The organism is Herbaspirillum sp. 1173, assembly GCF_031455335.1.
GTDB lineage: Bacteria > Pseudomonadota > Gammaproteobacteria > Burkholderiales > Burkholderiaceae_D > Herbaspirillum > Herbaspirillum huttiense.
This window is the reverse complement of record NZ_JAVDSP010000006.1, coordinates 172299-227258: the sequence shown is the minus strand read 5'-3', so window position 1 is coordinate 227258 and position 54960 is coordinate 172299. Positions and strand designations below refer to the sequence as shown.

General features: G+C 63.7%; 58 protein-coding genes and 1 tRNA gene (2 of these 59 running past the window's edge). 26 read left to right on the top strand and 33 right to left on the bottom strand.

The genetic code is table 11. The features are described from left to right. The 3 genes in view from J2X56_RS19505 to mpl are tightly spaced (each overlapping or abutting the next) and all read right to left on the bottom strand, a layout consistent with a single transcriptional unit that may run on beyond the window. Positions 1 to 509, bottom strand: the 5' portion of a protein-coding gene (locus J2X56_RS19505) for a chorismate lyase (RefSeq protein WP_039789229.1). 106 nt of this gene lie to the left of the window's left edge; the window shows 509 of its 615 coding nt (coding positions 1–509); it begins with the start codon at positions 507 to 509; its stop codon lies off the left edge, out of view. After that, the gene (locus tag J2X56_RS19500) at positions 509 to 1099 is read right to left on the bottom strand and encodes a YqiA/YcfP family alpha/beta fold hydrolase (RefSeq protein WP_310161849.1); all 591 of its coding nucleotides are present in this window, start codon (positions 1097 to 1099) and stop codon (positions 509 to 511) included. Before J2X56_RS19500 ends, J2X56_RS19505 begins: the two co-directional genes overlap by 1 nt. Next, on the bottom strand, positions 1096 to 2478 hold the full coding sequence (gene mpl / locus J2X56_RS19495) for a UDP-N-acetylmuramate:L-alanyl-gamma-D-glutamyl-meso-diaminopimelate ligase (protein ID WP_310161847.1): 1383 nt from the start codon (positions 2476 to 2478) through the stop codon (positions 1096 to 1098). The genes J2X56_RS19500 and mpl overlap by 4 nt, the downstream gene beginning before the upstream one ends. 66 nt (positions 2479 to 2544) lie before the next feature. On the opposite strand from mpl, the gene J2X56_RS19490 reads away from it, so the two are divergent. The 9 genes from J2X56_RS19490 (at position 2545) to J2X56_RS19450 (ending at position 10386) form a co-directional block, all read left to right on the top strand. Further along, positions 2545 to 3186 carry a hypothetical protein gene (locus J2X56_RS19490; protein WP_204726170.1) on the top strand — a complete coding sequence of 214 codons (642 nt, stop codon included), beginning with the start codon at positions 2545 to 2547 and terminating at the stop codon, positions 3184 to 3186. 3 nt (positions 3187 to 3189) lie between these two features. Then, positions 3190 to 3711 (top strand): TlpA disulfide reductase family protein, encoded by a 522-nt coding sequence (locus J2X56_RS19485; protein WP_310161844.1) that lies wholly within the window; start codon positions 3190 to 3192, stop codon positions 3709 to 3711. Between the two features lie 131 nt (positions 3712 to 3842). Then, entirely contained in the window at positions 3843 to 4280 is a 438-nt protein-coding gene (gene aroQ, locus J2X56_RS19480) for a type II 3-dehydroquinate dehydratase (protein WP_088756245.1), read from the top strand. Positions 4281 to 4402: 122 nt separating this feature from the next. Beyond that, positions 4403 to 4885: an acetyl-CoA carboxylase biotin carboxyl carrier protein gene (gene accB, locus J2X56_RS19475; protein WP_310161837.1), complete on the top strand. Its 483-nt coding sequence runs from the start codon at positions 4403 to 4405 to the stop codon at positions 4883 to 4885. A 117-nt stretch (positions 4886 to 5002) separates the two neighbouring features. Further along, on the top strand, positions 5003 to 6382 hold the full coding sequence (gene accC / locus J2X56_RS19470; protein ID WP_252697137.1) for an acetyl-CoA carboxylase biotin carboxylase subunit: 1380 nt from the start codon (positions 5003 to 5005) through the stop codon (positions 6380 to 6382). Positions 6383 to 6439: 57 nt separating this feature from the next. Next, positions 6440 to 7354, top strand: a complete 915-nt coding sequence (prmA, locus tag J2X56_RS19465) for a 50S ribosomal protein L11 methyltransferase (RefSeq protein ID WP_310161834.1) — start codon at positions 6440 to 6442, stop codon at positions 7352 to 7354. Between the two features lie 3 nt (positions 7355 to 7357). Beyond that, positions 7358 to 8647 (top strand): DUF3426 domain-containing protein, encoded by a 1290-nt coding sequence (locus J2X56_RS19460; protein WP_310161832.1) that lies wholly within the window; start codon positions 7358 to 7360, stop codon positions 8645 to 8647. A gap of 136 nt (positions 8648 to 8783) precedes the next feature. After that, positions 8784 to 9719: a carbohydrate kinase family protein gene (locus J2X56_RS19455; RefSeq protein ID WP_034333773.1), complete on the top strand. Its 936-nt coding sequence runs from the start codon at positions 8784 to 8786 to the stop codon at positions 9717 to 9719. Positions 9720 to 9792: 73 nt separating this feature from the next. Beyond that, positions 9793 to 10386 carry a peroxiredoxin gene (locus J2X56_RS19450; RefSeq protein WP_204726173.1) on the top strand — a complete coding sequence of 198 codons (594 nt, stop codon included), beginning with the start codon at positions 9793 to 9795 and terminating at the stop codon, positions 10384 to 10386. 79 nt (positions 10387 to 10465) lie between these two features. Here J2X56_RS19450 and J2X56_RS19445 read toward each other — a convergent pair whose 3' ends face one another. From J2X56_RS19445 to J2X56_RS19400, 10 genes are all read right to left on the bottom strand, one after another. Further along, positions 10466 to 11005 (bottom strand): YggT family protein, encoded by a 540-nt coding sequence (locus J2X56_RS19445; RefSeq protein ID WP_121042598.1) that lies wholly within the window; start codon positions 11003 to 11005, stop codon positions 10466 to 10468. A gap of 324 nt (positions 11006 to 11329) precedes the next feature. Then, positions 11330 to 12223 (bottom strand): histone H1-like repetitive region-containing protein, encoded by an 894-nt coding sequence (locus J2X56_RS19440; RefSeq protein ID WP_204726174.1) that lies wholly within the window; start codon positions 12221 to 12223, stop codon positions 11330 to 11332. Positions 12224 to 12726: 503 nt separating this feature from the next. Further along, positions 12727 to 13893 carry a ribonucleotide-diphosphate reductase subunit beta gene (locus J2X56_RS19435; RefSeq protein WP_121042594.1) on the bottom strand — a complete coding sequence of 389 codons (1167 nt, stop codon included), beginning with the start codon at positions 13891 to 13893 and terminating at the stop codon, positions 12727 to 12729. Between the two features lie 212 nt (positions 13894 to 14105). After that, on the bottom strand, positions 14106 to 17090 hold the full coding sequence (locus J2X56_RS19430) for a ribonucleoside-diphosphate reductase subunit alpha (RefSeq protein ID WP_310161825.1): 2985 nt from the start codon (positions 17088 to 17090) through the stop codon (positions 14106 to 14108). 401 nt (positions 17091 to 17491) lie between these two features. Continuing rightward, a complete protein-coding gene (ampD, locus tag J2X56_RS19425) occupies positions 17492 to 18115 on the bottom strand; it encodes a 1,6-anhydro-N-acetylmuramyl-L-alanine amidase AmpD (protein WP_310161823.1) in 624 nt (207 codons plus the stop codon). 2 nt (positions 18116 to 18117) lie between these two features. Continuing rightward, entirely contained in the window at positions 18118 to 18417 is a 300-nt protein-coding gene (locus J2X56_RS19420; RefSeq protein ID WP_209568205.1) for a PP0621 family protein, read from the bottom strand. Further along, a complete protein-coding gene (locus J2X56_RS19415) occupies positions 18414 to 19226 on the bottom strand; it encodes an inner membrane protein YpjD (RefSeq protein ID WP_204726176.1) in 813 nt (270 codons plus the stop codon). The genes J2X56_RS19420 and J2X56_RS19415 overlap by 4 nt, the downstream gene beginning before the upstream one ends. 136 nt (positions 19227 to 19362) lie before the next feature. After that, the gene (locus tag J2X56_RS19410) at positions 19363 to 20172 is read right to left on the bottom strand and encodes an ABC transporter ATP-binding protein (RefSeq protein ID WP_034334689.1); all 810 of its coding nucleotides are present in this window, start codon (positions 20170 to 20172) and stop codon (positions 19363 to 19365) included. Between the two features lies 1 nt (position 20173). Beyond that, positions 20174 to 20995 (bottom strand): ABC transporter permease, encoded by an 822-nt coding sequence (locus J2X56_RS19405; RefSeq protein ID WP_134135672.1) that lies wholly within the window; start codon positions 20993 to 20995, stop codon positions 20174 to 20176. A gap of 15 nt (positions 20996 to 21010) precedes the next feature. Then, positions 21011 to 21982 (bottom strand): ABC transporter substrate-binding protein, encoded by a 972-nt coding sequence (locus tag J2X56_RS19400; protein WP_310161817.1) that lies wholly within the window; start codon positions 21980 to 21982, stop codon positions 21011 to 21013. 344 nt (positions 21983 to 22326) lie between these two features. On the opposite strand from J2X56_RS19400, the gene ffh reads away from it, so the two are divergent. From ffh to J2X56_RS19385, 3 genes are all read left to right on the top strand, one after another. Next, positions 22327 to 23697 carry a signal recognition particle protein gene (gene ffh / locus J2X56_RS19395; protein WP_310161814.1) on the top strand — a complete coding sequence of 457 codons (1371 nt, stop codon included), beginning with the start codon at positions 22327 to 22329 and terminating at the stop codon, positions 23695 to 23697. A gap of 416 nt (positions 23698 to 24113) precedes the next feature. Then, positions 24114 to 24593, top strand: a complete 480-nt coding sequence (locus J2X56_RS19390; protein ID WP_310161811.1) for an SWIB/MDM2 domain-containing protein — start codon at positions 24114 to 24116, stop codon at positions 24591 to 24593. A 341-nt stretch (positions 24594 to 24934) separates the two neighbouring features. Then, positions 24935 to 25342, top strand: a complete 408-nt coding sequence (locus J2X56_RS19385) for a hypothetical protein (protein WP_134135674.1) — start codon at positions 24935 to 24937, stop codon at positions 25340 to 25342. 69 nt (positions 25343 to 25411) lie between these two features. Here J2X56_RS19385 and J2X56_RS19380 read toward each other — a convergent pair whose 3' ends face one another. Further along, the gene (locus tag J2X56_RS19380) at positions 25412 to 27139 is read right to left on the bottom strand and encodes a proline--tRNA ligase (RefSeq protein WP_310161807.1); all 1728 of its coding nucleotides are present in this window, start codon (positions 27137 to 27139) and stop codon (positions 25412 to 25414) included. A gap of 226 nt (positions 27140 to 27365) precedes the next feature. On the opposite strand from J2X56_RS19380, the gene J2X56_RS19375 reads away from it, so the two are divergent. After that, positions 27366 to 27956, top strand: a complete 591-nt coding sequence (locus J2X56_RS19375) for an RNA pyrophosphohydrolase (RefSeq protein WP_121042577.1) — start codon at positions 27366 to 27368, stop codon at positions 27954 to 27956. Between the two features lie 5 nt (positions 27957 to 27961). Beyond that, on the top strand, positions 27962 to 28540 hold the full coding sequence (locus J2X56_RS19370) for a CNP1-like family protein (RefSeq protein ID WP_034333967.1): 579 nt from the start codon (positions 27962 to 27964) through the stop codon (positions 28538 to 28540). A gap of 131 nt (positions 28541 to 28671) precedes the next feature. Here the strand turns inward: J2X56_RS19370 and proB are convergent, their stop codons facing one another. The 4 genes from proB to rplU form a co-directional block, all read right to left on the bottom strand. Continuing rightward, positions 28672 to 29790 carry a glutamate 5-kinase gene (gene proB, locus J2X56_RS19365; protein ID WP_121042575.1) on the bottom strand — a complete coding sequence of 373 codons (1119 nt, stop codon included), beginning with the start codon at positions 29788 to 29790 and terminating at the stop codon, positions 28672 to 28674. 116 nt (positions 29791 to 29906) lie between these two features. Beyond that, on the bottom strand, positions 29907 to 31016 hold the full coding sequence (cgtA, locus tag J2X56_RS19360; protein WP_121042573.1) for an Obg family GTPase CgtA: 1110 nt from the start codon (positions 31014 to 31016) through the stop codon (positions 29907 to 29909). Between the two features lie 201 nt (positions 31017 to 31217). Further along, positions 31218 to 31475, bottom strand: coding sequence for a 50S ribosomal protein L27 (rpmA, locus tag J2X56_RS19355; RefSeq protein WP_006713216.1), 258 nt, complete (start codon positions 31473 to 31475; stop codon positions 31218 to 31220). 48 nt (positions 31476 to 31523) lie between these two features. After that, positions 31524 to 31835 (bottom strand): 50S ribosomal protein L21, encoded by a 312-nt coding sequence (gene rplU / locus J2X56_RS19350; protein WP_006713215.1) that lies wholly within the window; start codon positions 31833 to 31835, stop codon positions 31524 to 31526. Between the two features lie 359 nt (positions 31836 to 32194). On the opposite strand from rplU, the gene ispB reads away from it, so the two are divergent. After that, positions 32195 to 33145 (top strand): octaprenyl diphosphate synthase, encoded by a 951-nt coding sequence (ispB, locus tag J2X56_RS19345; RefSeq protein ID WP_186450175.1) that lies wholly within the window; start codon positions 32195 to 32197, stop codon positions 33143 to 33145. A 16-nt stretch (positions 33146 to 33161) separates the two neighbouring features. Next, a tRNA-Pro gene (locus J2X56_RS19340) sits at positions 33162 to 33238 on the top strand. A gap of 255 nt (positions 33239 to 33493) precedes the next feature. On the opposite strand, the gene J2X56_RS19335 is transcribed toward J2X56_RS19340, so the two are convergent. Both J2X56_RS19335 and infA read right to left on the bottom strand, forming a co-directional pair. Then, a complete protein-coding gene (locus J2X56_RS19335; RefSeq protein ID WP_121042572.1) occupies positions 33494 to 33751 on the bottom strand; it encodes a hypothetical protein in 258 nt (85 codons plus the stop codon). A gap of 122 nt (positions 33752 to 33873) precedes the next feature. Next, complete coding sequence (gene infA, locus J2X56_RS19330) at positions 33874 to 34137, bottom strand: translation initiation factor IF-1 (RefSeq protein ID WP_006713209.1); 264 nt, start codon at positions 34135 to 34137, stop codon at positions 33874 to 33876. Between the two features lie 204 nt (positions 34138 to 34341). Between infA and J2X56_RS19325 the strand changes: the two genes are divergently transcribed. Then, positions 34342 to 34572, top strand: a complete 231-nt coding sequence (locus J2X56_RS19325; RefSeq protein WP_227022653.1) for a hypothetical protein — start codon at positions 34342 to 34344, stop codon at positions 34570 to 34572. Between the two features lie 76 nt (positions 34573 to 34648). Here J2X56_RS19325 and J2X56_RS19320 read toward each other — a convergent pair whose 3' ends face one another. The 7 genes from J2X56_RS19320 to J2X56_RS19290 are packed head-to-tail and all read right to left on the bottom strand — an operon-like array spanning position 34649 to position 41414. After that, positions 34649 to 35692, bottom strand: coding sequence for an ABC transporter substrate-binding protein (locus J2X56_RS19320; protein ID WP_121042570.1), 1044 nt, complete (start codon positions 35690 to 35692; stop codon positions 34649 to 34651). Further along, the gene (locus tag J2X56_RS19315) at positions 35689 to 36861 is read right to left on the bottom strand and encodes an FAD-binding oxidoreductase (RefSeq protein WP_209568212.1); all 1173 of its coding nucleotides are present in this window, start codon (positions 36859 to 36861) and stop codon (positions 35689 to 35691) included. The genes J2X56_RS19320 and J2X56_RS19315 overlap by 4 nt, the downstream gene beginning before the upstream one ends. Then, the gene (locus J2X56_RS19310; protein WP_134135676.1) at positions 36858 to 38309 is read right to left on the bottom strand and encodes an NAD(P)/FAD-dependent oxidoreductase; all 1452 of its coding nucleotides are present in this window, start codon (positions 38307 to 38309) and stop codon (positions 36858 to 36860) included. The genes J2X56_RS19315 and J2X56_RS19310 overlap by 4 nt, the downstream gene beginning before the upstream one ends. Then, positions 38306 to 38620: a (2Fe-2S)-binding protein gene (locus J2X56_RS19305; protein ID WP_134135678.1), complete on the bottom strand. Its 315-nt coding sequence runs from the start codon at positions 38618 to 38620 to the stop codon at positions 38306 to 38308. The genes J2X56_RS19310 and J2X56_RS19305 overlap by 4 nt, the downstream gene beginning before the upstream one ends. Beyond that, the gene (locus tag J2X56_RS19300; RefSeq protein ID WP_121042562.1) at positions 38617 to 39411 is read right to left on the bottom strand and encodes an ABC transporter permease; all 795 of its coding nucleotides are present in this window, start codon (positions 39409 to 39411) and stop codon (positions 38617 to 38619) included. Before J2X56_RS19300 ends, J2X56_RS19305 begins: the two co-directional genes overlap by 4 nt. A 3-nt stretch (positions 39412 to 39414) precedes the next feature. After that, on the bottom strand, positions 39415 to 40332 hold the full coding sequence (locus J2X56_RS19295) for an ABC transporter permease (RefSeq protein WP_199725086.1): 918 nt from the start codon (positions 40330 to 40332) through the stop codon (positions 39415 to 39417). After that, positions 40329 to 41414: an ABC transporter ATP-binding protein gene (locus J2X56_RS19290; protein ID WP_121042560.1), complete on the bottom strand. Its 1086-nt coding sequence runs from the start codon at positions 41412 to 41414 to the stop codon at positions 40329 to 40331. The genes J2X56_RS19295 and J2X56_RS19290 overlap by 4 nt, the downstream gene beginning before the upstream one ends. 266 nt (positions 41415 to 41680) lie before the next feature. Between J2X56_RS19290 and J2X56_RS19285 the strand changes: the two genes are divergently transcribed. The 9 genes from J2X56_RS19285 (at position 41681) to yacG (ending at position 50238) form a co-directional block, all read left to right on the top strand. Further along, positions 41681 to 42538 (top strand): IclR family transcriptional regulator, encoded by an 858-nt coding sequence (locus tag J2X56_RS19285; protein WP_121042558.1) that lies wholly within the window; start codon positions 41681 to 41683, stop codon positions 42536 to 42538. Then, complete coding sequence (locus J2X56_RS19280; RefSeq protein WP_121042556.1) at positions 42535 to 43497, top strand: glyoxylate/hydroxypyruvate reductase A; 963 nt, start codon at positions 42535 to 42537, stop codon at positions 43495 to 43497. Before J2X56_RS19285 ends, J2X56_RS19280 begins: the two co-directional genes overlap by 4 nt. Before the next feature lie 173 nt (positions 43498 to 43670). Further along, the gene (locus tag J2X56_RS19275) at positions 43671 to 44963 is read left to right on the top strand and encodes an HlyC/CorC family transporter (RefSeq protein WP_134135679.1); all 1293 of its coding nucleotides are present in this window, start codon (positions 43671 to 43673) and stop codon (positions 44961 to 44963) included. Positions 44964 to 45113: 150 nt separating this feature from the next. Next, entirely contained in the window at positions 45114 to 46253 is a 1140-nt protein-coding gene (locus J2X56_RS19270) for a GspE/PulE family protein (RefSeq protein WP_121042552.1), read from the top strand. Continuing rightward, positions 46240 to 47505 carry a type II secretion system F family protein gene (locus J2X56_RS19265; protein ID WP_209568214.1) on the top strand — a complete coding sequence of 422 codons (1266 nt, stop codon included), beginning with the start codon at positions 46240 to 46242 and terminating at the stop codon, positions 47503 to 47505. The genes J2X56_RS19270 and J2X56_RS19265 overlap by 14 nt, the downstream gene beginning before the upstream one ends. A 53-nt stretch (positions 47506 to 47558) precedes the next feature. Further along, positions 47559 to 48422 (top strand): A24 family peptidase, encoded by an 864-nt coding sequence (locus J2X56_RS19260; RefSeq protein ID WP_204726185.1) that lies wholly within the window; start codon positions 47559 to 47561, stop codon positions 48420 to 48422. Between the two features lie 4 nt (positions 48423 to 48426). Continuing rightward, positions 48427 to 49047 carry a dephospho-CoA kinase gene (gene coaE / locus J2X56_RS19255; protein ID WP_121042546.1) on the top strand — a complete coding sequence of 207 codons (621 nt, stop codon included), beginning with the start codon at positions 48427 to 48429 and terminating at the stop codon, positions 49045 to 49047. Between the two features lie 213 nt (positions 49048 to 49260). Continuing rightward, complete coding sequence (zapD, locus tag J2X56_RS19250; protein WP_034336663.1) at positions 49261 to 50016, top strand: cell division protein ZapD; 756 nt, start codon at positions 49261 to 49263, stop codon at positions 50014 to 50016. A 36-nt stretch (positions 50017 to 50052) separates the two neighbouring features. Beyond that, on the top strand, positions 50053 to 50238 hold the full coding sequence (yacG, locus tag J2X56_RS19245) for a DNA gyrase inhibitor YacG (protein WP_034336666.1): 186 nt from the start codon (positions 50053 to 50055) through the stop codon (positions 50236 to 50238). A gap of 42 nt (positions 50239 to 50280) precedes the next feature. Here the strand turns inward: yacG and mutT are convergent, their stop codons facing one another. The 6 genes from mutT to secA all read right to left on the bottom strand — a co-directional run. Further along, on the bottom strand, positions 50281 to 50706 hold the full coding sequence (gene mutT / locus J2X56_RS19240; protein ID WP_209568216.1) for an 8-oxo-dGTP diphosphatase MutT: 426 nt from the start codon (positions 50704 to 50706) through the stop codon (positions 50281 to 50283). After that, positions 50706 to 51581, bottom strand: a complete 876-nt coding sequence (locus tag J2X56_RS19235; protein WP_039790449.1) for an ATP-binding protein — start codon at positions 51579 to 51581, stop codon at positions 50706 to 50708. The genes mutT and J2X56_RS19235 overlap by 1 nt, the downstream gene beginning before the upstream one ends. A gap of 190 nt (positions 51582 to 51771) precedes the next feature. After that, on the bottom strand, positions 51772 to 53007 hold the full coding sequence (gene argJ, locus J2X56_RS19230) for a bifunctional glutamate N-acetyltransferase/amino-acid acetyltransferase ArgJ (protein ID WP_209568218.1): 1236 nt from the start codon (positions 53005 to 53007) through the stop codon (positions 51772 to 51774). Between the two features lie 35 nt (positions 53008 to 53042). Beyond that, positions 53043 to 53795, bottom strand: coding sequence for an SGNH/GDSL hydrolase family protein (locus J2X56_RS19225; RefSeq protein WP_209568220.1), 753 nt, complete (start codon positions 53793 to 53795; stop codon positions 53043 to 53045). A 10-nt stretch (positions 53796 to 53805) separates the two neighbouring features. After that, on the bottom strand, positions 53806 to 54612 hold the full coding sequence (locus J2X56_RS19220; protein ID WP_209568222.1) for a DUF2272 domain-containing protein: 807 nt from the start codon (positions 54610 to 54612) through the stop codon (positions 53806 to 53808). A gap of 173 nt (positions 54613 to 54785) precedes the next feature. Beyond that, on the bottom strand, positions 54786 to 54960 hold the 3' portion of the coding sequence (gene secA, locus J2X56_RS19215) for a preprotein translocase subunit SecA (protein ID WP_209568224.1). 2582 nt of this gene lie beyond the right edge of the window; 175 of the gene's 2757 nt are visible here — the last part of the coding sequence; the start codon falls outside the window, past its right edge; its stop codon occupies positions 54786 to 54788.

Sequence of the window (54960 nt, the reverse complement as noted above, 5' to 3'; positions counted from 1 at the left end):
AGGGAGCGGCGCGCCAGCAAACTGGTCGGCAATTCGGACTCGGGCAAGGCCTGCGCGATGCGGCGCATCAGCGGGTGGCCCGCGGACAGCCGAGCATACTGGATGGGGCTGCGCCCGACCAGCGGATCAAAGAACAAGTTGGCCCCCAGGGGCGTGCTGCCGAGCTTGCTGAAAAAGGGCCAGTCGGACTTCACCGAGCTGGTCGACAGCACCGTATGCCCGAACACCACCGGCTGCCCGTCGCCCAGCAGGATGACATCGCGCTCCACCACCCGGCTACGGGGCGATATGCACAAGGCTTCATGCTCATCGGCCAGGATGCGGCCCGGGCGCTGGCGCAGCAGGCGCACACTGAAGCTTTCGGTCCGTTTCTTCAATTTCAGGGTCATGGAACCGGGGTCGGCCAGCCAGGCGCGGGTGCGCCGCACCAGGTCGCCATCGGCCGCCAGCAGCGCCGCCAATGCCTGCGGATGCGCCATCCAGCGCGCCTTGCGGACGGCATGGGGCATCAGCGCACCGCCTTGCCGGGCAGGTCCACGCCGCAGAAGGCCAGCACCTCGTCCAGATGGTCGGCAAACTCGGCCATGCCATGGTCGCTGCCTTCGATGACGGTCTGGCGCGCGCCGGGGTAATGGGCCACCATCTCGCGCCAGTCCAGCACTTCGTCGCCGGTAGCCGCGAGCAGGAAATAGCGCTCGGGGCGCGTGATAGCCGGCACCGACAGGGCCAGCAGCTCGGCGATGTACTCGCGCTTGAATTCAAAGGGTTCGTCGGAGTGGTATTGCGTGGTCACGCCGACATAGGATTCCAGGTCACGCGGCGGCTTGACCGCCGGGTTGACCAGCACCGCCCGGCAGCCGGTGTGTTCGGCCAGCCAGGTGGCGTAGTAGCCGCCCAGCGACGAGCCGATCACGGTCAGCTGCGCCGGGTCCACCCCTGCCACCAGCGCACCGGCCAGGGCGATGGCCCCGGCCGGCGAGGCCGGCAGTTGCGGGCAGACGTACTGGTCCTGCAGGCCGAGCGCGGCCATGCGCTGTCCCATCACGCGCGCCTTGAAGGACTGCGGCGAGGAACGAAAGCCGTGCAGGTACAGGATCATGCCAGCGCGTCCAGCAGCTTCTGGTGTACGCCGCCGAAGCCGCCATTGCTCATCACCAGCACATGGTCGCCGGGCTGCGCGGCGGCCTTGACGGCTTGCACCAGCGCATCGAGGTCGTGGAAGGCAGCGGCCTTCTCGCCCAGCGGGGCCAGCGCCTCGGCCAGGTCCCAGCCCAGTGCATCACGCCCGGACTGGGCGCCAAAACCGAAGACCAGATCCGCTTCGGTGAGGCTGCCCGGCAGGGCTTCTTTCATCGTGCCCAGCTTCATGGTGTTGGAACGCGGCTCCAGCACGGCCAGGATGCGTGCCGCTCCGACCTTCTTGCGCAGGCCGGCCACGGTGGTGGCAATGGCGGTCGGGTGATGGGCGAAATCGTCATAGACGGCCACGCCATTGGCGCTGCCGCGCAGCTCCATGCGCCGCTTCACGCTCTGGAACGCCCCCAATGCCTTGATGGCCTGAGCCGCCGGCACGCCCACGTGACGGGCAGCGGCGATGGCGGCCAGGGCGTTCATGCGGTTATGTTCACCGGTCAGCGACCAGTCCACCGTACCTTGCGACTGGCCTGCGAAGAAGACCTCGAAACGGCCATCCTCGTGGGTCTGCAGCGACCAGCCGGGCTGGCCGACGGCCACGCCAAAATCTTCACGCTCGCTCCAGCAGCCGCGCGCCAGCACGCGTTGCAATGCGGCTTCACGGCCATTGACGATGACCCGGCCGATGCCGGGCACGGTGCGCACCAGATGGTGGAATTGCGTCTCGATGGCCCCCAGATCGGGGAAGATATCGGCGTGATCGTACTCAAGATTGTTCAGCACGGCGGTACGGCTGCGGTAGTGCACGAACTTGCTGCGCTTGTCGAAGAAGGCGGTGTCGTACTCGTCGGCCTCGATGACGAAGAAGGGCGACGGTCCCCCCTGGCCGTCACTGCCCAGGCGTGCCGAGATGCCGAAGTTCATCGGCACCCCGCCGATCAGGAAGCCCGGCTGGTAGCCCGCGTGTTCCAGCACCCAGGCCAGCATGGCTGAGGTGGTGGTCTTGCCATGCGTGCCGGCCACCGACAGGACCCACTTGTCCTGCAGGATGTTCTCGCCCATCCATTGCGGGCCGGAGACATAGGGCAGGCCACGGTTGAGGATCTCTTCCATCAACGGGTTGCCGCGCGAGACCACGTTGCCGATGACGAACAGGTCCGGCTTGATCTCCACCTGGGACGGCTCGAAACCCTGGGTCAGGGTGATGCCCTGGGCTTCCAGCTGGGTGCTCATGGGGGGATAGACGTTGGCGTCGCAGCCGGTCACGGTATGGCCAGCCTCTTTGGCCAGCACGGCCAGGCCGCCCATGAAGGTGCCGCAGATGCCGAGGATGTGTATATGCATAGCGAATCTTGGGGTGTAATCCCGCGATTTTACCTGAGCCGGCGGCTGCACCTGCTAACGAGTATGATGTCGCCCATGTCTGAATTTGAATTCACCTCCCCCACCGAGCAGCTGCGTGCAGAAATCGCCGCCGCCGCCGCGCGCATGATCGCCGAAGATGGCGCCGACTACGGCAGCGCCAAGCGCAAGGCGGCCAAACAGATCCTGGGCAACCAGAAGGTGCGCGGCGAGATCATGCCGGATAACGAGCAGATCGAAGAAGAAGTCCGCATCTACAACCAACTCTTCTTTGCCGATACCCAGCCGGCGCGCCTGTTGCACCTGCGCCAGGTGGCCTTGCAGCTGATGCAGGACCTGCAGCAGTTCAATCCTTATATTACTGGCGCGGTGTGGAATGGCACGGCAGGTGAACATTCGGACATTCACCTGCAGCTGTTCTCCCCCAGCGCCAAGGATGTCGAGATTTTCCTTCTGAACAAGAATGTGAACTTCGAGGTCGGCGAGACCAGCCACTTCCGCACCGGCCAGGCGGTGGAAACCCTGAGCTTCCTGCTGCCCCAGCGCGGTGCCGACCCCGAACTGGCCCATCTGGCCCTGTATGACGAAGACGACCTGCGCGGCAGCCTGCGCGCCGCCCCCGGCAAGCGCCCCGAGCGCGGCGATGCGGCCGCGCTGGCAGCGCTCATCGATGCCCCCTCCGAGGACTGATTCATGACGAAGCTGAAAAATGTGATCCTGTTGGCCGTGGTTGCGGTCGTTTGCGTGGGTGTTGGCGTCTATGCCAGCCATCGCGCCAACCCGCCCGCCTCCCCCGAGACCCAGGCGCTCAACAAGCTGCTGTCGCAATCGATGCCGGATGCCAGCGGCCAGACGCAGTCGCTGGCGCAATACAAGGGCAAAGCCCTGGTCGTGAACTTCTGGGCCACCTGGTGCGGCCCTTGCGTGGAAGAAATGCCCGAGCTGACGGCCCTGCAGCAGGAGATCGCGCCGGTGCAAATCCTCGGAATTGGCGTCGATAGTCAGGAAAATATCGCCAAGTTTGCGCAAAAGTACCAAATCCGCTATCCTCTCTTCGTTGCCGGAACCGGCGCCACCGATTTGCTGCGGCAATTCGGCAATCAGGCGGGCGGTCTTCCGTTCACCGCTCTGGTGGGCAAGGACGGCAACGTCAAGAAGGTCTACCTGGGCCGCATCAAGTTCGATGAACTGCGCGCCGACCTGTCACAGCTCTGAATCGCAGAGTCACTTGCAGGGCCACCTCGGCGGCCCGCAAACGCAAATCCGTGAAAAGAAAGTTTTTCTTGCCAAATGATGGCATTTGACGGCAAAATGCGCGCATCGTCGTCAAACGGAGCTTAATCTCCATGGCAAAACAGCTTCTCCTGCTCAATGGCCCGAACCTCAATCTGCTCGGAACCCGGGAGCCGGAAGTCTACGGATCCACCACGCTGGCCGATATCGAACAGCGTGCACAAGAACAGGCCCGCGCCGCCGGCGCGACCCTGGCCACCTTCCAGAGCAACCACGAAGGTGCGCTGATCGACCGCATCCACCAGGCGCGCCTGGAGGGGGTCGATGGCATCATCATCAACCCGGGTGGATTGACCCATACCAGCGTGGCCCTGCGCGATGCGCTGGCCGGGGTGGCGATTCCCTTCGTGGAATTGCATATCTCCAATGTGCACCAGCGCGAGGAGTTCCGGCATTTTTCCTATCTGTCCGGCATTGCCCGGGCAGTCCTGTGCGGCTTCGGGGTCGATGGCTATCGAATGGCCGTTGATTTCTGGCTGCGTCAATCCTGAGGGCGGACCGCCGCTTCGAACGGATCGCTTCACGTACTGCAAGACCCAGACTGAACCCGCCGGGCGCCACAGAGCGCCGGCGTTTCGTTTAACACTACTCATCTACATTCCGAGGGATTCAAATGGATTTACGAAAACTCAAGACGCTGATCGACCTGGTTGCTGAATCGGCCATCGAAGAGCTGGAAGTCACCGAAGGCGAAAGCAAGGTCCGCATCGTCAAGTCGTCCCCGAATGCCCAGAACCAGGTCGTGATGGTGCCGCAACAGCAAGCCTACGCTCCCGCCGCTGCCCCCGTGGCCGCGGCCGCCCCGGCTGCTGCTGCTCCCGCTGCCGCACCGGCGGCGCCGGCCGTGCCGGCCGTGCCGGAAGGCTATATCGTCAAGTCGCCCATGGTCGGTACCTTCTACCGTTCCTCGGCACCGGGCGCACCGGCCTTCGTCGAAGTGGGCAAGGAAGTCAAGGAAGGCGATACCCTGTGCATCATCGAAGCCATGAAGCTGCTCAACGAAATCGACGCCGACAAGGGTGGCGTGGTCAAGCAGATCCTGGTGGAAAACGGCCAGGCCGTCGAGTTCGGTCAACCGCTGTTCGTGCTGGGCTGATTCCCGCCGCAGCAGTCCCTGGCCTGGCAGCAACGGCCGCCGCGCGGCACATGCCGGCTGCCGCGGCCCGGCTCCGGAACCTATAACGCTTGAACCTGGCGACGCCTCATTCCTGTTATGTTTGAAAAAATCCTCATCGCCAACCGTGGCGAAATTGCCCTGCGTATCCAGCGCGCCTGCCGCGAACTGGGTATCAAGACCGTGGTCGTGCACTCCGAGGCCGACCGCGAGGCCAAGTACGTGAAGCTGGCCGATGAGTCGGTCTGCATTGGCCCGGCCCCGTCGGCCCTGTCCTACCTGAACATGCCGGCCATCATCAGCGCCGCTGAAGTGACGGACGCCCAGGCGATCCACCCCGGCTACGGCTTCCTCTCGGAAAACGCCGATTTCGCCGAGCGCGTGGAACAGTCCGGCTTCGTCTTCATCGGCCCGCGCGCGGAAAACATCCGCATGATGGGTGACAAGGTCTCGGCCAAGCAGGCCATGATCCGTGCCGGCGTGCCCTGCGTGCCGGGTTCGGAAGGCGCGTTGCCGGACAACCCCAAGGAAATCGTCCAGATCGCCCGCAAGATCGGCTATCCGGTCATCATCAAGGCGGCCGGCGGCGGTGGTGGCCGTGGCATGCGCGTGGTGCATACCGAAGCCGCGCTGATCAATGCCGTGACCATGACCAAGACCGAAGCCGGTGCCGCCTTCGGCAATCCGGAAGTCTATATGGAGAAGTATCTGGAAAATCCGCGCCACGTGGAAATCCAGATCCTGGCCGACGAGCACAAGCAAGCCATCTGGCTGGGCGAGCGCGACTGCTCCATGCAGCGCCGCCACCAGAAGGTGATCGAGGAAGCGCCAGCACCGGGCATCCCGCGCAAGATCATCGAGAAGATCGGCGAACGCTGCGCCGAAGCCTGCCGCAAGATGAACTATCGTGGCGCCGGTACCTTCGAGTTCCTGTACGAAAATGAAGAGTTCTACTTCATCGAGATGAACACCCGCGTGCAGGTGGAACACCCGGTGACCGAAATGATTACCGGTGTGGACATCGTGCAGGAACAGATCCGCATCGCCGCCGGCGAAAAGCTGCGTTACCGCCAGCGCGACATCGAACTGAAGGGTCACGCCATCGAGTGCCGCATCAACGCCGAGGATCCGTTCAAGTTCATCCCCTCGCCGGGCCGCATCACGGCGTGGCACGTGCCGGGTGGTCCTGGCATCCGCGTTGATTCGCATGCCTACTCGGGTTATTTCGTACCGCCCAACTATGACTCCATGGTCGGCAAGGTGATTGCCTACGGTGCGACCCGCGAACAGGCCATCCGCCGCATGCAGATCGCGCTGTCGGAGATGGTGGTGGAAGGCATTTCGACCAATATCCCGCTGCACCGCGAACTGATGGTGGATGCGCGTTTCTTCGAAGGCGGAACCAATATCCATTATCTGGAACATAAGTTGTCGGAACGCCCGACGGCGCCGGAAGCGGACAAGTCCATCAAGAAGTAACTCGCAGTTCAGCAGCAATAGCATCAAAAGCAGCAACAACAGCAAAGGCAGGCAAGCATGGCTTGGGTAGAAATCGTCATCGAAGTGGCGCGCGAACAGGCGGAGGCATTGTCCGACGCCCTGATGGACTCTGGCGCCCTCTCGGTGTCGGTGGAAGATGCCGATGAAGGGACGGACGCCGAGCGTCCGCTCTTCGGCGAACCCGGCATGGAGCCGGAAGAAGCTGCCTGGGACCGCAGCCGTGTGGTGGCGCTGGCCGGCAAGGATGCCGACCACGCGACCATCGTCATGGATGCCGCCAAGGCCATCGGCCTGGACTATGCCCTGCCCTTTGCCACGCGCAATGTGGAAGAGCAGGACTGGGTGCGCCTGACGCAATCCCAGTTCGAGCCTATCCACATTGGCCAGCGTATCTGGGTCGTGCCCAGCTGGCACGAGGCACCGGCCGATCCGGACGCCCTGGTGCTGGAACTGGACCCGGGCCTGGCCTTCGGCACCGGCAGCCATCCGACCACCCGGCTGTGCATGGAGTGGCTGGAAGCCAATGCCACCCAGGCCCAAACCCTGCTGGACTACGGCTGCGGCTCGGGCATCCTGGCCCTGGTGGCCGCCAAGATCGGCGTGCCGCAGGTGATCGGGGTGGACATCGATCCGCAGGCGCTGGAGTCAGCCCAGCACAATACCGAACGCAACCACTGCAGCGCGACTTACTACCTGCCGGAACCCTTCGCTGCAGCCCACCCGGAAGGTGAGCGCTTCGACGTGGTGGTGGCCAACATCCTGGCCGGCCCCCTGCAACTGATGGCCCCCATGCTGGCCGGCCGCGTGCGCGCCGGCGGTGCGCTGGTGCTCTCGGGCGTGCTGGATCGCCAGGCGCAAGAAGTCATCAACGCCTACGCGCCCTGGATCGCCCTGTCCGTCTGGGCCGAACATGAAGGCTGGGTGGCCCTGGCAGGCCGCCTGCCGGAGTAATCCATGGCGTTGGCGACCCAGTGTCCGCACTGTCTGACCATCTTCAGGGTCGCCAGCGACCAGCTCAAACTGCGCGGCGGACTGGTCCGCTGCGGCAATTGCCGCCAGGTCTTCAACGGTAACGAATTCCTGGTCGAGGCCAGCGTGGCCGACGGCCACTACCAGCCGGCACCAGGCAGCAAGGCCCAGGCCGGGATGGCGACACCGGTGTTTGCGCCGGCACCTTCATCCTCCTCCGTCCCGACGCCCCCCGCTAACAGCCCCTATGAACGAACTGGCGCGCCGCTGACCGCGCAACAGCCTCCCTTCGTTCCCCCTGCGCAAACGCCCGTCCCCGAGGTGAACGTTCCTGCGCCGCAGCCAATGTCGGCAGCCGCGCCCGTCCAGGCTGCTGCGTCGGCTCCCTTGCCTGCCGCCATCCCGGTCATTGCCGAGCCCAAGGTGTTCCGCTCGCCGACCAGTCCGGGCTACCTTCCGGATCTTGGTGCGAGCTTCAAACCCGCTGTGCCTGTGGACAAGACAAGTCCCGAGGATCCAGCCAGCAGCCCGATGCCGCCGCAAGAGGATGGCCCCGACAGCGGAGCGCTGCTGCGCCGCTCCTCGGCCGAGTCCGACGAGATTGCCGCGCCGCCCGAGGTGGCCGCCGTCTTCCGTATCGACGATGAGCCGGTGTTGCATGATGTGGCCGATGCCAAGGACGGCGTCCCCGGCGATGGCGAAAAATCCGACGCACAAGAAGCGGAAGCGGAAGACGACGAGCCCGCCGACGAACCCGGCTTCGTCAAGCGTGCCGAGCGCCGCGCTCGCATCAGCCAGGCCATGAAGATGGTGATGATGGTGCTGGCCGGCGTGATGGTGCCGGTACTGCTGCTGCAATCGCTCTACTACTGGCGCAATCCGCTGGCCGCCTCCGTGCCGCAGCTGCGTCCCATGCTCAACGGCATGTGCGTGGCTTTCCATTGCACCGTGGGCCTGCCCACCGAGATCGAGCGCCTCTCGCTGGAATCCAACGAACTGCAGGTGGTGCCACCCAACCAGAACGTCTATGCGCTCTCGCTGGTGATGCGCAATCGCGGCACCAGCGCCCAGGCTTGGCCGCATATTGAACTTACGCTCAACAATGACGACGAGAAGGCGGTGGTGCGGCGCGTCTTCCGCCCGCGCGATTATCTGGCCGACCCGGCGCAGGTCGACCGTGGCATCGGGCCCGAGAGCGAGCAGCAGATCAAGCTCAACTTCGAGCTCAAGGATGCGCTGGTCTCGGGTTATCGGATCTATCTCTTCTATCCCTGACCCGGACTCATCCCGGCTGATCGTCACCGATCATCACTGCCCGGCCTGAACTCGAAACGACTTGCGTCAGGTTCGGACTGCACGCCGCTTTTCTTCTACAATGCGGCATCATTCACTCACTTGTCCCGACCACGCCATGAGCTCCCTGATCTGCGGTTCCCTCGCTTACGACAACATCATGCAATACGAGGGCCGTTTCGCTGAAGCCCTGCTGGCTGACCAGTTGCACAAGGTCAACGTCTCCTTCCTGGTGCCCACCATGCGCCGCGAGTTCGGCGGCTGTGCCGGCAACATCGCCTACAACCTCAAGCTGCTGGGTGGCGAACCGATCGTGATGGCCACCGTCGGTCTGGACAGCGCACCCTACATGGAGCGTTTTGCCGCCCTGGACATCTCGACCCGATGCGTGCGCCAGATCGAATCCTCCTTCACCGCGCAGTGCTTCATCACCACCGACGCCGACAGCAACCAGATCACCGCTTTCCACCCGGGTGCCATGACCTGGTCGCACGAGAACAAGGTCGCTGACGCCGGTGCGGTCAAGTTCGCCATCGTCGCGCCCGATGGCCGTGACGGCATGCTGCAGCACGCACAGCAGGCGGCTGAACTGAAGATCCCGCTGATCTTCGATCCGGGCCAGGGCATGCCGATGTTCGATGGCAATGACCTCAAGAACTTCATCGACCTGGCGACCTATGTCGCGGTCAATGACTACGAAGCCGAACTGCTGACGGCGCGCACCGGGCTGTCGCTGGCGCAGATCGCTGAACGCGTCACGGCCCTGGTGGTCACACGCGGCGAGCTGGGTGCCGACATCTTCGTGGACGGCAAGCACCACGCCATCCCCTGCGTGAAGGCCGACAAGATCGCCGATCCGACCGGCTGCGGCGATGCCTTCCGCGCCGGCATGCTGTTCGGCCTGACCGAAGGCTATGACTGGGAAACCACCGGCCGCCTGGCCAGCCTGATGGGTTCCATCAAGATCGCTTCACAAGGTCCGCAGAACCATGCGCCGTCCAAGGCGGAGATCGAAGAGCGCTTCCACAAGGCCTTCGGCTATCGCTTCGGCTGATGGACTTCCCTGCCGGTGACGCGCAGCGGCTCATGCGCGATGCCGGCTCCCCGCATCATCAAGGAGATTCGCCATGCTGAACCCTTCCTCGTTTTCCCTCACGGCCGATGCGGCCGCGCGCCCGCGCCGCTGGTGTGGTGCCTCGCTCCTGCTGGGGGCAGTGCTGTGTTCGCAGGGTGCAGTGGCCGCTCTCAAGCCGGGCGACAAGGCCCCCGAGTTCTCCGCACCGAGTTCGCTGGGCGGACAGGTGTCGACCTTCTCGCTGTCGGAAGCGCTGAAGAAAGGTCCGGTGGTGCTGTACTTCTATCCGGCCGCCTTCACCTCCGGCTGCACCATCGAAGCGCACCTGTTTGCGGAAGCCGTGGATCGCTACAAGGCGCTGGGCGCCACCGTCATCGGTGTGTCGGGCGACAACATCGAGACCCTCAACAAGTTCTCGGTCAGCGAATGCCGCAGCAAGTTCGCGGTGGCGGCCGATGTCGACAAGAAGATCATGAAGGCCTATGACGCGCAGTTCATGAAGGTCACCGGCTATGCCAGCCGTACCTCCTACGTCATCACGCCGGACCACGCGATCCTCTACGAGTACACCGACATGAATCCGGAAAAGCATGTGGAGAACACCATGCAGGCGCTGGAGCAGTGGTCGGCAAAGCAGAAGCGCTGATCGCGTTGTTGCCGCGTGCAGATGAAAAAAGAGCCGGATGTCCGGCTCTTTTCACGTGGAGGCAAACCCGGCGGTCTGGTCAGAATCCGCCGAAGAGCAGGCCACTGACCACGCGTACCGCGATCTGCAGCAGGATCAGCAGGACCAGCGGCGACAGGTCCACGCCGCCCAGGGGCGGGATGATCCTGCGCAGCGGACGCAGCAGCGGATCGTTCAGAGCCCGCACGAAAGGGGCCAGCGGTGCGTGCGGATTGACCCAGCTGAAGACGGCCTCGATGATCAGCGTGGCCATGAAGCCGTAGCAGATCCATTCAAAGAAGCGCTCCAGTGCCACCAGGAAGATGAGCTTGAAGTCGAAACCGCTCTGAAAACCCAGGATGGCGATGATGGACAGCAGCACGATGAGGAAGGCCCCCAGCAGGCTGGCCCAGTCATGGCGGCCGCCCGGCATCACCCGGCGCAGCGGCAGCACCAGCCAGTCCGAGAGCTGGTAGACGAATTGACCCACCGATTGCGGCGGACGTACGCGCACTACCTGCATCCAGAAGCGCAGCAGCAGGACGCCGGCCAGGATGCTGGCGACGGCGTTGACGATCATCGTGAAAATACTATGCAGCACAGGGATCTCCATCAGTGAGAGGCAGGGCACATACTAGTGGGCAAGCGGTCGCTGCGCAATCGCTGTCTGCTGCGTGCTGCGTGCTGCCCGCGGCGAGGTGGTCGCGCAGGCAAGCGTTAGCGCCGCGTGCGAGCACACCTGAGCTTTCATATATTGTGCCATTGTGCCGGAATGCCAGAGCAGAGATACAGTCCTTCATCATCGTCGGGAGCGGCGGTGCGGGAGCGGCAAGGCCCTTCCCGCAGGCATAAAAAAACCGCTGCATGGCGCAATGCCATACAGCGGCCTTCAGTCTGAGGGGATCAGACTAGACGCACGCCGATCTTACGGACGGCCAGCGCCGGTCGGGAACGGCCATGCAGCGGCCGGGTTCAGCACGGTCTTGGCGGCCGGTGCTGCGGCGGCGGCTGCCGGCTTGGCGGCTGCCTTCTTCGGAGCGGCGGCCTTCTTGGCGGCTGCCTTCGGTGCTGCAGCTGCCTTGGGCGCTGCGGCCTTCGGTGCGGCTACCTTCTTGGCGGCGGCCTTGGGAGCAGCTGCCTTCGGTGCTGCAACCTTCTTGGCTGCTGCGGCCTTGGGAGCGGCTGCCTTCGGAGCAGCTGCCTTCTTGGCGGCGGCCTTCGGCGCTGCGACCTTCTTTGCTGCTGCCTTCGGTGCAGCAACCTTCTTCGCTGCGGCTGCCTTCGGAGCAGCTGCCTTCTTGGCGGCGGCCTTCGGCGCTGCAACCTTCTTGGCTGCTGTCTTCGGAGCTGCAACCTTCTTCGCTGCTGCCTTCGGAGCGGCTGCCTTCTTGGCGGCGGCCTTCGGCGCTGCAACCTTCTTGGCTGCTGCCTTCGGTGCTGCAACCTTCTTTGCTGCGGCTGCCTTCGGAGCTGCGGTCTTCTTGGCTGCTGCCTTCGGAGCTGCAACCTTCTTCGCTGCGGCGGCCTTCGGAGCTGCGGTCTTCTTGGCTGCTGCCTTCGGAGCTGCAACCTTCTTCGCTGCGGCTGCCTTCGGAGCTGCGGTCTTCTTTGCTGCTGCCTTCGGGGCTGCAACCTTCTTCGCTGCTGCCTTCGGAGCGGCTGCCTTCTTGGCAGCTGCCGGCTTGGCGGCGGCCTTGGCCACGGTCTTCTTGGCGGCTGCGGCCTTGGGCGCGGCTACCTTCTTGGTGGTTTCCTTGGCGGCTGCCGCCTTCTTTGCCGCCGGCTTCTTCGCCGCGGTCTTCTTTGCTGCTGTTGCCATTTTGTTTCTCCTTCTTCACGTGAATGGAAAAAATCAAGCTTGATATAAGCAACCCGCACGCGACATCGCGATGACGCGGGCGAGCTATTCATCGGCACAAGCCGCCTGTGGCTTGCGCTAATGAATTCGGCACCAGCTGAACTGCTGCATCCCCTCACCTATGCAGCGCTTCAGCTATCTTGGCGACGCCCCTCCGGTAGTGCCCGCGCAATGGCGCAGGAAGATGCGACTACGGGAGCAGGCGCGACACCAAAAAAAACGCCAGCGTGTTCAAACGCTAGCGTCGGAATCGCGTTCCTGAAAAACCTTGGTGTTTTTCAAAGGAAAAGCCGCCTGACCCGACAAGATGGGGTTAAGCGGCGATAACAGAGAAGATTGATTCGGTCTCTGACTGTTCATTAATTTGGCGTAGGCCTTTTCCGTTTCAGCAGCCGGGCATCTTGCAAGCTACCCGGCTCCTGTTGTGCATCATGTCTCGATGAAGAGAACTTCAAGACTGCACATCATTCCCAACTCAGTGCGCCCCCGGTTTGGTATTCGATGACACGGGTCTCAAAGAAGTTGCGCTCCTTCTTCAAGTCGATCATCTCGCTCATCCACGGGAACGGATTTTCTTCTTGTGCGAACAGCGGGTCCAATCCGATTTGCTGTGCGCGGCGGTTTGCGATGAATCGCAGGTAGCCCTTGAACATGGTAGCGTTCAACCCGAGCACGCCTCGCGGCATTGTATCCTCTGCGTAACGATATTCCAACTCCACCGCGCGTAAAAACAACGATTTGATTTCGTCGCGGAACTCCGGAGTCCACAGGTGCGGGTTCTCCATCTTCACGGTGTTGATCAGGTCGATGCCGAAGTTGCAGTGCATCGATTCGTCACGCAGGATGTACTGGTACTGCTCGGCCGCGCCCATCATCTTGTTCTGGCGACCCAGTGCCAGGATCTGCGTGAAGCCCACGTAGAAGAACAGCCCTTCCATGATGCACGCGAAGACGATCAGCGACTTCAGCAGCTTCTGGTCATTCTCCATCGTGCCGGTCTTGAACTCGGGATCGGTCAGCGTATCGATGAAGGGAATCAGGAACTCGTCCTTGTCGCGGATCGATGCGACCTCGTGATACGCATTGAAGATCTCGGCTTCATCCAGGCCCAGCGATTCGACGATGTACTGGTAGGCGTGGGTGTGGATCGCTTCTTCAAAAGCCTGGCGCAGCAGGTACTGGCGGCACTCCGGTGCGGTGATGTGGCGATAGGTGCCCAGCACGATGTTGTTGGCGGCCAGCGAGTCGGCGGTGACGAAGAAGCCCAGGTTGCGCTTGACCAGACGGCGCTCGTCTTCGGTCAGGCCGTTCGGGTTCTTCCACAGCTCGATGTCGCGCTGCATGTTGATCTCTTGCGGCATCCAGTGGTTGGCGCAGCCGGCCAGGTACTTGTCCCAGGCCCACTTGTACTTGAAGGGCACCAGCTGGTTGACGTCGGTGTGGCCGTTGATGATGCGCTTGTCGGCAGCATTGACGCGGCGGGTGGTGTCGACCTGCTCGCTGTTGCCGGCCATCAGTGCCGGGTTCAGCGCAGCATTGGACTGGCCGAAGGCCGGTTGCAGTTGCGGCTGCAGGTTGGGGGTGCGCGGCGCCTGGGCCGGTTGCTTGACTTCATCATCCCAAGAAAGCATCTGTGGTTCCTCTTTACTTTATCGGTAGCTGCCGGCGAGGTCGCATGACCATGGCGCGGCGGGTGTCTATCAGGTGACAACGGCGCATCCGGTGAAGTTCACCGCGATGCGCCGGCTAGGGTGGGCAGGACTTGGGGCAGTGTTGCTGCCGTCATCTCGGATGACCTTGGATCATCCTCATCAGCAGGCCGTCCCGGCCCTGCCCGGATTGCTTACTGGCAGGCCTCGCACTCTTCGAAGCCCGGATCGCCCGGACGCATGGTGCAGACCGGACCATCGGCTTCGATCGAAGCACCCGGGGTCGGCATCACGTAGGCAGCCGAGGCAGCAGCCGCCGAAGCGATCGGTGCGGCCGGCACGGCCGTACCGGAAGCCGAGGCCATGGCACCGGCGCCGCCATCAACGGCCACGGCGTTCAGTGCACCAGCACGGGAAGTCGACTTCTCGGTGTGGGTCGCGCCGATGGTGCGCAGGTAGTAGGTGGTCTTGAGGCCACGCAGCCACGCCAGCTTGTAGGTCTCGTCCAGGCGCTTGCCGGAAGCACCGGCCATGTAGATGTTCAAGGACTGGGCCTGGTCGATCCACTTCTGGCGACGCGAGGCGGCTTCCACCAGCCAGGACGGATCCACTTCGAAGGCGGTGGCGTAGATGTCGCGCAGGTCTAGCGGGATGCGGTCGATCTTGGCCAGGCTGCCGTCGAAATACTTGAGGTCGGCGACCATGACTTCGTCCCACAGGCCACGGGCCTTCAGGTCGCGCACCAGGTACTCGTTGATCTCGGTGAATTCGCCCGACAGGTTCGACTTCACGTACAGGTTCTGGTAGGTCGGCTCGATGCAAGCAGACACGCCGATGATGTTGGAGATGGTCGCCGTCGGGGCGATGGCCACGCAGTTCGAGTTGCGCATGCCGTGTTCGGCGATGCGTGCACGCAGGGCGGCCCAGTCCAGGGTCTCGGTGCTGTCGGTTTCCAGGTAGCCGCCGCGTTCTTGCGCCAGCAGCTTGAGGGAATCTTGCGGCAGGATGCCGCGATCCCACAGCGAACCGCGGTAGGAAGCGTAACGGCCGCGCTCTTCGGCCAGTTCGGTCGAAGCCATGTAGGCGTAGTAGCAGACGGCTTCCATGGAGCGGTCGGCGAATTCGACGGCGTCCATCGAGGCGTACGGCACGCGCTTGATGTGCAGGCAGTCCTGGAAGCCCATGATGCCCATGCCCACCGGACGGTGGCGCAGGTTGGAATCACGTGCCTTCTTGACGGCGTAGTAGTTGATGTCGATGACGTTGTCCAGCATGCGCATGGCAGTGCGGATGGTCTTTTGCAGCTTGGCATGGTCCAGCTCGCCATTGACCAGGTGCGCCGGCAGGTTCACCGAACCCAGGTTGCAGACCGCGATCTCGCTCTCGTTGGTGTTCAAGGTGATCTCGGTGCACAGGTTGGAGCTGTGCACCACGCCCACGTGTTGCTGCGGCGAACGGATGTTGCAAGGATCCTTGAAGGTGATCCACGGGTGGCCGGTTTCGAACAGCATCGACAGCATCTTGCGCCACAGGTCGTTGGCTTGCACCTTCTTGAAGAGCTTCAGCTCGCCACGAGCGGCCTTGGCTTCATAGGCGGTGTAGGCTTCTTCGAAGGCACGGCCGAACTTGTCGTGCAGGTCCGGGGTGTCGGAGGGCGAGAAGAGGGTCCACTCGCCCTTTTCCATCACGCGCTTCATGAACAGGTCGGGAATCCAGTTCGCGGTGTTCATGTCGTGGGTGCGGCGGCGGTCGTCGCCGGTGTTCTTGCGCAGTTCGAGGAATTCCTCGATGTCCATGTGCCAGGTTTCCAGGTAGGCGCAGACCGCGCCCTTGCGCTTGCCGCCCTGGTTGACCGCCACGGCGGTATCGTTGACCACCTTCAGGAAGGGGACCACGCCTTGCGACTTGCCGTTGGTGCCCTTGATGTGCGCACCCAGGGCACGCACCGGGGTCCAGTCATTGCCCAGGCCGCCGGCGAACTTGGCCAGCAGGGCGTTTTCCTTGATGGCTTCGTAGATGCCGTCGAGGTCGTCGGCCACCGTGGTCAGGTAGCAGGAAGACAGCTGCGAACGCTGGGTACCCGAGTTGAACAGGGTCGGGGTCGAGCTCATGAAGTCGAACGAGGACAGCAGGTCGTAGAACTCGATGGCGCGGGTTTCGCGGTCGATTTCGTTCAGTGCCAGGCCCATCGCCACACGCATGTAGAACGCCTGGGGCATCTCGATGCGGGTGCCGCCGATGTGCAGGAAATAACGGTCATACAGGGTCTGCAGGCCGATGTAGCCGAACTGCAGGTCGCGCTCGGGCTTGATGGCGGCAGCCAGCTTGGCCAGGTCGAACTGGGCCAGCTTGGTGTCGAGCAGCTCGGCTTCGATACCCTTCTTCACGTATTGCGGGAAGTATTCCAGGTACTCGGCCGGGGCGTCCGCCTGGGCCACTTCCTTGCCGAAGACTTCCTTGCGGATGGTGTGCATCAGCAGGCGCGAAGTCACCTGGCTGTAAGCAGGGTCCTTTTCCATCAGCGCGCGGGCAGCCAGGATGGCGGACTTGTACAGCTCTTCGACGGGCACGCCGTCGTACAGGTTCTTGACGGTTTCGGACAGGATGGCGTCGGCATCGACGTGCGATTCCAGGCCGACGCAGGCAGCGGCGATCAGGGAACGGACTTCGTTGATGTCCAGCGGACGGCTCTGGCCGTCTTCGGTCACGTGCAGTTGCGGTGCGGCCACTTCGGTCTTGGTGGCGGCGCCTTGCTGGGCTCGCTCTTCCATGCGCTTGGCACGGTACAGCACGTAGGCACGGGCGACGTCATGCTCGCCCGAACGCATCAGGGCCAGCTCGACCTGATCCTGAATATCTTCAATATGGAAGGTGCCACCGGTGGGCTGGCGGCGCACCAGCGCCGACACCACGTTGGTGGTCAGTTGCTCGACCATCTCGCGCACGCGCGCCGAAGCGGCACCCTGGCCACCGTTGACGGCCAGGAAGGCCTTGGTCACGGCGATGGAAATCTTGGAGGGCTCGAAACCGACCACCGCGCCATTGCGGCGGATGATGCGGTATTCGCCCAGGCCAGCGGTCTGGGACACGATGGCCTGGCCTTCAGCGGAACCTTCCAGCTCGGCAGAGGTGCCGAACGGAGCGGGCGATTTGACGGAAATTTCTTGGGTTGAGCGCACTTAGCCTCCTGGGGTACATGGGGCAGATGGCCGGGGGTTGCCACCTGCGTTGCTAATAACTTCATCCGGGCCCCGAACGGCAAAGGACCCGCGAACGGCGGAAGCGTCCCACAATGACTGTCCCTTGCGTGGACATTCATGCTGACGCAAAACTGCTTGAAACTGATGTGTGGAACGGAATTAAAAGAAGGAGAACCGGGGGCGTTGTCGTACTTGGTTACTGCCTCGCGGGTCTTGCACCTTCTGAAGCACTGCCTGAAACGGGCCGACCGTGGATGAAGACCCGATACCAACAACAAGTTCAACTGAACACTACATCTAGTATCAAAACATCGAATGGGACTAATTCTAGTAGCGGGTCCGGGCGGATGCAACCGCTATTTAGAGAATTTTTGTGCTGTTCAAGCTTGACTTTTGTGAAGGCCAACGGGGAAGCGCAATTGCGCCGCGTTAACGATTTTCACCATTTTGTTGTGATAGCCGTCCCAGTCGAAGAATGGTCCGGGGTCGGTCTTGCGCACCGGCGCGATGTGTTCGTGGCCAGCCACGGCGGTCAAGCCGTAGCGCGTTACCAGGGCCTGGGAGAGCTTCACCAACGTCTCATATTGGGCTTCGGTAAAGGGTTCAAAGTCGGTCCCTTCCAGCTCGATGCCGATGGAAAAATCATTGCAGCGCTCGCGTCCCTCGAAGCTGGACACGCCCGCATGCCAGGCGCGGCGATGGGCCGGGACGAACTGCACCACTTCGCCATCGCGGCGGATCAGGAAGTGGGCCGAGACGCGCAGGGGACGCAGCTGGTCGAAATAAGGATGCGCGTCAAAGTCGAGCCGGTTGCAGAACAGGTCGGCGATATGGGGGCCGCCGAATTCACCGGGCGGCAGGCTGATGTTGTGGATCACCAGCAGCTCGGCAGCCACGCCTTCGGGACGTTCGTCGCAATTGGGCGAGGGTTCGCGGCGGGCGTGATCGCACCAGCCGTCGCCATCGATGATCCAGGCGCCGGGGTCAGAGAAGACAGCGTCCATGCTCAGAAGGAAGCCAGGCGGCGATGCTCCTCGCAGCAGTAGTGCGCGCCGGAGGCGTGAACCACCGCCTCGGAGGACGGGAAGTGGATGCCGCAATGGGCGCACTGCACCATGGTCTCGACATTGCTGTCGCCACGGCGGCGAAAGCGCGAGGGCTTGGGCCGCGGCATGCCGGGCTCGGGCTCACCGGCGGCAGAGTTGCCGTCGGCGGCACGGTCGCTGCCGGCCAGCATGGATTTCTTGGCGCGCTGGAACCACACCACCACGGCCAGCAGGACCACCAGCCAAATCAGATATTTCATGTCAGAACCCGATGCAGCACGACTTCAAGAACGAACCGGCTGCCCACATAAGCCAATAAAAGGATGGCGAACCCGGCCAGCGTGAAGCTCAGCGCGGTCCGCCCCCGCCATCCCTGCCAGCGACGGCCGGCCAGGAGCAGGCCGAACAGCAGCCAGGACAGCATGGTGAAGACCGTCTTGTGGTCCCACTTGAATGGTGTCCCGAACAACTGCTCGGAGAAGACGACACCCGATAGCACCGTCAGCGTCAGCAAGGTGAAGCCGAAGGCGATCAGGCGGAACAGCAGTTTTTCCATGGTCAGCAGCGCCGGCAGTCGATCCAGCGCCAGCCCGAACCAGCCCGACTGGGCAGCCGGACCGGGCCGGGTATGCAGGCGCGACTCCTGCAGCACCATCAGCACCGCATGGAAGGCGGCGATGGTGAGCGTGCTGTAGGCCAGGATGGAGATGGCGATGTGCGCCAGGAACCAGTCGGACTTGCCGGCCAGCGCCACCATGTTGCCGGGGAAGGCGCTGGGCAGCACCACCGCTACAGCTGCCACCGGCAAGACCAGCACGCGCATGCTGTCGAGCGAGAAATTGCGATTTTCCAGCCAGTAGGCCGCCACCGAGATCCACAGCGTGGACGACAGCATGACCGCAAAGCCCACCCGCAACGCGTCGGGCGCGAACATGTCCGACAGCAGCGCCCCGCCATGCAGCATCCAGCCGGCCACGATGCCCGCCGAAATCGGCACGCGCCGCTCCGAAGGCATGAAGGCGCAGCCCAGATAGAGCAGCGCAGCCAGGATGAAAAAATAAGTTTGCATCACCCGAGTTTACACTATCTCGGCCCCCGGCCCGCTTGCGCCCGGTCAGCCGGCGCGCGAATCGGGCCCGCCAAATGCGACACGGCAGGGCTTGCCTGCCGTGTCGGGCACATCACTATAGAGAGCTGCAGCCACGTCAGTCGACCGCCGCCGCCTTCATCTCCGCATTGTGATGGCGCTGCTGCTCTTCCATCACCAGCTGGCCCAGTTCGCGTTTCAAGGCATTGAACTCGGGGTCCGCCGGATCGCGCAGGCGCGGCAGGTTCACCAGCATGTCGCGCTTGACCGTGCCCGGGCGGTAGGTCATGACCACGATGCGGTCAGCCAGGTAGATGGCCTCCTCGATGCTGTGGGTGACGAAGACGATGGTCTTCCTGAACTCGTCCCAGATGCGCAGCAGCTCATCCTGCAGGTTGCGGCGGGTCAGCGCATCGAGGGCACCGAAGGGCTCGTCCATGAGCATGATGGGCGAATCCAGCGCCAGCACCCGGGCGATGGCCACCCGCTGGCGCATGCCGCCCGAGAGATCCTTGGGGAAGCGGGTGCGGAAGTCGATCAGACCCAGCTTGTCCAGCAATTGCGTGACGCGCTGGTGGATCTCGGCCTTGGGCGTTCCCTTGATCTCCAGTCCGAAGGCCACGTTCTGTTCCACCGTCATCCAGGGGAAGAGCGCGTATTCCTGGAACACCATGCCGCGATCCGGTCCCGGCTCGGTGACCACCTTGTCGCCGGTGAGGATCTGGCCGGACGATGGCAGGGCAAACCCGGCGATGGCGTTCAGGAGCGTGGACTTGCCGCAGCCGGAAGGGCCCAGCAGGCAGACGAACTGGCCGTCCGGGATATCGAAATGGATGTCCTTGAGGGCCACGACCTCGCGGTCATCGGTCTTGAAGACCTTGTGCACATTCTGTATACGAATGCGCGGAGAAGCATTTGTCTGGTTCATCTCAGTTCTCCAGCCCGCGATGCCAGCGCAGCATGTAATTGTTGAGGCGGCTCATGCCCAGGTCGATCGCCAGGCCCAGGAGGCCGATGGTGATCATGCCGGCGATGATCTTGTCCGACCAGAAATATTCACGTGCCTCCATGATGCGGAAGCCCAGGCCATTGCTCACCGCAATCATCTCGGCCACGATCACCACGATGAAGGCAGTCCCGATGCCGATGCGCACGCCCGAGAGGATGTAAGGCACCGCCGCCGGCAGCATCACCCGCAGGAACAGCGTGGACTGGCTCGCCCCCAGATTGCGGGCCGCGCGCAGGTAGATGCTGTCGACCTGGCGCACCCCGGCGATGGTATTCATCAGCACCGGGAAGAACGCCCCCAGCGAGATCAGGAACAGCGCCGGCGGATTGCCCAGCCCGAACCAGAGGATGGCCAACGGGATGTAGGCAATCGGCGGAATCGGACGGATCACCTGCACCGTCAGATTCATGAGCCCATAGATCCGCTGGCTGGAGCCCATCAGCAAGCCCAGCGGCAGGGCCAGCCCGGCACCGATCAGGAAGCCTGCCACCACCCGGTACAGGCTGCCGATGGCATCCATGATCAGTTCGCCCGAGAAGGCCCAGGCCAGCCAACTGCCGGCCTCGGGCTCATAGGGCTTGAGCGGGGTGGCGTATTCCACCCATTTCTTCAGGACCGCCCAGGGCGAAGGCAGGATCTGCGGATTGATCCAGCCAGCCCGGGACGCGCCCTCCCACAGCGCGATCACGACGATCGGCACCAGCAGCCCCTGCAGGAAGCTGCCCTTGTTGTTCTTTCCCATCGAGATTCCCCCGTCTTACTTCAGGTTCATGCTCTTCTTGGCCTGCTCCAGCAGATCGGTCTTCACCCAATCCTTGGCCACCGGCGGCTTGGCCATCTTGCCGGTACCGTACTTGGCCATGGTGTCGGTGGTGACCTGGATGTGCTCGGCCGTGATGTCGTAGGCGTAAGGCGAGTTGCCGATGGCGTCGTAGAAGTCTTCCTTGGTGATCTGGTTCTTGAAGATCACTTCACGCACGTACTTTTCGGCCACTTCCGGCTTGTCGATGAAGGTCTTGGTCGCCTCCAGGAAGCAGCGCATGAACTTCTCGGCCAGCGGACGCTTCTCGGTGTAGAACTTCTCGGTCATCACCATGGTGCGATAGGGCTCGCCGATGGGGGTGTCATACGGCTTCATCACTTCCACGCCGAAGCCCTTGTTGATGGCCTGCGAGGATTGCGGCTCGCTCTGCATCATGGCGTCGATGTTCTTGCCCAGCAGGGCCTGGTTCAGGTCGGCGAAGGCCAGATAGACGATGGTGACATCCTTGGCCGTCAGGCCGTTCTGGCCCAATTCGGCATCCAGCAGCACTTCATGAATGCCGCCCCGGGTGACGCCCACCTTCTTGCCCTTGAGGTCCTTGACCGACTTGATACCGGAGTCCTTGCCCGCCACCAGGCGTGCGCCGCCCTTGGCGAAACCGGCCACCACATAGATCGGCGCACCGTTGGCCCGGCCCGAAATGGCGGCCTCGGAGGCGGTCGTGCCCACATCGAGCTCACCGGCCAGGATGCCCTGCATCACATCCGGGCCCTTGGCGAAGACTTTTTCGTCGACCTTGATGCCACACTTGGGGGCGATCTCCTTGATGTAGGACACCGCACCATAGTGGGCGAACTTCAGGTTGCCCAGGCGGATGACGTCGTCTGCCGCGTGGCTGGTGGCCGAGAAACCGGCGGTGGCCAGCAGGGCCAGCGCGATCCATTGTTTTGGTTTTTGCTTTTGCATTTCCACTCTCCTCTTGTGTGTATCGTTGTTGATACGGCGCGCCGGCGGCAGTCGTGCAGGCCGGCAGTCTCGATGGCGTTGGCCCGTGCTGCGTGGCAGGGGCCTTGATTATTCTGTGCGCTTGGAAATTCAGCGCCCATGTATACACAAAGAGCGCAAGCCGTACAAGCTGTTAATTTTACGTAGCGCCCCCATCTGGGCCGCACGCGCCGGCAGGGGCGCAGCGGGGCTGATCGGTTAGAATGCAGGATTGCCCGCCGCCCCGCCTGCGCACTCCCGGTGCGTCGTAGTCCCGGCCAGCGGCCCTGCGGCCTTTCCGCCCCCATTCATTTGCAGATATCACCATGCTAGACAACCTGACCCAACGCCTCGCCAAAGTCGTCAAAACCATGCGCGGCGAGGCGCGACTGACCGAGTCCAATACCGCCGAGATGCTGCGCGAAGTGCGCCTGGCCCTGCTGGAGGCCGACGTGGCCCTGCCCGCCGTGCGCGAGTTCATCGCCAAGGTGAAGGAAAAAGCCATGGGCGAAGAGGTCATCGGCTCGCTCACCCCCGGCCAGGCCCTGGTCGGCGTGGTCCAGCGCGAGCTGGCCAGCCTGATGGGTGCCGACCTCGGTGCCGAAGCCTCGCAACTGAACTTTGCCACCCAGCCGCCGGCCATCATCCTGATGGCCGGCCTGCAGGGTGCCGGTAAAACCACCACCGTCGGCAAGCTCGCCAAGTACCTGCGCGAGAACAAGAAGAAAAAGGTCCTGACCGTCTCCGCCGACGTCTACCGCCCGGCCGCCATCGGCCAGCTGCAGACCGTGACCGGCCAGGCCGGCGCCGACTTCTTCCCCAGCCAGCCGACCGACAAGCCGGTCGACATCGCCCTGGCCGCGCTGGACTACGCCAAGAAGCATCACCACGAAGTGCTGATCGTCGACACCGCCGGCCGTCTGGGCATCGACCAGGCCATGATGGATGAAATCCGTGCCGTGCACGCCGCCATCAAGCCCATCGAAACCCTGTTCGTGGTCGACGCCATGCTGGGCCAGGACGCCATCAACACCGCCAAGGCCTTCAACGACGCCCTGCCGCTGACCGGCGTGGTGCTCACCAAGCTGGACGGCGACTCGCGCGGCGGTGCTGCGCTGTCGGTGCGCCACATCACCGGCAAGCCCATCAAGTTCGCCGGTGTGGCCGAAAAGCTCGACGGCCTGGAAGCCTTCGATCCATCGCGCATGGCCAACCGCATCCTCGGCATGGGCGACATCCTGGCGCTGGTGGAAGAGGCACGCAAGGGCGTGGACATGGAAGCCGCGCAGGACCTGGCGCACAAGATCAAGGGCGGCGGCAAGTTCGACCTCAATGACTTCAAGGCCCAGCTGTCGCAGATGAAGAAGATGGGCGGCCTCACCAGCCTGCTGGACAAGCTGCCGGCCCAGATGCAGGCCGCCGCCGGCAACGCCAACATGGACCAGGCCGAGAAGCAGGTGCGCCGCATGGAAGGCATCATCAACTCCATGACCCCGCAGGAACGCGCCAAGCCGGAACTGATCAAGGCCACCCGCAAGCGCCGCATCGCCGCCGGTGCCGGCGTGCAGGTACAGGAAGTCAACCGCATGCTGTCGCAGTTCGAGCAGATGCAATCGATGATGAAGAAGCTCAAGGGCGGCGGCATGATGAAGATGATGCGTGGCATGAAGGGCCTGCTGCCGGGCGGCATGCGCTGACGGCATCGGCCGCAAAGTCTTTCTGGAAAAGGCTTTGCGGCCCTTCCACACGACCTCCGGCGGTCTCTTCTGGCGCCGGAAAAACTCCCCTCCTCCGCTTTTCCCCTCCGTTTTCGAGCCCCAATCCGGTCTCTCCGGATACGTTTTCTGCACGCGTCATGCGCACGAAAACATGCCCTTCTTTCATCGCTTTTCCTTCCCCTCCGATATCGCCGATGCGGCCCTTTCCGGGACTTCCGCGATCCGCCGCGATCCCTTTACCGGCGCGGCTTGACGGCGGATCGGGGCGGCTCGTTGTTTCCTGGCGCTTTCACGGGAAAATCCACTAAAAAATACTTGCGTGGCCGTGCAAAGAGCACCACTATTAGCGGTGCGTAAATGACGCATTCATCTCATTCTTGTGAGGAGTCTTTCCGATGGCCACAGCAAAAAAAGCAGCAGCCGCAGTAAAGAAGCCAGCAGCAAAACCCGCAGCCAAGGCAGCCGCCAAACCGGCCGCCAAAGCCGCCGCTCCCAAGGCAGCTGCCAAGCCTGCCGCCAAGGCAGCGCCGAAAGTCGCACCGAAAGCCGCACCGAAGGCCGCTCCCAAGGCAGCCGCTCCCAAGAAAGCCGCAGCAAAACCCGCCGCCAAACCCGCAGCAAAACGTACTCCCAATGCCGCCTTCATGAAGCCGCTGACACCGTCGGCAGCCCTGGGCGAGGTGGTCGGCGCCAAGCCGCTGCCACGCACTGAAGTGACCAAGAAGGTCTGGGAATACATCAAGAAGCACAAGCTGCAGAACGCCGAAAACAAGCGCAACATCGATGCCGATGACAAGCTCAAGGCAATCTTCGGTGGCAAGAAGCAAGTCACGATGTTTGAAATGACCAAGCTGATCTCGGCTCACCTGAGCTGATCGACGCCCGCGGTTTGCAAGCGACTTGCAAACAAAAACGCCCGCAGATGTCATGCGGGCGTTTTTGTTTCCGGATGTTTCAGGGGGCGTGGCCTTGCCGGCCGGTTTTCCTCTTGTCTGACGCCGCATGCAGCACTTCTCTGATGGCGAGCAGGCCTGTCACCGCCTACCATGGCGGTTCTGCAGGGTGTGGCACTGGCCGCAAAGGCCGGTTTCAGCTTTCCAGCTCACATCGCCTCCGGCAGAACTGAATAAAAGAACCGAAAACCGGAAACCGGGTCTATCCCTGTGCCATCCACTGATGAGCCTGGACGCTCATGACCAAGAGAAAGGAAATGACCATGCCAAACCAAACCGCCACCCTGCGTCACCAACTGCTGCGTTCGGCCAGCGCCCTCGTGATCGGCCTGGCCGCCCTGGGCGGTGCCTCGCACGTGTTCGCTGCGGGCAAGGCCGGCCATTCGGAATACCAGCAGCAGATCGCCGCCTGCAAGAGCGGCGCCTCCACGGAAGACCGTGCTACCTGCCTGCGTGAAGCCGGTGCTGCCCAGCAAGCCGCTGCGCGCGGCACGCTGACCGATCCGGGCGCGGCGCAACTGAAGGAAAACGCCCTGCGCCGCTGTGAAGGCCTGCCGCAATCGGATCGCATCGATTGCGAGAAGCGCGTCAACGGCCAGGGCAACAGCGATGGCAGCGTCGCCTCGGGCGGCATCCTGCGCGAGACCGTGACCATCGTCCCGGCCAAGTAATTTCGCTCTCCCCAAAAACGAAGGCGGACGCCATGGCGCCCGCCTTTGTCATTGCAGCCTGTGGAAAGATCAGGCCGCCAGCTTGCCCTGGATGAAGGCCAGCGCCTCGGCCAGCGGTACTTGGGTGGCTTCTGCATCGCGGCGACCCTGGTATTCGATGTTGCCATCCTTGAGGCCACGGTCACCGACCACGATGCGATGCGGCACGCCGATCAGTTCCCAGTCGGCGAACATCGCGCCCGGACGCTCGCCACGATCATCCAGCACCACATCCACACCGGCTTCGGTCAGTTGCGCGTACAGCTTGTCGATTTCGGTCTTGACGGCTTCGCTGCGGTCATAGCCCATGGGGCAGAGCACCACTTCGAAAGGCGCAATCGAGGTCGGCCAGATGATGCCGCGGTCGTCGAAATTCTGTTCGATGGCCGCGCCCAGGATACGAGTCACGCCGATGCCGTAGCAGCCCATCACCAGCGGTTGCGGCTTGCCGGACTCATCCAGGTAAGTCGCCTTCATCGCTTCGGAATAGGTGGTGCCCAGCTGGAACACGTGTCCCACTTCGATGCCGCGCTGGATCGCCAGCACGCCACGGCCGTCCGGCGAGGCATCGCCTTCAACGACGTTGCGGATATCGGCCACCAGCGGCTCGGGCAGGTCACGGCCCCAGTTGGCACCGGTGTAGTGGAAATCGGCTTCATTGGCACCACAGACGAAATCGGCCATGTTGGCGACCGTGCGGTCGGCCACCACCTTGACCGGCTTCTTGGTGCTGATCGGGCCCAGGTAGCCCGGGGGCGTGCCGAACCATTCGACGATCTCGGCTTCGTTGGCGAAGCGGTAGGTGGACAGGCCCGGAATCTTGCTGGCCTTCACTTCGTTGAGTTCATGGTCGCCGCGCAGCAGCAGCAGCCAGATTTCCTTCTTGGCCGGATCTTCGTTGTCCACTGCCAGCACGATGGATTTGACGGTGCGTGCCAGCGGCAGGCCCAGCAATTCAGCCACGGCTTCGCACTTGGACTTGCCGGGCGTGGCGGTCTTTTCCAGCGCCTGGGTGGCGGCACCACGGCTGCTGTCCACGGGCAGCGCTTCGGCCGCTTCCATGTTGGCGGCGTAATCGGAGGTGGGGCAATAGACCAGTGCGTCCTCACCGGTGGCGGCGATGACGTGGAATTCGTGCGAGCCGGAACCGCCGATGGCACCGTTGTCGGCGGCGACGGCACGGAACTCCAGGCCGAAGCGGGTGAAGATGCGCACGTAGGCGTCATACATGGCCTGGTAGGACTTCTTCAGGCCATCGACATCGCGGTCGAAGGAGTAGGCATCCTTCATCGTGAATTCGCGGCCGCGCATGAGGCCGAAACGCGGACGGCGCTCGTCGCGGAACTTGGTCTGGATGTGATAGAAGTTGACCGGCAATTGCTTGTAGCTGCGCAGTTCAGTACGGGCCACATCGGTGACCACTTCTTCGGAGGTCGGCTGGATGGCGAAGTCGCGGCCATGGCGATCCTTCACGCGCATGAGCTCGGCACCCATCTTGTTCCACCGGCCGGTTTCCTGCCACAGCTCGGCCGGCTGCACCACCGGCATCAACAGCTCGACGGCGCCGGCGCGATTCATTTCCTCGCGCACGATGGCTTCGACCTTGCGAATCACGCGCAGACCCATGGGCATGTAGGTGTAGATGCCAGCTCCCAGACGCTTGATCATGCCAGCACGCATCATCAGCTTGTGGCTCACGATTTCAGCGTCGGACGGGGCTTCTTTCAGGGTGGAAATAAAAAAACGTGAGGCGCGCATGACGGTCGGTTCTTTTTAAAAAGAGGAGGGTTATAATCGTTCCAATTTTAAAGGATTAGCTGGCTGATGCGCCCTTTCTTTGCAGATTTGCTCCTAGTTTCAATGACATCCGTGCATCGATGTGATTGCTCCTGACCGCCTGGCGTACCGGCTTTGCCGCGTGCGCCCGCAGTCGCATGAGCCTGCCTGAAAGGGACTTCCAGCCGCAGAAAGTTTGAGGATCACCATGCTGGATCGAGAAGGCTTCCGCCCGAACGTCGGCATCATCCTGCTCAACGCCAATAACGAGGTGTGGTGGGGCAAGCGCGTACGCGAGCACTCCTGGCAATTCCCGCAAGGCGGCATCAAGCACGGCGAGACCCCCGAACAGGCGATGTTCCGGGAACTGGAAGAAGAGATCGGCCTGCGTGCCGAGCACGTCAAGATCATCGGCCGCACCCGTGACTGGCTGCGCTACGAAGTCCCCGATCATTTCATCAAGCGCGAAGTGCGCGGCCATTACCGCGGCCAGAAGCAGATCTGGTTCCTGCTGCGCATGGTCGGGCGCGATTGCGACGTCAACCTGCGCGGCACCTCGCATCCGGAATTCGATGCCTGGCGCTGGCATGACTACTGGGTGCCGCTGGATGTGGTCATCGAGTTCAAACGCGAGGTCTATCAGCAGGCGCTGCAGGAATTGTCGCGCTTCCTGAGTCGTCCGGGCCACGGCCCGCGCCGTGCCGAGCAAGCCGGGCGCATTGCGCATCCCCACAAGAATCCGGGCCAGGCCGCACAAGCCCAGCCCTGCAACGGCGCGAACACGCCGGAAACCAAGTGAGTTCTATGCCCTCTTTCCAGCAACCTGAACCCCCACGTTCCCTGTTCACCGTGCGCGGCCTGCGCCGCGCGGTGCTGGCCTGCTCGCTTCTGGCGGCCTGCGCCGGCGCACTGGCGCAGAGCTTCGATGAAGAATTCGACGACGAGGAAAAGCCCTGGCAGGAAATCGCCGTGCAGTTGCCGCCGACGCCGCAAGAGCAGAACCTGGCCGAGTTCTATCTCAGCCCGAATGCCACCATGAAGGCCTACATCGATACCAATTCCGTTTCGATCGGCACTGACAAGGTGGTTCGCTACACCGTGGTCACCAAGACCGAAGGCGGTGCGGTCAACGTGATGTACGAAGGCATGCGCTGCGAGACCTGGGAGAAGAAGACCTACGCCTTCGGCCATCCCGATGGCAAATGGTCGCGCTCGCGCCGCGACAAGTGGCAGCCGATCCGCGATATCGGCGTCAATCGCATCGATGGCGCGCTGTTCAAGGATTATTTCTGCGAAGGCAAGATCATTGCCGACAATGAGAACGTCAAGAGCATCGTCAATCGCCTCAAGACGCAGACGCGTATTGATCCGGTGCGTCGCTGATCCCGGCGGCTGGCTCGAAGCACACAATAAAAAACGCGGCCTTGGCCGCGTTTTTTTATTGTCCACATGAAATTATTTATATCGTATAAATCGTATAAATCATTTCCAGAATGCAATGTGATGCATCATCCTCACAGCAGCACCAGGTTATCCCGATGCACCAGCTCCGGCTCCTCGACGAACCCGAGGATGGCCTGGATCTCGGAGGAAGGATGGCGGATGATGCGCCGCGCATCCGAGCTGTTGTAGTTGCTCATGCCGCGCGCGATGGCGCGGCCGCTCTCGTCCACGCAGGTAATCACGTCGCCCCGGCCGAACTCGCCCGAGACTTCCACCACGCCGATAGGCAGCAGCGACTTGCCTTCCAGGCTCAGCTTCTGCACTGCGCCGGCATCGAGCACCACACGGCCGGCGGTCTTGAGGTGATCAGCCATCCATTGCTTGCGCGCGGTCAGTTGCGCGGTCTCGGCATTGAGCTGGGTACCGATGGCTTCACCCGCAGCCAGGCGTGTGAGGACCTGTTCCTCACGGCCCCAGGCGATCACCGTATGTGCGCCGGAGGTGGCGGCGCGCTTGGCGGCCAGGATCTTGGTCAGCATGCCGCCGCGGCCGATGCCGGTGCCGGTGCCGCCTGCGATGAGCTCCAGCGACGGGTCGCCGGCACGCGCTTCGGAAATGAGGGTGGCCGCCGGATCCTTGCGCGGATCGGCGGTGAACAGGCCCGGCTGGTCGGTGAGGATGATGAGCGCTTCGGCTTCGATCAGGTTGGCCACCAGGGCGCCGAGGGTGTCGTTGTCGCCGAACTTGATTTCATCGGTGACCACCGTGTCGTTCTCGTTGATGACCGGCACCACGCCCAGTTGCAGCAGGGCGAACAGGGTGGAGCGGGCATTGAGGTAGCGTTCGCGGTCGGCCAGGTCGGCGTGGGTCAGCAGCACCTGTGCGGTGTGCAGGTCGTGCTTGCGGAAACTGGTTTCGTAGATCTGCGCCAGGCCCATCTGGCCCACGGCCGCGCAGGCCTGCAGGTGATGGATGCCGGTCGGGCGCTTGTCGAAGCCCAGGCGCTGCATGCCCTCGGCCACCGCGCCGGAGCTGACCAGCACCACTTCCTTGCCGAGCGCACGCAATTGCGCGATCTGTTCCGCCCAGCGGGCGATGGCGTTGGCGTCCAGGCCCTTGCCATCATTGGTGACCAGGGAAGAGCCAACCTTGATGATGAGTCGCTTGGCGCGTTGAATGACCGATTGCATAGTGTTCCGGGTTCTGATTCTTCTGGGAGCGGTCGGAAAATCCGACAGGCAGAGATGATAGCCCGAACAGCCCCCGCGCGCAGCCCCAAGAAGCTTCAGGGCTGCACCGGCACGAATCAGTCCAGGACCTTGAAGCGCGGATCGTCCGGATCGATGCTGGAGATGGCGCGGGCTTCCTCGGTCATCTGGGTTTCTTCGGCGCGGTGCTCTTCGGCGCGCTTGGTTTCCAGATACTTGTAGATGTCGTTGATGAGCTCTTCGCAGCCGTCACGGTTGAGCGCCGAGATCTCGAAGACCGGGCCCTTCCAGCCGAAGCGCTTGACGAAATCCTTCACGCGCTTGGCGCGTTCGGCCTCGGGCACCACGTCCAGCTTGTTCAGGACCAGCCAGCGCGGCTTGTCGAACAGGGACTGGTCGTACTTCTTCAGTTCCTGCACGATGGCCTTGGCTTCCTTGACCGGATCGACTTCCTCATTGAAGGGGGCCAGGTCGACGATGTGCAGCAGCAGACCGGTGCGCTGCAGGTGGCGCAGGAACTGCACGCCCAGACCGGCGCCATCGGCCGCACCTTCGATCAGGCCGGGGATGTCGGCGATCACGAAGCTCTTCTCGTGGCTCACGCGCACCACACCCAGGTTGGGGTGCAGGGTGGTGAAGGGGTAGTCGGCGATCTTCGGACGCGCGTTGGAGACGGCCGTGATGAAGGTCGACTTGCCCGCATTGGGCATGCCCAACAGGCCCACGTCGGCCAGCACCTTCAGTTCCAGGCGCAGCTCGCGGCGCTCGCCTTCCTTGCCTTCGGTCTTCTGACGCGGGGCGCGGTTGGTGGAGGTCTTGAAGTGGATGTTGCCCCAGCCGCCTTCGCCGCCCTTGGCCAGCATCACGGTCTGGCCGTGGAAGGTCAGGTCGGCGATGTGTTCGCCGGTGTTGATGTCGACGATGAGCGTGCCCACCGGCATGCGCAGGTAGACATCATCGGCACCCTTGCCGTAGCAGTCCGAGCCGCGGCCGTTTTCGCCGCGACCGGCGCGGTGCAGCTTGGCGTAGCGATAGTCGATCAGGGTGTTGACGTTACGGTCGGCCACGGCCCAGATGGTGCCGCCCTTGCCGCCGTCGCCGCCGTCGGGACCGCCGAAGGGGCGGAATTTCTCGCGGCAGAAGCTGGCGACACCGTTGCCGCCATCCCCCGCCACGACTTCAATACGTGCTTCGTCGATGAATTTCATGATTTGGACGCCTCATGGGACATGGGAGCCGCTAACAAAACGTCGATGCACCTCGGTCCTGGTCAGGACCCACCCCGGCGCTTCCGACGGAAGCCTGGGCTCGGCGCTTTGTTGACGGCTCTTCAAAAATCAAAAAGGCTCCACCATCGGCAGAGCCTTTTTTATGCCTGGTTTCCGGGCGAACCCGGATGACAGGAACGCTTACGCCGTAACGACGGTAGCGTATTGACGCTGTTGCAGGCCCTTGACAACGAACTTGACCTTGCCGTCCTTCAGGGCGAACAGGGTGTGGTCCTTGCCGACGCCGACGTTTTCGCCAGCGTGGACGCGGGTGCCGCGTTGACGGACGATGATGCCGCCAGCGTTGATCACTTGGCCGCCATAAACCTTGACGCCCAGGCGTTTCGATTCTGAGTCACGGCCGTTGCGCGTAGTGCCGCCGCCTTTTTTGTGTGCCATTTAAAACTCCTTGATGACTTTGGATGAGCAGTTCGTTCGGGTCAACGCTCAGGCGTTGATGGAGACGATTTGCAGTTCGGTGTAGTTCTGACGATGGCCTTGACGCTTTTGGTAGTGCTTGCGACGACGCATCTTGAAGATGCGGACCTTGTCATGGCGACCTTGTGCTACCACAGTAGCCAGCACCGTAGCACCTGCGACCAGCGGCGCACCGAACTTCACGGTTTCGCCTGCGCCCACTGCGAGCACTTGATCCAAAGTGATTTCGGAGCCAATGTCAGCCGGTATCTGTTCTACTTTGAGTTTTTCGCCAGCAGCAACTTTGTATTGTTTGCCGCCGGTTTTTATGACCGCGTACATGTGAAACCTCACGAATGAATGAATAAGAACGATTTTTCCCTTGCCGCGCCCGTCAAAAACCCATGGCGAAACAGGAAAACCGCAAATTATACAGGCACTTAGCCCCACGGTCAAAAGCCTTGACACTTTGCCCGACCTCTGTACAACACAGTTTCCGGCAGGACAATGGAAGAGGACTTGCCTGACAGACAACCCGAATCCTCCGCCAGGTTTTCATTCCAACAATGAAAAACCTTTACTATGCGGGCTCAGGCTCTTTGGCGTGCCCCTGCCTTGTCATCGTATAATCCGGGGAATAACCATTTTCCACAGGTTCCGCCTTGTCTGCCGCCGTACAAAACGCTTCGCAACAAACCATCATGCATCCGATCGTCGCCGACATGGAGGCGGTCAACGCAGTCATCCGCCGGCAGCTGTACTCGGAGGTGCCGCTGGTCAACCAGGTCGCCGAATACATCATCAGTGCGGGCGGCAAGCGCCTGCGCCCGGTGCTGGTCGTGCTCATCGCCAATGCCTTCGGCTACAAGGGCGAGCATCACCACTCGCTGGCGGCCGTGATCGAATTCATTCATACCGCCACCCTGCTGCATGACGACGTGGTCGACGAATCCTCGTTGCGCCGTGGCAAGCAGACTGCCAATGCCATGTTCGGCAATGCGGCCTCGGTGCTGGTAGGCGACTTCCTTTATTCGCGCGCCTTCCAGATGATGGTGGCGGTGGGCAACCCGCGTGTGATGGAAATCGTGGCTGATGCCACCAACGTCATCGCCGAGGGCGAGGTGCTGCAGCTGCTCAACATGCACAATCCGGATGTGGACGAAGCCGGCTACCTGCAGGTGATCCGTTCCAAGACCGCCAAGCTGTTCGAGGCCGCCAGCCAGATCGGCGCCCTGATTGCCGGTGCCGACGAAGCCGGCATCGAAGCCGCCGGCGAATATGGCCGCTCCATCGGCACCGCCTTCCAGCTGATCGACGACGTACTGGATTATTCCGGCAACAGTGCCGAGATCGGCAAGAACGTCGGCGACGACCTGCGCGAAGGCAAGCCCACGCTGCCGCTGATCTGGCTGATGCAGCACGGCACGCCGCAGCAGCGCGAACTGGTGCGCACCTGCATCGAGAACGGCGACGAACAGCATTTCGACGAAGTGCTGTCGGCCATCACTCACTCCGGCGCCCTGGCCTATACCCGCGAACAGGCGGAGATTGCTGCGCGGCGGGCTGCGGATGCAATTATTTCACTTCCCGATAGCCAATTCAAAAAATCCCTGTTAGAATTATCGGCTTTCGCAGTAGATCGAAATCACTGACTTAGATCTCACTCGACGGGGTGTAGCTTAGCCTGGTAGAGCGCTACGTTCGGGACGTAGAGGCCGGAGGTTCGAATCCTCTCACCCCGACCAGAATTACCTTGTAGATCAAGGACAAAAAAGCCCAGCAGCGATGCTGGGCTTTTTTATTTCCGGATTCGATTGCCCATTGCCGGGCACCACCCAACAAAAAGGCGGAATCCGCGATGTCGCGCATTCCGCCTTTTCATTCACATCGGCCTTGCGGACCTGCCCGCTCAGCCAGATTCCTGGCGGGGCATTTCCGAAAACTTCATTCAGGTTCCATCTCCTGCCAGACCGGGGGCCTTGTAGACGCGGTGGCGCCACTCAGTTGCCCCAATCCCCATCCAGCGCCGGATCCAGATTGTCGATCACCGCCCTCGCCCAACCCATGCCGCGCTCCACGGCCAATACCGCGCTATCAAACCGGCCAGGCAGCTGGCGACGTGGAAACAGGGGCGGCGCCAGCCCGCCGCTGTCGGCGATATGAACTTCAGCAACCTCCCACAAGCCACCCTCGCCCTGACAGCGCAGTGAAATGTGAAAGCCCTTGTACTGCTCCTGATGAGTGACCAGAGCTTGCATATTTTTTTTCTTTCGCAAAACCGATCATGGGAGGGCGCATACCGTCGTGAAGGACAGGCGGGCCGGAAGGCATCAGGCGGCGCATCACGCCATTGGGCGTGGGAGGGATGCGCCGCGCGATCTCAGCGGCGACGGAAACCCGGACGGGGGCCGCTGGGGCCGCGCTGTTCCAGGTGACGGAAGATGATGCGACCCTTGTTCAGGTCGTAGGGAGACAGTTCCAGCGTAACCTTGTCGCCCGCCAGAATCTTGATGAAATTCTTCTTCATGCGACCGGCCGTATAGGCGATCAGCGAATGGCCGTTGTCCAGCGCCACGCGGAAACGCGAGTCGGGGAGGACTTCGGAGACTTGTCCTTGCATTTCGATCAGTTCTTCTTTTGCCATTTTCTCTTTCTTGTGCGTGAGCACGCGACCTCACGGAGGAAGGGCTCGGGGATTTGCAATCTCTGGCTTTGACGACTGGCCACGCCATGGGGAGGCCGGGAGCGTTAAGGTCGGAGGACAGGTGAACCCGCTGGCGGCGAGACCGGCAGCGCAGTTTCTTTACTCGGGGAAGCGGATGAAGATGCGAATCACGCGGATTGCAAGATGCTGTACGACAAGGCGCGTGGGGATCAGGATTTCCGCTCGGTTCTTGAGCGATCCATGCATTATACGCGATTTTTGCCCTACCCGCCACTGCGCGCCTCGGGACGGTCTGCTGTGGTTTATCTGCGCCATTGCACAATCGACATCGATTTATCGATGCCACAGATAAACAAAAATGGGGATCACGCGCCATCAGCGCAAAAAAAAAACGCCACCGCGCAGGTGGCGTAAAAAACTACCAGAGGTTCTGCCAAATCAGATAAATCATTTACGCATTCCTGCGTTTCAGGCCGACGAGCTGCCGATCTCATCTCTCAATGGTGCGGCTCCAGCGCGTATTCCACACGGCGCGGTTCTTGTTGATCTCATCCCAGTCCACCGCGCGCGCGGCCTTGACGAAGCCATTCATGCGCGCCTGCTCGGCCGCGGCCGTGCCGCTGACCTGGACCTTGGTATTGGTCGGGTTGTAGTTGCCGTTTTCCAGCGCCAGCGCTTGCGCCTGCGGTGAGAGCAGATAGGCCGCCAGCTCCTGCGCCAGCTGCGGCTCGGTGTTGTTGGCGATCACGCACTGCGCCACCATCAGCACGATGGCGCCTTCCTTGGGCTGCACGTATTCCACCGGCACGCCCTTGCTCTTCAAGAGCGTCGATTGCGTGGGCGTGTAAGGGAACAGGGCCGCTTCGCCGGTCTGTGCCATCTCGGAAATCTTGGCCGAATTGGAGATGTACTCCAGCACATTGGGCCCGATGGTCGAGGGCCAGGCCTTGAAGCCGGGATCGACGTTGGCATCCGTGCCGCCCTTGAGCTGGTTGAAGGCGAGGAAGGCATGCAGCCCGAAGGTGGACGAAGGCAGCGACTGGAACACCACGCGCCCCTTGAGCTTGGGATCGGCCAGGTCGAGCCACGAGGTCGGCGGTGCCCAGCCCTTCTCGGCATAGACCTTGGTGTTGTAGGCCAGGCCGGTAACGCTGATGGTCACGCCCGTGGCCAGGTCATCCTTGATGTGCGCCACCGGCAGCAGGTTGGCCAGGTTGGGATTGGGCTTCTGCTTCTCGCACAGGCCCATGCCGACGGCACGATACATCACGCCATCGTCCAGGAACATCAGATGCATCTGCGGCTTGTCCTTGGCGGCCTGGGCCTTGGCCAGGATGTCGGCCGAGCCGCCGGGCACCACGGCAATCTTGACGTTGTACTTCTGCTCGAAGGGACCGAACACCGCCTGCGTGAAGGTCTTCTCCATGTTGCCGCCATTCATGCCGACATACAGCGTGCGGGTCTGCGCCTGCACTTGAGCGGCGGTGGCGGCCAGCAACAGTCCGAGGGCAGCGGTGCGGGAGAGCGACATCATGAGATCTTCCTTTCAGGGTGGGAGGACAACAGGTCGACAGCGTCGGAACGTGGCGGCAGGAAGCGGCCAATCGAGAAAGCATCCAGCGCGATGGTGCTGCGGCCATGCAGCACCAGCTCGGCCAGCGCCTCACCGGCAGCCGGCCCGATCTGGAATCCGGCACCGCAGAAACCAAAGCCATGCAGCAGGCCCATTTGCGTGGTGCTGGGGCCGATCACCGGATGCTGGTCCGGCAGGTAGCCTTCCACGCCGCTCCAGCTGCGGATGATGTGGACGTGGCGCAGCGCCGGCAGCAAGGCCGCCGCCTGCGGCAGCAGCCCGAGAATGGAATCATGCGAAGCGCGGGCGCGCAGTTCATCCTGCTCGTAGCCGCGGCCGCCGCCCAGCACCACGTTGCCGCGCGCCACCTGGCGGCAGTAGATGGAGCCCCCTTCCACGCCCAGGCTCCAGGGCAGGAAGTGGGGAATCGGTTCAGTCACCACCATGCTGGGGTGGCCGCTGGTCAGGGGGACGGCCTCGCCAAAGGACTGCGCCACGCGATTGGCCCAGGCACCGGCGCAATTGATGAGCACTTCCGCACGCACTTCCAAGGGTTCGCCACCCTGCCGCGCTTCGGCCACGAAGTCGCGGCCATCGTGACCCACCTGCATGACTTCGCAACGCTCGATCACGGTCGCGCCCGCCGCTTCGGCCGCACGCGCAAAGGCCGGCGAGACCAGGCGCGGATTGGCCTGGCCATCTTCCGGACACAGCGAGCCGCCGACCGCCGCGCCGCCCAGCCAGGGACATTGCTGGCGCAGGCGTTCGCCGCTGATGAGTTCGATCCCCAGGCCGTAGGGCCGGCTCAGTTCGGCATAGGCGATCAGCGATTGCATGTCGGCCTCGCTGCGGGCCAGCTTGAAGTGGCCGCTGCGTTCGTATTCGCCGGTGGTGCCGATCAGGGACTGCAGATCGCCCCAGATCTGATGCGCGCGTTGCGACAGCGGCAGCTGCACTTCGGGCCGGCCCTGGCGGCGCACGCCACCGTAGTTGATGCCGCTGGAACGCGCACCGCACAGGTCGCGTTCCAGGATGGTCACGCGGCGTCCGGCCTTGGCCAGCACCAGTGCAGCCGAGCTGCCGACGATGCCGCCGCCGATGATGAGGACTTCGGTATGGAGGCTCTTCATGAGGCATCCTCCTGCGCATGCAGCGCGATCACGCGCGCAGAGACCGGCTCGGGGGCCGGCACATGCATGCCCAATGGAATCGGCTTGATCGGTGCCTGGCCGCGCAGACGACCGACTTCCTGCACCGGCAGGCCAGCGGCATGCGACAGAATTTCGGCGGCCGCGGCACCACACATGCGGCCCTGGCAACGGCCCATGCCAACGCGGGTGAGGGCCTTGAGCCGGTTCATTTCCGCTGCGCCTTTCTCGCGCACGGCCGCGCGCAATTCACCGGCGCGGATGTTCTCGCAGCGGCAGATCACCAGATCGTCCGGCGCGGTGGCCGCCCAGCGTTCGGGGAAGGGGAAGGCGCGCTCCAGTCCGAGTCGGAAAGCACCGATGCGCACCAGCTCCGCTTCGATCTGCGTCACCCGGGCCGCATCGACGGCGATGCCGCGATCCTGCAGCAAGGCCAGCGCAGCGCGTTCACCGGCCAGCTCGGCGGCATCGGCCCCCATGATGCCGGCACCGTCACCGGCGAGATAGACGCCCGGCACGCTGCTGCGGGTGCTCTTGTCGCGCACCGGCAGGTGCGCGCGCTGCAGGCTGTCGAACTGGAAGCGGCAACCCAGCAGATCAGCCAATTGCGTTTCAGAACGCAGTGCATAGCCGAAACCGACGGCATCGCATTCAATGCGCTGCTCAGTACCCGGCTTGCCACTCGCACTTGCCAGGTTCTCGCGACGCCAGACCAGCGCCTGCACCCGCGCATCGCCTTCCACGCGCAGCACCCGCGCGTGCGAATGCACCGGCACGCCATGCAGCTTGAGCCAGGCAAGGTAGTAGATGCCCTTGGCCAGCAAGGCCGGCTGGCCCAGCATGGCGGGCAGTGCGGCAATGCGGTCAGCCAGGCTGCTGCTGTCGAGCACCGCCGCCACCCGGGCACCGGCCTTGGCATACTGGTAGGCCACCAGATAGAGCAGCGGACCATTGCCGGCCAACACCACCGAGCGTCCGATGGCGCAGCCCTGGAACTTGAGCGCGACCTGCGAGCCGCCCAGGGTATAGACGCCCGGCGTGGTCCAGCCGGGGAAAGGCAGCACGCGATCAGTCGCACCGGTGGCCACGATGATGTCTTCCCAGGCCAGCGTTGAAGCGGATTGCGCGCTGCCCTCCATCAGGTCGAGCAAACCCGGCTGGGCATTCCAGACGAGGGTGTTGGGACGGTAGTCGATGGCCTCGCGCAGCGCATGGAAGGTGCTGTGCACCGATTGCGCGCGGCTGGCTTCGAAACCATAGAGCGTCTTGCGGCTGCGCAGGAAACCGCGCGGCGGCTGGCGATAGATCTGGCCGCCGGCCTGCGCGGCTTCATCGATGACGATGGGCCGCACGCCATGGGCCAGCAGCGTCTGCGCCGCACGCACACCGGCCGGGCCGGCACCGACGATGACGGGAGCTGCGCGCGTCATGCGGGTTCCTCCTGGCCGCTGCGCAATTGCATGCCGGCACGGATGAAGGTGGAGCAGGCACGCAGGCGCTCGCCGCTTTCAGTGGCGATCCAGCAATCCTGGCACGCGCCCATCATGCAAAAGCCGGCCCGCGGCTGGCCGCTGAATTCATTGCGGCGCAGGCTCGCGGTATTGGTCAGTACGGCGGTCAGCACCGTGTCGCCTTCCAGCGCGGTCGCCGGGCGGCCGTCCAGCGTGAAGCTGACCGCAGCGCGATTGCGTTCGGCCAGCCGTACCAGCTGGGCCTGTGCAGGAGCAGAGGTGTGATTCATGAACGCCCCACCAGCACGCGGTCCAGGCCATAGACCCGGTCCAGGATGATCATGGCCACCGCCGTGATGGCCACCATCAGCGCCGAGACGGCCGCCATCATCGGATCGATGGATTCGGTGGCGTACATGTACATGCGCACCGGCAGCGTCACCGTCGAGGGCGAGGTCACGAAGATGGACATGGTGACTTCATCAAAGCTGTTGATGAAGGCCAGCAGCCAGCCCCCGGTGATGCCCGGCAGGATCATCGGCAGCGTGATGCGCAGGAACACCGTGGAGCGCGTGGCCCCCAGCGACAGGGCGGCATGCTCGGCGCTGCGGTCGAAGCCGATGAGCGCGGCCATGATCAGGCGCATGGTGTAGGGCGTCACCACCAGCGAGTGCGCCAGCACCAGCCAGCCGAAACTGCCCGCGCCACCCACCACCGAGAACAGGCGCAGCAGGGCCACGCCCAGCACCAGGTGCGGAATGATCAGCGGCGACAGGAACAGGCCCTGCAAGACGCCGGACCAGCGATGCGGATAACGCACCAGCGCCATGGCCGCCGGAATGGCCAGGGCGGTGGAGATGGTGGCCGCTGCCAGCGCCAGCCAAAGGCTGTTCCAGAAGGAACTCACGAAGTCGGGAAACTCAAACACCGCCTTGAACCAGCGCAGCGAGAATTCAGGCCCGTTCATGGTCAGGGTGTTTTCGGGGGTGAAGGCAATCACGCACACCACCAGGATCGGGGCCAGCGTGAAGAGGATCACCAGCGCATTGAAGCACAATGCAATCGGTCCGTTCTTGTTCATGGTTCAGCCCAGCGCTTTCTTGTAGCGGCGTTCGATCATGCGGTTCCAGCCCAGCATGATGACCAGGTTGGCCACCAGCAGCAGCAGCGCGATGGCTGCGCCCAGGGGCCAGTTCAGTTCGTGCAGGTATTCGTCATAGATGATGGTGGCCATCATCTTCAGGCGGCGTCCGCCCAACAGCCCCGGAATGGCAAAGGAGCTGGCCGAGAGGCCGAAGACGATCAGGCTGCCCGAGAGAATGCCGGGCATGATCTGCGGCAGCACGATACGGCGTAGCACGGTGATGGGCGAGGCGCCCAGCGACAGCGCCGCGTTGGCCACGCCACCATCGAGCTTCTGCAGCGAGGTCCACACCGGGATCACCATGAAGGGCAGCATCACATGCACCAGCGCAATGACGATGGCCGTTTCGGTATAGAGCAGCTTGACCTTGGCAAAGCCCAGCGCCACCAGCGTGCCGTTGATGAGGCCTTCGGGACCGAGCAGCATGCTCCAGCCGAAGGCGCGCACCACCACCGAGATCATCAGCGGGGCCAGCACCACCAGCAGCATGATGGAGCGCCAGGGCTTGCGCATGCGGTTGAGAATGTACGCCTCGGGCGCACCGACGACGATGCAGATGAGCGTGACCAGGCCCGAGATCCACAGCGTGCGCCAGAAGATGCCGTAGTAATACGGATCGGTCAGCACCGCTGCGTAATGCTCCAGCGTGAAGGTACCGGCCTTGGGGCCGGTCTCGGCATCATAGGCGTTGAAGGACAGCACGAAGGTCAGCACCAGCGGCACCAGCAGCATCACCGTGCACAGCAGGATGGCCGGGGCCGACATCAGCCAGGGCAGGCTGCGCTGGCCGGGGGCCTTGTCGCTGGCGGCGGCACTCACCACGGGCGGTGCCACGGAAGTCGTGCCGGCCGCGCTCATGCTGCGACCCCTTCATCGCTGCGGGCGGTAGAGACCAGGCGCAGGCTGTAGTCGCTCCATGCCAGGCCGACGGCAGCGCCCTGCTCCAGTGCTTCGGCACCATCGTTGGCCGAGAGGACCGAGAGCAGGCCCAGCGGGGTCTCCACTTCATACATCCATTGGCTGCCGAGGAAGAAGCGGCGCACCACTTCGCCATTGCAGCGGCCCTGGCCGGGCGCGGTACAGCGGATCTTTTCCGGACGCAGGCCCAGCACTACGCGGCCGCCGCCGCGCAGGCCGGTGTCGGAGCTTTCCAGCGACAGCATCATGCCGCCCACCGCGATGTCAGCGCGTTCACCTGCGGCACCGACCACCTGGCCTTCGAGCAGGTTGGCCTTGCCCACGAAGGTGGAGATGAAGCGGTTGGCCGGATGTTCATACACGTTCAGGGGACGGCCGACCTGGGTGATGTGGCCGGCCTCCATCACCACCACGCGGTCACTGATGGACATGGCTTCGCTCTGGTCGTGCGTGACCATGATGGTGGTGGTGCCGACCTTGCGCTGGATGTCGCGCAGTTCGAATTGCATCTCTTCGCGCAGCTTGGCGTCGAGGTTGGACAGCGGTTCATCGAGCAGCAACACCGGCGGAGCAATCACCAGCGCACGCGCCAGGGCCACGCGCTGGCGCTGGCCGCCGGAGAGTTCGCGCGGATAGCGCGCACCGTGTTTTTCCAGATGCACCAGCGACAGGGCCTGCGCCACACGGTCGCGCTTCTCAGCGGCGCCGCACTTGCGCATCTCCAGCCCGAAGGCCACGTTCTGCTCCACCGTCATGTGCGGGAACAGCGCATAGGTCTGGAACACGATGCCCAGGCCGCGCGTATTGGGCTTGGCATGCGTGATGTCGCGGCCGTCGAGTTCGATGCGGCCGCCGCTGACGGCCTCGAAGCCCGCGATCATCTGCAGGGTGGTGGTCTTGCCGCAGCCCGAAGGACCGAGCAGGGAGATGAACTCACCCTTTTCCACCGTGAGGTTGAACCCCGATACCGCCTGGGTATCGCCATAGAACTTACTGACATTGGTCAGCGTGAGAAATGACATTGCAAGCTCCCTGTCGCAAGGTTCGGGCGCTGCACGGCTGGCGGGCTTGTCGGCCGGCGGGCGCTCCGATGCATACTTTCAATTACGCAACCCCATCGCTGGAGCGATGTGAGCGGCGCGTCTCCTGTTTCGTTATTGATGCAATTTCGGTGCCAATTCTGCTATCGTATTTCGACAGTCGGGAAATTTTTTATATTTATTCCATTCAATGAAATGCATCGGCGAGCGAACCGCCGCCGATTCCACCCAGCAGACAAAGCCCCCTCATGAGCGAGCACAACGACGAGGCCACGGCCGCCAGCGCCCCCGCCTCCCTGCCGGTCAACGGCATCCAGCGCACCTTTGCGGTGTTGCGCGCGCTGGCCGATGCACCACCGCAAGGCATGCGGGTGACGCAAGTGGCCAAGACCATCGGCCTGACCCAGGGCACCACGCACCGGCTGCTGCAATCGCTGGCCGGGGAAGGCGTGGTGGAACAGGATGAGCGCAGCAAGCTGTATCGCCTGGGCATGGACCTGTTCGCCCTGGCCGCGCGCGCCGGCAATGCGTCGGATGTGCGCAGCCTGTGCCGTCCGGCGCTGCTGCGGCTGTGCGGCAGTCTTGGCGATACGGTCTTCCTGCTGCTGCGCTCGCGCTTCGATGCGGTGTGCGTGGACCGCGTCGATGGTCCCTTCCCGATCCGTGCCTTCACCGGCGACATCGGCGGGCGCGTCGCCTTGGGCGTGGGCCAGGGTGCGCTGGCCATCCTCGCCTTCCTGCCGGAAGAAGAACGCGAGGAAGTGATCCGCTACAACGTGCCGCGCCTGCGCGAATTCGGGGTCTATGACGAGGTCTACCTGCGCACGGAAATCGAGCGTGTGCGCGAGACCGGTTATGCGGCACGCCAGGCCGGCCTGCTCGATGGCATGGCCGGGCTGGGTGTGCCGCTCTTCGATGCCGGCGGCAACATCGTCGGTGCCTTGAGTGTAGGCACGCTGACCTCGCGCCTGACCGAGGAGCGCCTGCCGACCGTGGTGCAGATGCTGCAGCGGGAAGCCGCCGCCCTGTCGCGCCGGATCAATCCCTTCGACCCGGCCTTGCGCCGGCCCATGCACCAGGCCAATCCCGTGGAGCCACAAGCATGACCACCCCTGCTCTTGCCCCCGTGCTGCTGATCAAGTCCGGCGGCGCTGCCGCGCTGGCCGAGTGGCGCGCCAGCTTTCATGAATTCGCACCCGAACTGGGCCTCGACGTGCGCGCCTGGGATGATCCGGAAGTCGATCCGGCGCGCGTGCAGTTCGTGCTGGTGTGGCAGCCCGAGCCGGGGCGGCTGGCGCAGTTCCCCAACCTGAAGGCCATCATCAGTGCGGCTGCCGGAGTCGATCACATCCTTGCAGACCCGCACCTGCCGGAGCTGCCCATCGTGCGCATGGTCACGCCTGAAACGCAGCAGCGCATGGCCGAATTCACGCTCATGAGCAGCCTGATGCTGTTGAAGGACATGCCGCGCATCATTGCCCAGCAGGCGCGCGCCGAATGGCGCGAATTCTCCACGCCCCGCACGGCGCGCGAAACGCGCGTGGGCGTGCTGGGCCTGGGTGCGCTGGGCTTGTCGGCGGCGCGCATGCATGCAGCGGTCGGCTTCGAGACCGCCGGCTGGGCGCGCTCGCTACGCAGCGAAAAGGGGCTGGCCTGCTTTGCCGGGGCCGCTGCGTTGCCGGATTTCCTGGCCCGCACCGATATCCTGATCTGCCTCTTGCCCGAGACCACCGATACCCGCCACCTCATCGATGCCGATCTCTTGCGCCAGTTGCCGCGCGGTGCCGCGGTCATCAACGTCGGCCGCGGCAGCCACGTGTGCCTGACCGATCTGCTGGCCGCGCTCGACAGCGGACACTTGTCCGGTGCCGTGCTGGACGTGTTCGATGAAGAACCACTGCCCGCCGAGGCCGCCGTCTGGCGCCATCCGCGCGTGCTGGTCACGCCCCATGCAGCGGCCACGCCCTCGCGCCGCGAACGCGCCAGGCAGGCGGCGGTGGCCATTGCCGCGATGCTGGGCGGCCTGCCGCCGCCGCATCTCTACGACCGCAGCAAGGGTTACTGAATGGCAAGTCCGGGCGCAGCCGCCACACCGCGCCGCCGCCCGGCTTGCGAGATAAGCCCCCATCGTCTAGACTTTGGCGCTCGCTGGCCGCCCTGGCTTGCCTGTCATGACGACAAGCAGACAGGCCCGCCGACTCCCTCCCATGCGTGAGGGCAACCCACTGACGGCAACGTTTGGATACCGTACCCATATGGGTGCAAGCTCTTGCACTCCTCATTCTCATTCTGCTCTCGGCCTTCTTTTCCATGACCGAGACGGCGCTGATGGCCGCCAACCGCCATCGCCTGCGGCACCTGGCCAAACAGGGCAACCGGGCCGCCGTCACCATCCTGTGGCTGCTGGACCGCACTGAACGGCTGCTCTCGCTGATCCTTATCGCCAATACTGTCATCAATGCGCTGGCCACGGCCCTGGTGACGGCGCTGGCCATTGCCGCCTTCGGCAACCACCAGCGCGTGATCACGGCGGCCACCGCCTTCGTGGCGGCGCTCTTGATCATCTTTGCCGAGATCGTGCCCAAGGTGATTGGTGCCACCCATCCCGAACGCATTGCGCTCTTTACCAGCTTCATCTTGAAGCCGCTGATGCGCATCGCCAAGCCGCTGGTGTGGTTCGTCAACATCTTCGTGTCGGCCATCCTCAAGGTCTTGCGCATCAAGACCGGATCGCGCGCGGCCGAGCAGCGCATTTCTCCCGAAGAGCTGCGCTCCATCGTGCTCGAAGGCGGCAGTTTCATTCCGCAGAAGCACAAGAGCATCCTGCTGAACCTGTTCGACCTGGAAAAGATTTCGGTGGAAGACGTCATGACCCCGCGCGCCCAGGTCGAGGCCCTGAACCTGGCCGCCCCGGTGGAGGAGATCCTGCACCAGCTGGCCACCTGCTATCACAACAAGCTGCCGGTGTTCGAGGGCGAGATCAATCACATCGTCGGTATCCTGCATGTGCGCAAGACGGTCTCGCTGTTCCGCCAGGAAGACGACATCACCCACGACGACATCCGCGCCCTGCTCTCGGCCCCGTATTACGTGCCGGTGGAGACCGATGTCTTCACGCAGCTGCAGTACTTCCAGGAAAACCACGAACGCCTGGGCATCGTGGTCGATGAATACGGTGAAGTGCAGGGACTGGTGACGCTGGAAGACATCATCGAAGAGATGATCGGCGAATTCACGACCTCCTCGCCCGGCTCCTCCGGCGAAGGTTTCGGCTGGGACAAGGACGGCACCTGCCTGCTTGAGGGCAGCACCACCCTGCGCGACATCAACAAGCGCCTGGGCCTGAAGCTGCCGCTGGATGGCCCCAAGACCATCAACGGCCTGCTGCTGGAAACCCTGCAGGACATTCCCGAAGCCAGCGTGGCCGTCAAGATCGATGGCTGCGTGATCGAGATCGTGCAGGTACAGAACCAGGCCATCCGCATGGTCAAGCTCATCGCCTTGCCTGCGAAAGTGAAGGCACAGGACTGAACCTGCGCCGGGCCTTGCGGGCCGGCATCGAACTCCACCGAGTTTGTCCCGCGCAAACGGCCGGCCCGCTTTTCGGGCGGCCGCCGCGCGTGGGAGACTTGCCCTCCCCTGTGCGTTGCCCTGCGGCAGCGCCCCTGCGCGAGGTCTCCCATGCTGCACACTCCCGACACGGCCGTGGCCGATGATGACGTCCCCGTGGTGCGCCTGCTGCACAAGCTGCTGGCCGATGCCGTCGGCATGGGCGCTTCCGACCTGCATTTCGAGCCCTTCGAACATCTCTTCCGGGTGCGCTTGCGGCTGGATGGCGTGCTGCATGAACTGGCGCAACCGCCGTTGAGCTTGCGCGACAAGCTGGCCACCCGCCTGAAGATCCTCGCGCGGCTGGATATCGCCGAAAAGCGCCTGCCCCAGGACGGCAAGATGCGCCTGGCGCTAGGCACGCGCACGGTGGATTTCCGCGTCTCGACGCTGCCCACGCAGTTCGGTGAAAAGATCGTGCTACGCATCCTCGACACCGCCCAGGCGGCGTTGTCGATCAGCGACCTCGGCTATGAACCGGCCCAGCAGGAAGCGCTGCTGCAGGCCATCAGCAAGCCGCACGGGCTGGTCCTGATGACCGGGCCGACCGGCTCCGGCAAGACGGTCTCGCTGTATGCCTGCCTGCAGCGGCTGAACCAGCCGGGCGTGAACATCGCCACCGCCGAGGATCCGGTGGAAATCAACCTGCCCGGCATCAACCAGGTCAGCATCAACGAGCGCGCCGGACTGGACTTCGCCCTGGCGCTGCGCGCCTTCCTGCGCCAGGATCCGGATGTACTGATGGTGGGCGAGATCCGCGACCTGGAGACCGCCGACATCGCCGTCAAGGCTTCGCAGACCGGGCACCTGGTGCTCTCCACCCTGCACACCAACGATGCCCCGGCCACGCTCACGCGGCTGCTCAACATGGGCGTGCCGGCCTACAACATTGCGGCATCGGTCAGCCTGATCGTGGCCCAGCGGCTGGTGCGCAAGCTGTGCCGCTGCCGCCGTCCGGCCGGTGGTACGCCGGCCACCTTCGTGCCGCACGGCTGCCCGGCCTGCAACCAGACCGGCTTTCGCGGGCGCACCGGCATCTATCAGGTCATGCCGGTCAGCGCGGCCATGCAGTCGCTGATACTGGCCCAGGCCGGCACATTGGAACTGGGCCGGCAGGCGCAAGCGGAGGGCATCATCGACCTGCGGCGGGCGGGGCTGCTGAAGGTCTTGCGCGGTGAAACCAGCATGGGAGAAATCCTTGCCTGCACCTGATCGCACGACATCGGCGTCCCAATTCCGCTGGGAAGGGCTGGACCGCCACAATCGCCCGCAACGCGGTGTGATACAAGCCAGCGATGAAGCCCAGGCACGTGCCCGGCTGCGCCAGCAGGGGATGCGCGTGGCGCGGCTGCGGCGCGCGGAGCGTGCGGCCGACCTCGACAATGGCCCGGCCCCTGCGGCAAACCCGGCCACAGCGAGGACGCGTGGCCGCATCAGCGCCAAACAGATCGCCCTCTTCACCCGCCAATTGGCCACCATGCTGCGGGCAGGATTGCCGCTGCTGCAGTCGCTGGACATCGCCATTCGCGGCGCCGGCCAGAGCGCACTGGCCACGCTGCTGGACGACGTGCGCCAGGCCGTGGCGCGCGGCGAGAGCCTGCATGCGGCGCTGGCGCGCCATCCGCGCCAGTTTGATGCGCTCTTCTGCAACCTGGTGCGCGCCGCCGAAGAAGCGGGGATGCTCGACAGCATGCTGGAGCGCATCGCGCTCTATCGCGAAAAATCCCTGGCCTTGCGCGGCAAGGTGCGCGCGGCCTTGGCCTATCCCTGTGCCGTGGTGCTGGTGGCGATCATCGTGACGGTGGTCATCATGCTGTGGGTGGTGCCGGCTTTCGAGCAGATGTTCCAGCAATTCGGGGCCGAGTTGCCGCTGCCCACGCGCATCGTCATGGCCACGGCGCGTCTGCTGGGCCAGCATGGCCCGTGGCTGCTGCTGGGCACGCTGGTGGCGGGCGTGCTGGCGACCCTGGCGTGGCGGCGCCATCTTCCGCTGCGACTGGCGGCGCAGCGCCTGAGCCTGTCCTTGCCGCTGTTCGGCAAGCTGTTGCGGCAAGCGGCGCTGGCACGCTGGAGCCGCACCTTCGGCACCCTCTTCGGGGCCGGCATCGCCCTCGTGGAAGCGCTGGAAACGGTCTCCGGCGCAGCCGGCAACGTGGTCTATGCCGACGCCTCGCTGGCCGTGCGCGACGCCGTGCGCAATGGCGCCTCGCTGCATGCGGCCATGCAGGCCACGGGCGTCTTCCCCGACCTGGCAGTGCAGATGACGGCCGTGGGCGAAGAGGCCGGCGCCCTCGACGCCATGCTGACCAGGATCGCAGATCTCAACGAACGCGAGGTCGATGAAGCCGTCACCGCCCTCACCAGCCTGATGGAACCCGTTATCATGGCGGTGCTGGGCGTGGTGATCGGCGGCCTGGTGGTGGCGATGTACCTGCCGGTGTTCCGCATGGGTGCAATGGTATAAGCCGGCACGCCTGTCTTCCCCTTCTTTGACGACCAAACCAGTTGAACCCGACGATGTCTTTCCTGGATGCCCTGGCCTTCCCCGGCAACGCTGCACTCGCTGGCGCGGCGGCGCTGCTGGGCCTGCTGGTCGGCAGCTTTCTCAATGTGGTGATCCATCGCGTGCCGCTGATGATGCTGCGCGAGACTGCCAACTTCGTGGCCCAGGAACGCGGCGAGGCCCTGCCGCATGCCGACCGCTACAACCTCTGGCTGCCGGCCTCCGCCTGCCCGCATTGCGCCGCGCCGCTGGCGCTGCATCACAAGATTCCGGTACTGAGCTGGCTGCTGCTGCGAGGACGCTGCGCCTTCTGCGACCACCCCATCAGCGCGCGCTATCCGCTGGTGGAGCTGCTGACCGCACTGCTGTTCGCCCTGCTGGCATGGCGCTTCGGCCTGGGCCTGCATGGCGTGGCGCTGATGGTGTGCGCGTCCTTCCTGATTGCGCTGGCGGTGATCGACGCCCGGACCATGCTGCTGCCCGACGACCTCACCCTGCCCTTGATGTGGCTGGGGCTGCTGGTCAACGTGGTGCATCGCCTGGTGCCGCTGCAGGATGCCGTGCTGGGTGCGATGGCCGGCTATGGCGTGCTGTGGCTGATCTACTGGATCTTCAAGCTGGCCACCGGCAAGGATGGCCTGGGCTATGGCGACTTCAAGCTCATGGCCGCACTCGGGGCCTGGCTGGGCTGGCAGTCCTTGCCGCTGGTCTTGCTGCTGGCCTCGGCGCTGGGCGCAGTCCTGGGCCTGGCGCTGATGGGCTTGGGCCGCCACCGGCGCGGCCAGGCCATTCCCTTCGGCCCCTGCCTGGCCTGCGCCGGCATGCTGACCCTGCTGATGGGCCATGGCTGGCTCACGCAACTTCTCTACGACTTCTGATCCCATGACCTCATTGACTGAACGCTTCACCATCGGCCTGACCGGCGGCATCGGCAGCGGCAAGACCACGGTGGCCAACCTGTTTGGCGAGCTCGGCGCGTCGCTGGTCGATACCGACGCCATCGCCCACGCCCTGACCGCACCGCAGGGCCTGGCCATCGATCCCATCCGCGATTATTTCGGCGGCGAATTCATCGATGCGAACGGTGCCATGGACCGCACCCGCATGCGCCAGCACGTGTTCGGCAACCCGACGGCACGCCATGCGCTGGAAGCCATCCTGCATCCGCTGATCCGCAGCGAGACCGTGCGCGAGGCCGAGGCCGCCACCGGTCCCTATGTCATCTTCGTGGTGCCGCTGCTGGTGGAGTCCGGCACCTGGGTTGGCCGCGCCAGCCGCATCCTGGTGGTGGATTGTCCGGAAGAGGTGCAGATCGCGCGGGTCATGCAGCGCAACGGCCTGCAGCGCGCGGAAGTGGAAGCCATCATGGCCGCGCAGGCCAGCCGGCAGGCGCGATTGGCGGTGGCGCAGGACGTCATCGACAACGGCGGCAGCAATGCCGACCTGCCGCATCAGGTACGCGAGCTGCATGCGCGCTACCTGGCACTGGCAGGCGGGCACTGAGCGATGGTGCAGCTTGCGCGGCTGCAGCAATGCACTTGGGCAGCGCGGCAAATGCGATGCGCTCCTGCAGCTTCATTTGATGGCGACTGCATTTGTAATTTTCTTCTGCATGGGTCAGAATCACAGACATTGCACATGTTGACGAGGTTATTGCACCCACGCGGCCTGTCAGCGGCCTAACAAGTCCGGTTCAACCAATAAAGGGATCATGCTTTGATCGTCTACGAATACCCTTTCAATGAGCGTATTCGCACGCTGTTGCGACTGGAAGACCTCTACGAGAAATTCGTCTTCTTCCTGCACCAGGAAAGCCCGCATCAGCATCACATCGCCCTTGCCACCATTTTTGAAATGCTGGAGGTCGCCGGACGCGCCGACCTCAAGTCCGACCTGCTGCAAGAGCTGGAACGGCAAAAGCAGATCCTCCTGGCCTACCAGTCCAATCCCAATGTCGAGCCCGAGATGCTCAATGCCATCCTGGCCGAAGTCGACCAGGCCAGCAGCGCCCTCTCGGCCGCCCAGGGCAAGACCGGCCAGAACATCCGCGACAATGAATGGCTCATGAGCATTCGCGGCCGTACCATCATTCCGGGCGGTGCCTGCGAATTCGACCTGCCGGCCTATTACGCCTGGCAACAGCATCCGTTTGAGCGCCGTTTCCAGGACATCTCCAACTGGTTCGCCCCGCTGATCCCGCTGTTCGATGCCATCGCCATCGTCATGCGATTGCTGCGCGAATCCGGACATGCAGTAAAAATCAACGCCGAAGGCGGCAGTTACCAGCAGATGCTGCAAGGCAAGGTCTACCAGATGCTGCGCCTGTCGCTGGACATCAACCTCGGGGCCATCCCCGAGATCTCGGCCAACAAATACATGCTGTGGGTGCGTTTCACCCAGCAGGATGGCGACGAGAAGCCGCGCTCCTTCGAGGGTGAAGTGCCCTTCGAACTGGCGCTGTGCGGCTTTTGATCCGTAATCTGAATTGAATGAAGTGAAGTAAAACGTATGGCCACGATCGTAGACTGCCCGACCTGCGGCACCAAGGTGGAATGGAGCGAGAAGAACAAGTACCGCCCCTTCTGTTCCGAACGCTGCAAGCAAATCGACCTGGGTGCCTGGGCCGAAGAAAAGTACACCATCCCCGCAGTGAACCTGCCGCTGGAAGACGAAGGGGACAAGCCCGTGCAGTGATGACGGGCTTTTTCCTTCATTTCGTCTTAAAACCACCCATCTTCAGGCTTTGTCGCCATAGCGCAGCTGATCCAGCCACTGCAGCAGCGGGATGGTGGCCGGCAGCAGCGGTTCCACCCCCACGCTGCCCTGCCAGGCAAAGGCCTGGCCTTCCAGACTCTGCGGCTCACCGCGCCACTGGCGGCTAATGTAGAAATGCAGGCGTACATGGGCATGCGGATAGACGTGCTCGACGCCGCACCAGGGCTCACCGTCCAGCACCTCGATCCCCAGCTCTTCCTTGAACTCGCGCTGCAGCGCCGCGAAGATGCTTTCGCCCGGCTCCACCTTGCCGCCGGGGAATTCCCAGTAACCCGCATAGGGCTTGCCCTCTGGACGCTGGCCCAACAGCACGTCGCCGTTGGGCTGCATCAGGATGCCCACGGCTACGTCAATGGGCTTGGCCACGGGCTTGGAATCGCCGCTCATCAGCCTTGCGCCTTGCCGGCGTAGTCGCGCGCGAACTGCCAGGCCACGCGGCCCGAGCGGGAGCTGCGCTGCAGCGCCCAGCGCAGGGCATCGGCGCGGGCTTCGGCGATCTGCGCGTCATTGCAGCCGAAGTGGCGCAGCCAGTGCGCCACGATGTCCAGGAAATCGTCCTGCTTGAAGGGATAGAAGGTCACCCACAGGCCAAAGCGCTCGGAGAGCGAAATCTTTTCTTCCACCGTTTCGCCGGGGTGCAGGTCGCCATCCTCGGTGTGGGTGTAGGTGTTGTTGTCGGAGAGGCGCTCCGGCATCAGGTGGCGGCGGTTGGAGGTGGCGTAGATCAGCACGTTGTCGGACTGCGCGGCGATGCTGCCGTCCAAGGCCACCTTCAGCGCCTTGTAGCCGCCCTCGCCTTCCTCGAAGGAAAGATCGTCGCAGAAGACGATGAAGCGTTCCGGACGCGCCGCCACCAGTTCGACGATGTCCTGCAGGTCGTGCAGGTCATCCTTGTCCACTTCGATCAGGCGCAGGCCACGGTCCGCGTACTGGTTCAGGCAAGCCTTGATGAGCGAGGACTTGCCGGTGCCGCGCGCGCCGGTCAGCAGCACGTTGTTGGCCGGGCGGCCTTCGACGAACTGGCGGGTGTTCTGGTCGATCTGTTCCTTTTGCGGGCCGATGTTATGCAGGTCCGACAGGCCGATCTTCGAGATCTGCCCCACCGCCTGCAGGTAGCCGGGACGCTGGGCAGTCGCGCCGCGCCAGCGGAAGGCGACGGCGGCGTTCCAGTCGGGTTCACGGGCGGCGGCGTTGGGGAGGATGGCTTCGACGCGCGCCAGCAAGGCTTCGGCACGCTGCAGGAATTGGTCTAGCTGGGTCATGGTGATCGCAAATCGGGATGAACGGGGCGGGAATGCACGCGCCATTGTGGCGCAAGGCGCTGGCGGCCGGTGTGAATAAAATTGATCCGAGGGCGCGGGCATTCATGTTGCCGCCGCCATCCGGGCGCGCCACCGGCCCGGGGATGGATGGGCCGATGGCGGCGAAACGCCGCGAGGTGAAGAAAAACGCTCAGGAACGGTAGTCGGCGTTGATCGAGACGTAGTCGTGCGACAGGTCGCAGGTCCAGATGGAAGCCTTGGCCGTGCCGCGCGCCAGCTTCACACGCACCACGATCTCGGCCTTCTTCATGACGCGCTGGCCGTCTTCTTCGCGGTAATCCGGGTTGCGGCCGCCATCCTTGGCGACCCACACATCGTCCAGCCACAGGTTGATCTTGGACACATCCAGATCCTCGATGCCGGCATAGCCGATGGCGGCCAGGATACGGCCCAGGTTCGGATCGGAAGCGAAGAAGGCAGTCTTGACCAGCGGCGAATGGCCGATGGAGTAGGCGATCTGGCGGCACTCTTCGATGCTCTTGCCGTCTTCCACGGCCACTTCGATGAACTTGGTCGCGCCTTCGCCATCGCGCACGATCTGGTGCGCCAGATGCTGCGACAGGTCGGTGACGGCAGCAGCCAGCTGCTTGTACTCGTCGCTGTCGGCGCTGGTGATCTCCAGTTCGCCGGCACCGGTGGCCATCAGGATGAAGGAATCGTTGGTCGAGGTATCGCCATCGATGGTGATGCAGTTGAAGGAGTGATCAGCGGCGTCCTTGACCAGCTGGTTCAGCAGTGTCTGCGGCAGCTTGGCGTCGAAGGCCAGGAAACCCAGCATGGTGGCCATGTTGGGCTTGATCATGCCGGCGCCCTTGCTGATGCCGGTCATCACCACCTGCTTGCCGCCGATGGTGAGCGTGCGCGAAGCGGCCTTGGGCTGGGTGTCGGTGGTCATGATGGACTCGGCCGCGTTGAACCAGTTGTCGGCCTTCAGGTTGCCGATGGCTTGCGGCAGGCCGGCGATGATGCGATCAGCCGGCAGCGGCTCCAGGATCACGCCGGTGGAAAACGGCAGGATCTGCTGCGGCTCCACGCCCATCTGCTGGGCCAGCGCGGCACAGACCGACTTGGCGCGCTGCAGGCCTTCTTCACCGGTGCCGGCGTTGGCGTTGCCGGTGTTGATCACCAGGGCGCGGATGGGCTTGCCAGCGCTCAACTGCGCCAGGTTGGCCTGGCAGATCTGTACCGGGGCGGCACAGAAACGGTTCTTGGTGAAGACGCCCGCCACAGTCGCGGTCTCGGCCAGCTTCATGACCAGCACGTCCTTGCGATTGGCCTTGCGCACGCCCGCTTCGGCATGGCCGAGTTCGATGCCGGCGACGGCTTTCAGGTCGGAAGGAACGGGAATCGGGGAATTGACGGCCATGGCGAGCTTTCAGCGTAAAAATCGGAACGCGTATTTTAAACACTTTCCGTCACCGGCTGATGACGCAGGAACTCGCTTTCGATGATCTCGGCGCTCATCCTGGCCCATTGCGCATACTGGCCGTGGCCCGGATGGAAGCGGTCAATCGCCATCTCATGCGGCAGCGCCCATTGCAGGGAGCAGTAACGCAAGGCGGCCTCGGCATCGATCCAGTCGCGCAGGGCGCGGTCCAGCTTGCGCGCGTAGCGGCCCAGATACCAGCGCAGCGGCTGCGGTGCCACCGGCAGCAGGTGCATGGGCGGCAAGCCCGAGAAGACGATGTGTTCCACCCCGGCCTGCGCCATCAGGCGTTCGCACAGCAGGCGCAGGTTGGCCACGTAGCGTTGCGGGCTCATCTGCGAGGTCACGTCGTTCACGCCCAGAGCCACCACCAGGACGGTGGCCGGACCGATCTCATGGCGCGCCAGCAGATCCAGCGCTTCGAGCGAATTGACGCCGCTCTGCGCCACCAGCTGCCAGGCCACCGGATGCCCGGTGCGCGCGGCCAGCTGGCGAGCCAGCGGCTGGGCCAGGGCTTGCTCCTGATGCTCCACCCCGACCCCGGCGGCCGAGGAATCACCCACTACCAGCACGCGCAACGGCTCGGCCACCAGCCGAGGCTGCATGGGGGGAAACTCCATGCCGCTGCGCGGACCGGCCGCTTCCGGCAGGCGCAGCGCGGTCTGGCGCAGGCGTTTGGCTTGCGCCAGCAAAAGGGGCCCCAGCAGCAGTTTTCCCAGGATCAGCATGGGCGGCCCGTCACGGCAGCAGGTTCTTGACCACCACCAGCCACGGGCGCGCGGCAATCGGCTGGGCGCGGCCTTGCTCATCCACCGGGATCAGGGATTCGGAGACCGAGTTGAAGACATTGCCCCCGATCACGCCAGCCCAGCCATCATCGGCATGCACCTCCACCACCAGATCGCAATGGCCGGCCAGCCCGGGCCGGATTTCGTCGATGGAAGTGATGTTATTGTTGCCGCGCGGGGCGCAGATCAGGTCACCGGGCGCAATCGGCTCGCTCTCGGCCGAGCGCAACACGAATTGCGGCGAGGGGCGCGACTGGCGGTCCTTGAGGAAACTCAGGTAGTTGAAGTGCGTTTCGTTGGGCGCGAAATCCTGCGGCGGCACATTGGTGCTCACCATCAGCCAGGAAATGAAGGCCGCCGACCAGGCTTGCTGGCAATCCGCACCGGTCAGGTTCTTGCCGACCGCGTGCCAGTACTCGGCCACCCGCTGCACGGCCTCGCCCTCGTCTTCCAGCAAGCCCAGGCGCGGGGCGCTGAAGGGTTCATGGCGCATGTCGATCTGCTGGTTGCCGAAGAAATCCCACTCGGCCTTGGCCGCTTCCACCAGCGCCGCACGGGTGGGGGGCGCGGTGCTGATGGCCACGGCGGGCACGCCGGTATTGGTCACCGGGATGGAGGGCGTGACGGGCGCGTAGCCCGGGTTGCCGCTGTCGCGCCACTGCGGCAGCGGCGAGGAAGCGCAGCCGGCCAGCAGGACGGCGATGGCGGTGGCAGTGAAGCTGAGACGGGAAGCACGAAACATCTTGGCGAGCGACATCTTCTTGTTCTCCTGGGCGGCAGGCGTGGGCTGCCGGAGCGTTCATCATAAAGGGAGCCAGGCCAATTTTGCAGAAGCCTTCACCTGCAGGATGTAAAAAAGGCCGCCCACCCGCCTGGGTGGACAGCCTCTTCACATCTGGCCGGAATGCGGCCGAACCGGGGGACTCTGGTTCAGGCCAGCTTGCCGTGGCACTGCTTGTACTTCTTGCCGCTGCCGCAAGGGCAGGGATCGTTGCGGCCGACCTTGGGGTATTCCGATCCGTCGTCTTCGCCACCGGCCTGGGCGGTCGGTGCCAGCAGTTCCTCCGGCGCGGCTTCGGGATCGAAGTCGGCGTGCTGGTAGTTG

Bases quoted from the DNA above. Each gene is read 5' to 3' on its own strand.
- J2X56_RS19500 (WP_310161849.1), bottom strand. From the start codon at position 1,099: ATGATCCTGTACCTGCACGGCTTTCGTTCCTCGCCGCAGTCCTTCAAG.
- mpl (WP_310161847.1), bottom strand. From the start codon at position 2,478: ATGCATATACACATCCTCGGCATCTGCGGCACCTTCATGGGCGGCCTG.
- J2X56_RS19490 (WP_204726170.1), top strand. From the start codon at position 2,545: ATGTCGCCCATGTCTGAATTTGAATTCACCTCCCCCACCGAGCAGCTG.
- J2X56_RS19485 (WP_310161844.1), top strand. From the start codon at position 3,190: ATGACGAAGCTGAAAAATGTGATCCTGTTGGCCGTGGTTGCGGTCGTT.
- aroQ (WP_088756245.1), top strand. From the start codon at position 3,843: ATGGCAAAACAGCTTCTCCTGCTCAATGGCCCGAACCTCAATCTGCTC.
- accB (WP_310161837.1), top strand. From the start codon at position 4,403: ATGGATTTACGAAAACTCAAGACGCTGATCGACCTGGTTGCTGAATCG.
- accC (WP_252697137.1), top strand. From the start codon at position 5,003: ATGTTTGAAAAAATCCTCATCGCCAACCGTGGCGAAATTGCCCTGCGT.
- prmA (WP_310161834.1), top strand. From the start codon at position 6,440: ATGGCTTGGGTAGAAATCGTCATCGAAGTGGCGCGCGAACAGGCGGAG.
- J2X56_RS19460 (WP_310161832.1), top strand. From the start codon at position 7,358: ATGGCGTTGGCGACCCAGTGTCCGCACTGTCTGACCATCTTCAGGGTC.
- J2X56_RS19455 (WP_034333773.1), top strand. From the start codon at position 8,784: ATGAGCTCCCTGATCTGCGGTTCCCTCGCTTACGACAACATCATGCAA.
- J2X56_RS19450 (WP_204726173.1), top strand. From the start codon at position 9,793: ATGCTGAACCCTTCCTCGTTTTCCCTCACGGCCGATGCGGCCGCGCGC.
- J2X56_RS19440 (WP_204726174.1), bottom strand. From the start codon at position 12,223: ATGGCAACAGCAGCAAAGAAGACCGCGGCGAAGAAGCCGGCGGCAAAG.
- J2X56_RS19435 (WP_121042594.1), bottom strand. From the start codon at position 13,893: ATGCTTTCTTGGGATGATGAAGTCAAGCAACCGGCCCAGGCGCCGCGC.
- ampD (WP_310161823.1), bottom strand. From the start codon at position 18,115: ATGGACGCTGTCTTCTCTGACCCCGGCGCCTGGATCATCGATGGCGAC.
- J2X56_RS19420 (WP_209568205.1), bottom strand. From the start codon at position 18,417: ATGAAATATCTGATTTGGCTGGTGGTCCTGCTGGCCGTGGTGGTGTGG.
- J2X56_RS19415 (WP_204726176.1), bottom strand. From the start codon at position 19,226: ATGCAAACTTATTTTTTCATCCTGGCTGCGCTGCTCTATCTGGGCTGC.
- J2X56_RS19410 (WP_034334689.1), bottom strand. From the start codon at position 20,172: ATGAACCAGACAAATGCTTCTCCGCGCATTCGTATACAGAATGTGCAC.
- J2X56_RS19405 (WP_134135672.1), bottom strand. From the start codon at position 20,995: ATGGGAAAGAACAACAAGGGCAGCTTCCTGCAGGGGCTGCTGGTGCCG.
- J2X56_RS19400 (WP_310161817.1), bottom strand. From the start codon at position 21,982: ATGCAAAAGCAAAAACCAAAACAATGGATCGCGCTGGCCCTGCTGGCC.
- ffh (WP_310161814.1), top strand. From the start codon at position 22,327: ATGCTAGACAACCTGACCCAACGCCTCGCCAAAGTCGTCAAAACCATG.
- J2X56_RS19390 (WP_310161811.1), top strand. From the start codon at position 24,114: ATGGCCACAGCAAAAAAAGCAGCAGCCGCAGTAAAGAAGCCAGCAGCA.
- J2X56_RS19385 (WP_134135674.1), top strand. From the start codon at position 24,935: ATGCCAAACCAAACCGCCACCCTGCGTCACCAACTGCTGCGTTCGGCC.
- J2X56_RS19380 (WP_310161807.1), bottom strand. From the start codon at position 27,139: ATGCGCGCCTCACGTTTTTTTATTTCCACCCTGAAAGAAGCCCCGTCC.
- J2X56_RS19375 (WP_121042577.1), top strand. From the start codon at position 27,366: ATGCTGGATCGAGAAGGCTTCCGCCCGAACGTCGGCATCATCCTGCTC.
- J2X56_RS19370 (WP_034333967.1), top strand. From the start codon at position 27,962: ATGCCCTCTTTCCAGCAACCTGAACCCCCACGTTCCCTGTTCACCGTG.
- proB (WP_121042575.1), bottom strand. From the start codon at position 29,790: ATGCAATCGGTCATTCAACGCGCCAAGCGACTCATCATCAAGGTTGGC.
- cgtA (WP_121042573.1), bottom strand. From the start codon at position 31,016: ATGAAATTCATCGACGAAGCACGTATTGAAGTCGTGGCGGGGGATGGC.
- rpmA (WP_006713216.1), bottom strand. From the start codon at position 31,475: ATGGCACACAAAAAAGGCGGCGGCACTACGCGCAACGGCCGTGACTCA.
- rplU (WP_006713215.1), bottom strand. From the start codon at position 31,835: ATGTACGCGGTCATAAAAACCGGCGGCAAACAATACAAAGTTGCTGCT.
- ispB (WP_186450175.1), top strand. From the start codon at position 32,195: ATGCATCCGATCGTCGCCGACATGGAGGCGGTCAACGCAGTCATCCGC.
- J2X56_RS19335 (WP_121042572.1), bottom strand. From the start codon at position 33,751: ATGCAAGCTCTGGTCACTCATCAGGAGCAGTACAAGGGCTTTCACATT.
- infA (WP_006713209.1), bottom strand. From the start codon at position 34,137: ATGGCAAAAGAAGAACTGATCGAAATGCAAGGACAAGTCTCCGAAGTC.
- J2X56_RS19325 (WP_227022653.1), top strand. From the start codon at position 34,342: ATGCTGTACGACAAGGCGCGTGGGGATCAGGATTTCCGCTCGGTTCTT.
- J2X56_RS19320 (WP_121042570.1), bottom strand. From the start codon at position 35,692: ATGATGTCGCTCTCCCGCACCGCTGCCCTCGGACTGTTGCTGGCCGCC.
- J2X56_RS19315 (WP_209568212.1), bottom strand. From the start codon at position 36,861: ATGAAGAGCCTCCATACCGAAGTCCTCATCATCGGCGGCGGCATCGTC.
- J2X56_RS19310 (WP_134135676.1), bottom strand. From the start codon at position 38,309: ATGACGCGCGCAGCTCCCGTCATCGTCGGTGCCGGCCCGGCCGGTGTG.
- J2X56_RS19305 (WP_134135678.1), bottom strand. From the start codon at position 38,620: ATGAATCACACCTCTGCTCCTGCACAGGCCCAGCTGGTACGGCTGGCC.
- J2X56_RS19300 (WP_121042562.1), bottom strand. From the start codon at position 39,411: ATGAACAAGAACGGACCGATTGCATTGTGCTTCAATGCGCTGGTGATC.
- J2X56_RS19295 (WP_199725086.1), bottom strand. From the start codon at position 40,332: ATGAGCGCGGCCGGCACGACTTCCGTGGCACCGCCCGTGGTGAGTGCC.
- J2X56_RS19290 (WP_121042560.1), bottom strand. From the start codon at position 41,414: ATGTCATTTCTCACGCTGACCAATGTCAGTAAGTTCTATGGCGATACC.
- J2X56_RS19285 (WP_121042558.1), top strand. From the start codon at position 41,681: ATGAGCGAGCACAACGACGAGGCCACGGCCGCCAGCGCCCCCGCCTCC.
- J2X56_RS19280 (WP_121042556.1), top strand. From the start codon at position 42,535: ATGACCACCCCTGCTCTTGCCCCCGTGCTGCTGATCAAGTCCGGCGGC.
- J2X56_RS19270 (WP_121042552.1), top strand. From the start codon at position 45,114: ATGCTGCACACTCCCGACACGGCCGTGGCCGATGATGACGTCCCCGTG.
- J2X56_RS19260 (WP_204726185.1), top strand. From the start codon at position 47,559: ATGTCTTTCCTGGATGCCCTGGCCTTCCCCGGCAACGCTGCACTCGCT.
- coaE (WP_121042546.1), top strand. From the start codon at position 48,427: ATGACCTCATTGACTGAACGCTTCACCATCGGCCTGACCGGCGGCATC.
- yacG (WP_034336666.1), top strand. From the start codon at position 50,053: ATGGCCACGATCGTAGACTGCCCGACCTGCGGCACCAAGGTGGAATGG.
- mutT (WP_209568216.1), bottom strand. From the start codon at position 50,706: ATGAGCGGCGATTCCAAGCCCGTGGCCAAGCCCATTGACGTAGCCGTG.
- J2X56_RS19235 (WP_039790449.1), bottom strand. From the start codon at position 51,581: ATGACCCAGCTAGACCAATTCCTGCAGCGTGCCGAAGCCTTGCTGGCG.
- argJ (WP_209568218.1), bottom strand. From the start codon at position 53,007: ATGGCCGTCAATTCCCCGATTCCCGTTCCTTCCGACCTGAAAGCCGTC.
- J2X56_RS19225 (WP_209568220.1), bottom strand. From the start codon at position 53,795: ATGCTGATCCTGGGAAAACTGCTGCTGGGGCCCCTTTTGCTGGCGCAA.
- J2X56_RS19220 (WP_209568222.1), bottom strand. From the start codon at position 54,612: ATGTCGCTCGCCAAGATGTTTCGTGCTTCCCGTCTCAGCTTCACTGCC.